Consider the following 44865-nt stretch of genomic DNA (forward strand, 5'->3'; position numbering starts at 1 on the left):
TACCAACTGGAGGACCCGCCCGAGGCGTTAGGGCCGCCGGAGGATTGGCAGGCAGAGTGGAAATGGGACGGCATACGCGGCCAGCTGATCCTGCGCGACGGGCAGCACCACCTCTGGTCGCGGGGCGAGGAGCTGCTGACCGACCGGTTCCCTGAGTTCGCGCGGGCGGCAGACTTCCTGCGTGACGGCTGTGTCTTCGACGGCGAGATTCTTGCGTGGCGCGATGGCCCGCTGCCGTTTGCCACGCTGCAACCCCGCATCACGCGCAAGACCGTGTCGAAGAAGCTCCTGAAGGACGCGCCGGTCACGCTTCTGGCCTATGATCTGCTGGAGCACGAGGGCTGCGACATCCGCGACCTGCCGCTGTCGGAACGGCGCGCACGGCTGAACGGCCTGCTGGCGGACCTGCCCCCTGACGCGCCCGTCCGCCTGTCGCCGGCCCTGCCCTTCGACAACTGGGACACACTGGCGCAGACCCGCAGCACGTCACGCGAACACCGCTCCGAAGGGCTAATGCTGAAGCGGCTGAACGCCCCTTACCTTTCCGGGCGCAAGAAGGGCGACTGGTGGAAGTGGAAGCTCGACCCGCTGACGGTCGACGCGGTGATGATCTATGCCCAACAAGGCCACGGGCGGCGCGCCAACCTGTTCACCGACTTCACCTTTGCCGTCTGGAAGGGCAACGAACTGGTGCCTTTCACCAAGGCCTACTCCGGCCTGACCGACAAGGAGTTCGACGAGATCACACACTGGGTCCGCCGCAACACGCTGCAACGCTTTGGCCCGGTCCGGCAGGTGCGTCCCGAACACGTCTTCGAAATCGCCTTCGAGGGCATCCAGGCCAGTCCGCGCCACAAGTCCGGAATCGCCCTGCGGTTTCCGCGCATGGCCCGCTGGCGGCGCGACAAGCCGGTGGCGGAGGCGAACACGCTGGGCGACCTGCAGGAGATGCTGTCCGCCTACGGCTGAACCGGCGGAGCGGCGCCCATCAAGCGGCAAAAATCGTGCCGTTCCGGCCACATGCGGGGGCCGGAGGCATGCGGCGACCTTCCCTATGCCATCCACTCGTGGCTTTTATTCCTCGTCTCACTCAGGGGCTCATGATGCAGCGATTCCTCGGGCCCTTGGTCGCCCTTTCCCTGGCCGCTCCGCTGGCCACACAGGCGGCAGAGCCTGAACAAACGTCCTCGCTCGGTGGATTCAGCTACCACGGGACGCTGTCCATCGGCACGACGGACATGAAGCCCGGGCCGGGGATCGGCTTTGCGGATGTGACCTTTGGCGTGCCGCTGACGTCCCGCGCGCCACTGACCTTCGAATTCGGCACCTACCTGTTCTCGCTCGACGGCAAGCGCCCGCACGAGACTTACGCCGCCTTCGCCTGGGACGGGCGGTACAAGCTGGGGGCGCTGCGCCCGGCCTATGACGCCGTGCTCCCGTCGGTCTTCGAGGACACGGCGCCCTTCCTCGCCTACAGCCGGGCCGAGTACACCCGCGCCTACAACACGGTCGAGGCGATGCGGCGCACGGCGGTCCCGTGGGGCCTGTCCGCCGAGGGCAGCGCCGGCGGTTTCGACTGGATCGTTTCCCTCCACGACGCGTCGAAAGGCGACTTCCGCTCCGCCTCCGCGGCGTTGACGTGGAACGGGGACAGCTACCGGCTGATGGCCGCCGTCGAAAGCGTCTGGACCGGCGAAAACGACCATATCGCCACAAGCTCCAAGTTCGGCGGCACCTACCTGTTCGACCGGGGCGAAGTCGGGCTGGCGTACCTGCATCCTGAGGCCAACGAACGGCCCGACGCGGTGGCGTGGCACATGCGCGTGCCGCTTGCCGACCGGATCGGGATGGAGGCCATGGGCGAGTTCACCGAAGATGCGACCGACGATGCCTACGGGCTCGCCGTCGACTACAGCTTCAGGGAGTTCGGCAAGGTCACGATTGCGGCCACAGACGGGGCGCTCCACCCCGGGCTGCACGCCACCTACAGCCTGAAGTTCTGAGACCCTAAGGTCGCAGACGCGGCGCGCCCCGGAGGGACGCGCCGGATCCGTTCAGCCGCAGGTGGCCTCGAACGCCGCCTGGCCCTGACCGATGCCCGTCACTGTGACGGTGCAGTTCTGGTCGCCGGAGGTTACATCGACACTGTCGCCCACGGCCACGCTCTGGGTGCTGACGCCGTTGACAGCGATCCGCGCCATGCCGTTCTCATCGTCCACGGACGACAGGAAGACACGTACCGCCCCATCGGCAAGGCTGACGACGTTGCCGGGTTTCATGCCATTCTCGGGCGCCTCGCTTGCCGCCGCCTGCTGCTCCGCCTCTTCCTGCGCCGCGCCCTTGCAGTCCGAGCCCAGCGTCACGCCCTCATCCGTCAGCGCCATGACCGAAACTGCGCAGGTCTGCTCTCCGACGCTGGCCTCTGTCGTACCGCCGGCACCCAGCATCGATGGCTCCCCGTTGATCGACAGCCGGGCCGACCCGCTCTGCGCATCCAGCCTGGAAACGAACACCCGCAGCGCGCCGTCCGCGAAAATCGCGGTCTGGCCCACGCCCATGGCCTCGCTCAGTTCCGCGGTCTCGCTGGCGCTCATCGCCTCGGAGGAGGCATCCTCGCCCGATCCCGAACCGCCACCGCCGCCTGCGGAGGCGACCGCAGAGGCCGCGATGCGCGCGCTTTCCTCGATCCCGCTCGAGATGTCGGCCAGCGCGGTCTTCATCGCCTCCGTCTGGCTTTTCGCCGTGTCAGAGATCTTCGTGCTCAGCGCCGTCTGCATCTCGTCCAGCTTCGCCGACATGCCCTCGGTCGAGGCGCGCACGCCCTCTGTCAGCGCGTCGGGGTCGACCTTGCTGTCGTTCACCGCCTGCTCCAGCGTGCCAAGCCGTTCCTCCAGCCGTGCCAGGGCTTCCTGGGTGCTGGTGGCCGCCTCGGCGGAGGCTTCCTGTGCCGGGGTCAGCGACTGACCGATCGCCTCTGCCATCCTGCTTTCGCTCACCGCCCCGCCCACGGCGACGCCTGCCAGAAGACCGATGATGACGCCACCTGCGCCAAAGACCACGTGTTTGTTAGACATGCTGAAATTCCTCCCATGAATGTCGCGTGCCCCGGTTTGATTCCCCGGGTGTCCCTTTTCAGTTTAGGGCGATCCTGCCGCGCGTCTCCAATCCTTTCGGCTATGCCCCTCGCCCAAATATCCGGCACCTCGCCTTGCCTTCCCCGTGATGCGGCACCTATGTCTTGCTCAAATGGCAAACAGAGGTACCCCTATGCGCATGACCGCCCCCCGTCCCGTCTTCGATGCCAATGCCAGTGCAGGCGGCAAGGACCTGGGCCCGCTGCCAGAGTGGGACCTGACCGATCTCTACCCCGCCCCCGACGCGCCGGAATTGAAACGCGATCTCGACTGGCTGGAGGACGCCTGCCGCAGCTTCGCCACCGACTACGAGGGCAAGCTGGCCTCGCTGGACGCGAAGGGGTTCCTCGACGCGATCCACCGGCACGAAAGGATCGAGGCCATCGCCGGGCGGATCATGTCCTTCGCCGGCCTGCGTTACTACCAGATGACCGTCGACCCGGAGCGCGCCAAGTTCCTGTCCGACATGCAGGAAAAGATCACCGTCTACACGACGCCGCTGGTGTTCTTCACGCTGGAACTGAACCGGCTGGAAGATGACTTCTTCGACAGCCGCTACGCCGAAAACGCGGACCTCGCGCGCTACAAGCCCGCCATCCGCCGCATCCGCGCGATGAAGCCCTACCAGCTGTCGGACGAGATGGAGAAATTCCTGCACGACATGGGTGTGGTCGGCGACGCATGGGAACGTCTGTTCAACGAGACCATCGCCGGGCTCACCTTCACCATCGACGGTGAAGAGCAGAATATCGAGGCGACCCTGAACCACCTGACCGATCAGGACCGCTCCAAGCGCGAGGCCGCGGCCCGCGAACTGGCCCGCGTCTTCGGCGCCAACATCAGGACCTTCGCCCGTGTCCACAACACGCAGACCAAGGAGAAGGAGGTCATGGACCGCTGGCGCGGGATGCCCACCGCCCAGACCGGCCGTCACCTGTCCAACGATGTCGAGCCGGAGGTTGTCGAGGCCCTGCGCAATGCTGTGGTCGCCGCCTACCCCCGCCTCAGCCACCGCTACTACGAACTGAAACGCAAGTGGCTGGGCCTGGACCGCATGGAGGTCTGGGACCGCAACGCGCCGCTGCCGATGGAAACCGACCGCATCGTCAAATGGCCCGAGGCGCGCAGCATGGTTATGGACGCCTACACCGCCTTCGACCCCCGCATGGGCGAGATCGCGACCCCCTTCTTCGAAAAGGGCTGGATCGACGCGGCGGTGAAACCCGGTAAGGCCCCCGGCGCCTTCGCCCACCCCACCGTGACGGACGCGCACCCCTACGTGCTGCTGAACTACCTCGGCAAGCCGCGCGACGTGATGACGCTAGCGCACGAACTGGGTCACGGTGTGCACCAGGTTCTGGCAGCTGACCAAGGCGAGATGCTGGCCTCCACCCCGCTGACGCTGGCCGAAACGGCGTCGGTGTTCGGCGAGATGCTGACCTTCCGCAAGATGCTGGAAAACGCCAAGGATCAGAAGGAACGCAAGGTCCTCTTGGCCGGCAAGGTCGAGGACATGATCAACACGGTCGTGCGCCAGATCGCCTTCTACGACTTCGAGTGCAAGCTGCACGAGGCCCGTCGCGGCGGCGAACTGACCCCGGACGACATCAACGCGCTCTGGATGTCGGTTCAGGCGGAATCGCTGGGCGAGGCCTTCGACTTCATGGAAGGCTACGAGACCTTCTGGGCCTATATCCCGCACTTCGTGCACTCGCCCTTCTACGTCTATGCCTATGCCTTCGGCGACGGCCTCGTGAACGCACTCTACGCCGCTTACGAGGAGCAGCCGGAAGGCTTCCAGGACAAGTACTTCGACATGCTGAAAGCCGGCGGATCGAAGCACCACAAGGAACTTCTGGCACCCTTCGGCCTCGACGCCACGGACCCGGCGTTCTGGGACAAGGGCCTGTCGATGATCGAAGGCTTCATCGACGAACTGGAAGCCATGGAAGAATGAGCGGCGAGGACGCGCCCGGGGGCGGTTACACACTCGGGCGCGTCCTCGACCACGTTGCGCTGCGGGTCGCGGACTATCCCGCCTCGCGGCGCTTCTACATGGCGCTCTTCGCGGCACTGGGGCTGTCGGCTCACGTCCACGAAGGTCCCGACGGCCTCGACATCGACGAACTCTACATCGGCCCTGCCCGTCAGGGTGGTCCGGTCAGAAGGGGCCTGCACCTGTGCCTGCAGGCCAAAAACCGTGCGGAGGTTCAGGCAGCGCACGCACAAGGGGTTTCCGCCGGTGGTCTCGACAACGGGGCGCCCGGTCTCCGGGACTATCACCCGGGCTACTACGCCGCCTTTCTGCTGGACCCCGACGGCAACAATATCGAGATAAAGGTGGACGAGCGGATCACATCCCGATCCGCACCGTTCATAGAGGTCGGGACCGGCTGAATGCCGTCACTTCAGCTGCGAATCCTTGGACCCGCGGCGATTGATGCCCGCGCGCTTGACGTCGCGCCCTTGGCGCTCCGCCGCACAGTCCACGCACAGCTTCACACCCGGAAGGGCCACGCGCCGCTTCTCGGGGATTTCCTCACCGCACTCCGCGCATTCCTTCAGGCTCTCGCCGACCGGGGCGCGCCGCAGTTTCATGCGCTCCAGCTCTTCCTGGATCGTCGCTTCCATCTGCTCGTTTTCCGCGCCATCGCGGCTCCATCCGCCCGCCATCGTGCACCTCCGTCCGGGTTTCGGCCCTGAGACGACAATTGCAGCACGTCTCGGCGATATAACGCAAGCGTCACGAAGCCGGTTGCCTTCTCACGCCCCGACGACACAGGGCGCTCACAGGAAAACTTGAAACCGGATCGGTCCGGCGCACGTATCTCTCACGAAACCGCACCTGCAGGAGCGCCCCGATGATCCGCACCGCCACCCTCCTCCTGAGCCTGCTGGCAACGCCGCTCGCGGCGGCCAGCTTCACCTTCAACAGCATCGACGGCGGGACGCTCGACCTCGACGACTGGAAGGGCCAGCCGGTCCTCGTCGTCAACACCGCCTCGCGCTGCGGCTTCACCCCGCAATACGAAGGCCTGCAGACCCTCTACGACCGGCACAAGGAAGACGGCCTTGTCGTCCTCGCCGTGCCCTCCGACGACTTCCGCCAGGAACTGGCAACCGCCGAAGCGGTGGCGGATTTCTGTGCCGTGAACTTCGGACTGACCCTGCCGATGACCGACATCACCCATGTGCGCGGCGCGGATGCACACCCGTTCTACCAGTGGGTCCGCCAGCAGAGCGGGTTCGAGCCGTCGTGGAACTTCAACAAGGTGCTCATCGGTCCCGATGGGGCAGTGGTTGCCACCTTCGGGTCGACGGCCAAGCCGCTGTCGAAACCGATCACCTCCGCGATCCAGCCCTACCTGAAATAACAAAGGGTGCCCCACCGGGGCACCCACTGCATGATTTTGGGCGTCTGAAGACAGATCAGTCCCGAAGGAGGGCGTAGATCTCGTCCTTCAGAATGGCCCGCTCCTTGCGGAGCTGGTCTTCGGCCAGTTGTTCCATCGGTTCCACGTTGGTGGCCGCGCGATGCACGCGGCGGTTCACGTCGTGGTACTGCTCTGCCAGACGGGCGAAATGCGCATCGCTGGACTTCAGTTCATGCAGCTTCTCGGCGAATTCCGGGAATTCTTCGGAAAGCTCGTGGGGCGTATGGGACATTTGCGTCTCCTATGTCTCTTGCGTCCGAACAGACACTAGAGCCGCCACGCCCCACCGACCTTGATGCGCATCAAGTCTGCATGTTTTTCGGGCTCAACGCATGGCGCGTCGCCACCCGGCCTTGCGCGCCTCGTCCTCAGAACAGAACCACCGCTCCCCGCGCGCCTCACTGATGACGGTCGCGTCATAGTCGCGCTGGCCGGGGACGTGATAGATCATCGTCCCGCCCGAACTGCTGATGTTGCCCTTGATCCGGCAGCCCTCCGGCACCTCCTGCCCCAAGGCCGCGGTCTTTGCACGGGCGTCGCGTTGCACCTCCCGGAAACGGGCCGGGCGCTCGAAGGCCATGCCATGCAAGCCGCGCCCCGCATCGCGCGCCGAGGATTCGTCGGGCAGGTAATCCTGCGAGTACTTGGCATAGGCCAGCGCCAGCCCCTCCGCCACGAGGTGCTGCCCGACATCTTCGCCACCGACGAAACACTTCGCCACGACGCGACCATAGCGGTCGATATCCACCTCGGCGCAGCGCGCGTCCGCGCCGTCGTAAACCGACCTGACCTTGTCGGACACCCAGGCCCCGCAGGGCCACGGGCTGACTCCCCGGGCGCCGCACATCTGCGTGCTTTCCGGTGTGTCGATTCCATGAAGCCGGACCCGCGTCTCGCCGATCGCAAAGGTGTCGCCGTCGATCACGCGCACCTTTCCGGTGACCTCCGCATGGGCAGGCATCGCAAGGCACAAGAGGACGGCGAGGAACGGTCTGAACATGCCTGCAAACATCGGAACGGCGCCGGCCAAGTCAATAACCTGTGTTAAAGAGTGATTAACGAAGGTCCTGATTTGTTGCCGAATCTGGCCTTCATGTCCGGTGTGGGCACCTCTGCCCGCGGCATCGGTACGGCCCCGCCAAAGGCGCGCAGTCCGACCCTCAGACGCACCGCCCGGTGGCTCGCATCGCGGTACTCCGCGGGCGCGTCCAGCGTCGCAAAGCCCAGACCGCTGCGCAGGATCGCCGCGCCGAGGTCATCTCGACCGTCGAGGCAAAACGCCGTGAATTCCGCCACGTCCTGCGCGAAATGCCCGAAACACGACAGCAAACGCCCATCATAGCGCGCTTTCAGTTCTCCCACGGCCCACCGCCCGCAGGCGAAACCCTCGCCGCAATAGAGATCCTCACCCACGCCCTCAAGGCCACGCAGGCGAACGACAGTATCGCCCACCATGATCCGCGCGCCATCCAGAACCCGCGCGGGCCCGCTCACCACCGTGTCTCCGGCAAGGACGGTCCCCGGCAAGGCAAGCGCCATTACGGGGACAATGATCTTCAGCATTCTTAACATTGCATTAACGTGCGACGCGGCGGCCGCCCGTTCAACGCGTTTCCGAAGTCTTCGTTAACGCTGCTGCGTCTGCCATTCGGGGTGAATCCACGGCGTCGCAGCCTCTGGCGGAAGCCGCCTGCCCAGCATGTGATCGGCGATCTTCTCGCCCGTCATGATCGACGGCGCATTGAGGTTGCCGTTGGTGATGCGCGGGAAGATCGAACTGTCCGCCACGCGCAGCCCCTCCACCCCGATCACCCTTCCTTCCGGATCGACCACGGCATCGCGGTCGTCGGCACGCCCCATCCTGCAGGTGCCGCAGGGGTGATACGCGCTCTCCACGTGGTCGCGGATTACATCGTCCAGCTCGTCGTCGGTCTGAGCGTCGGCGCCCGGCTGAAGCTCGACACCGCGGAAGGGCGCAAATGCCTCCTGCGCAAAAATCTCCCGGGTCAGCCGGATCGCGGTGCGGAAATCCTCCCAGTCCTCCGGGCAACTCATGTAGTTGAACAGGATCTTGGGCGCCTCGCCGGGATCGGCAGAGCGCAGTGTCACCGCCCCGCGCGACGGCGACCGCATCGGCCCGGTGTGGGCCTGGAACCCGTGACCCTCCGGCGCGACTGCGCCATCGTAACGCACGGCGATCGGCAGGAAATGGTACTGGATGTCGGGATATTGCACCCCGGCGCGCGAACGGATGAACCCCGCGCTTTCGAACTGGTTGGACGCGCCGGGCCCGCTCCGGTCGAACAGCCATTGCGCCCCGACCCAGGCCTTGCCCCAGAGGTTCCAGTACTTGGCCAGCGACACCGGCTGGGTGGAGGTCATCTGGACATAAAGCTCGAGGTGATCCTGAAGGTTGCGCCCGACGCCGGGCCGGTCGGCGCGCACCTCGATACCATGTTCGGACAGGTGCGCCGCGGGGCCGATGCCGGACAGCATCAGCAGCTTGGGCGAATTGATCGCACTCGCGGAAAGCACCACTTCGCGCCGTGCGCGGATCACCTCGGTCGCGCCGCCGCGCGAGATCTCGACACCCGTGGCGCGGCCGTCTTCGAAGACCACGCGTTGGGCCAGGCCGCGCACGATCTCGGCCCCCATCGCCTTGGCGGGCCGCAGGTAGGCCTTGGCCGCGGACCAGCGTTCTCCCTGCCACACGGTCATGTCGAAGGCGCCAAAGCCTTCCTGCTGTGCGCCGTTGTAGTCGCCGGTCACGGGATACCCCGCCTGCCGCCCGGCCTCGACAAAGGCCTGCACCAGCGGGTTGTCCCGCCGCCCGCGCGTGACATGCAGCGGTCCGCCGGAACCGCGCAGGGACGGATCGCCGCCATGGCCGCCGTGATGCCAGTCTTCCATGCGCCGGAAGTAGGGCAGCACGTCGGAATAACTCCAGCCGTCGGCCCCCTGCTCGGCCCAGTGTTCATAGTCCAGCGCGTGACCGCGCACGTAGATCATGCCGTTGATCGAGGACGATCCGCCCAGCACCTTGCCGCGCGGACAAGCCATCCGGCGCCCGCCGAGGTGCGGCTCCGGCTCGGTCCGGAAACCCCAGTCGTAGCGCTTCATGTTCATCGGGTAGCTCAGCGCGCCGGGCATGTTGATGAACGGCCCCCAGTCAGAGCCGCCATGCTCGATCACGATGACCGAATGCCCGGCTTCCACCAGCCGGTAGGTCAGCGCGCAGCCTGCCGACCCAGCACCCACCACGACATAATCCGCCAACATGTCCGTCTTCCTTCAAGGCTTGCAGGCTGTCGCCCGGCAAGGCCGGATACCTCCGGCGGGGATGTGTTCAGTCCAGAAAACTGGCGCCGCCGGACGAGGCCGCCGGTGCCGCGAGGTCGTACCGGAAACTCACCGGCGAATTGGTCTTGCGCCCGTCCGGATTGGGACCGGAACCGGCTCCGTCAGGAAACCGGACGAAAAGGACAGGTTACGGGTCATCAGCCGCGTCCTTCGGACGGTCCGTGCATCAGGGCGTGCGCCGCGCGGATCACCTCGTCCGCCGCGCCGCCGATGCCTCGACCGGACAACGCCGCGCGCAGGTAGACACCGTCGATCAGCGCGCCGATCTGCTCGGCCACCAGCTCCGGCTCCTTGCAGCGGCCGCGCAAGGCGTGCCGCAGGTTCGAACGGAGCCGCGCGTGATAGACCGACAGCAGGCGCCGCGCGCCCGGTTCGCTCTGCGCCATGCCGTAGAAGCTGAGCCACGCCGAAATCGTGGGCCGCTCGAAGCAGCTTTCGGCAAAGTTCGCCTCGATCAGCGCTTCGAGTCGCCTGCCCTTGCGCGCGGTGGCCAGGGCAGCGCGCACTTCGGCGCCGTATTCGGAAAGGATATGACGCATGGCGGCGAGGAAGATGTCCGTCTTGCCGCCGAAATAGTGGTGCGCCAGGGCGGTGGACATGCCGGCGCGTTTGGCGATCTGCCCGACCGTCACGTCGAGCGACCCCTTGGCCCCGATCTCAGCGACCGTGGCTGCCACCAGCGCCCTGCGCCGTATCGGTTCCTGTCCCAGCTTTGGCATGGGTCAGGGTTTGCCTTTTGTTGACTGATGAGTCAATCAAGAAGCGTTGTCTGGGACGCATGGCTAATAAACAAGCCAGGCCAATCTCCGCGTCCCGGGCATCATCAGCTAGGCCCATCCAAACCGCCAAGGCGGATCGCATGGGTCCATGTGTCCGGACTTCGGGGAACGGTGCGCCGCCACAGGCCCGCTGACCTGCTCAGCCCCGGTTCCGCCGGTCCCTGTCTCAGAGGGCAAGCGTTCCCAGCACGCGGTTCTGCGGCAGGCGCGACACCTCGACGCCGACATCCGTGCGGCGGAGGTTGTAGCCGTAGCCCTTCATCCGGAACCGCCACTCCGCATCGGACAGGGCCTTGCCCCGTTCGCGCAGCAGGAAGGCCTCGATCTCGGCCATGTTCTCGGTCAACTTGTTCTCTGCAAACATATCACTCTCTCCTGTAGCAAGCTTTCGCTACGTCAAGTGTTGCTCACGTATTGCGGCGCGAATGCGTCCACCGCGGGGATTTTTCGCGTTCTCGCAACAAAGGTCCGCTGACTACAGCTTCGTTTCCGAAACGACCGGTGTGATGCGGCGCTTCAGCACCGCCTCCCGCCAGGTGATGAAGATCACGGCCGCCATGATGACCGACCCGCCCGCGACCACCCACAGGTCGACCGGCTCCGCGAAGAACATCGCGCCGATCAGCACCGACCAGACAAGCTGGAGGAAGGTGACCGGCTGCGTCAACGTCACGGGGGCCGCCACGAAGGCCAAGGTCATGGCGTAGTGACCGCCAGTGGCGAAACAGGCCACGCCGAACAGCAGGGCCAGCTCGGTCCAGGTGGGCCAGACCCAGACGGAGAGCGCCATGGGCGCCAGCCCGACCGTCACCGTCAGCGACATCATGATGACCACGACCGAGGGGCGCACCTCGCTCGACAGGATCTTGGCCAGCAGGTAGGAGCCGCCGAACACCAGCGCCGTGACCAGCATGGCGTAGTGCCCGGGATCGAGTTCGCGGAACCCGGGCCGCAGGATCAGCATGGCCCCCACGAGGGCAGCGGCGATTGCGCCGACACGCCGGACCGCAAGCCGCTCGCCCAGGAAAAACACCGCCAGCACGGTCACGTAGACCGGGTTGAGGTAGTTCATCGCCGTGACCTCGGCGAGCGGGATGCGCGTCATGGCATAGAACCAGAGCGCCACGCCAACCGTGTGCATGCCGCCCCGAAGCAGGAACAGGCCCCACAGTTTGCGCGTGAATGTCGCCTGATGCAGATCCCGCCACATCGGCGCAAGAAAGACGAGGCCAAGCAGGAAACGCAGGAAGGCAGCCTCCACCGCCGGAATCCGGTCGCCCAGGGCCTTCACCAAAGCGGTCACACCAACGAAGCACAGCCCCGTGACAACCATCCAGAAGATGCCCACACCGGGCCGTGCCGCCTGTTCCATGCCGACAACATGTTTCTCGGGGAAGGGATTGTCCATGCCTGACGCAAGGGCTTTCCGACGGAGGCGGCGAGGCGTTGCAAAGGACCCTCGCCCTGGTCCTCAGCGCGCCAGCGCGAAGAAACGCCGCCGTGCCACGGCCCGCCTGTCCGCTCAGCCCATCAGCAACGACACCGCGATGATCAGCATGGTCGTGCCCACCACCAGGTCGAGGATCCGCCAGGCGGAGGGCCGGGCGAACCACGGCGCAAGGCTGCGCGCGCCGTAACCCAGTCCGAAGAAGAAGACGAAGCTGGCCACCATCGCCCCAGCCGCAAACGCCACCCGGTCCGCATATTGCGCCGAGACCGACCCCACCAGCACCACCGTGTCGAGGTAGACATGCGGGTTGAGCCAGGTGAAGGCGAGACAGGCCAGGACCGCGGCCTTCAGGCTCTGCGCCCCCTCGCCCGCCCGAAGCGCCGCACCGCCCCGCCATGCGGACAGCAAAGTCCGGATGCCGTACCATGTCAGGAAAATGGCCCCGAAGATCCGCATGCCCCATTCCAGCCCGGGCACGGCCCTTGCCAGCGCCCCGAACCCCAGCACACCCGCGGCGATCAGCACCGCGTCGGACAGCGCGCAGACCAGCACCACCGGCAGCACATGCGCCCCGCGCAGCCCCTGCCGCAGGACAAAGGCGTTCTGCGCGCCAATCGCGAGGATCAGGGAAAATCCAAGGGCAAAGCCCGCCAGTGCAGCGTCCATCCGGACCTCCTTCGGTTCGTCTCCGGACTAACGCGGGTTGCCGGTGAAGGCGAATTAATCCAGTTTCATCTGATGAAGCATTGCTAATCAGAGGCCCCATGTACGACCCGGCGCAACTCTCGGCCCTCGAAGCGGTCCTGCGGCTTGGCGCGTTCGAGGCCGCCGCTTCCGAACTCAACGTCACGCCATCGGCGATTTCCCAGCGTATCCGGGCGCTTGAGGATCGCGTCGGCGCGCCGCTCGTCCTGCGGCAATCCCCCGCCAGCGCGACAGAGACCGGCGCACGGCTGGCCCGTCACGCCCGCGAATGCGCCCTGCTGGATGCCGCGCTGGCCCGGGACCTCGGGCGCGCGGCGCAGGCGCGGCTGCGCATCGCTCTGAACGCCGACAGCCTCGACACTTGGGCTATTCCCGCGCTGGCGCGCACCGATTTCCTCTACGACATCGCCATCGAGGACGAATCCGTCTCCGACCGGCGCCTCAGGGACGGAGACGTGACCGCAGCCATCACCTCCCGCGCGCAGCCGGTGCAGGGCTGCGATGCGGTTCCGCTGGGTGTCATGCGCTACATCGCCACCTGCTCGCCCGCCTTCCGCGACCGGCATTTCGCCGATGGGCTGACAGAGGACGCACTGACCACGGCGCCGATGCTCGATTATTCCGGCAAGGACGTGCTGCAACGGCGCTGGCTTGCCGACCTCAACGGCCGCCCGCTGTCGCCGCCGACGCATCACCTGCCCTCCACCCACGGCTTCGTGGAGGCGGCGCGCTGCAGCCTTGGCTGGGGTCTCAACCCTCTGCCGCTGGTGGCGGCCCTGCTGGAGAGCGGCGACCTTGTCGCCATGGCGCCCGACCGTCCGCGCGACGTGCCGCTGTACTGGCAGGTGCGCAGCATCACCGCACCGGCGATCCGCCCCCTGACACGGGCGCTGCGCCGTGCGGCACGCGAGGCGCTGCTATCCATGCCCTGAAACGACAGGCGCGCGCAGGATGACCTGCGCGCGCGGTAGTCATTGCACGAGCCCCGAAGGAAGGAATCAGGCGTCGAGCTGTTCCATGACCTCGTCGGAGGCCTCGAAGTTGGTGGTGACGCGCTGGACGTCGTCGTCCTCTTCCAGCGCATCGACCAGCTTCATCAGAGAGTTCATGCCGTCGAGGTCGAGCTCGGTGGTGGTCGTCGGCTTCCACACCAGCTTCGTCGACTCGGATTCGCCAAGGGCGGTTTCCAGTGCGCTGGCCACGTCGTTCAGGTCGGTGTCGGCGCAGTAGATCACGTGCCCGTCCTCGGACGATTCCACGTCTTCCGCCCCGGCCTCGATCGCCGCCATCATGACGTCGTCCGCATCGCCGGCAGAGGCCGGGTAGACGATCTCGCCCTTGCGCTCGAACATGAACCCGACAGAGCCCGTCTCGCCCAGGTTGCCGCCGTTCTTCGAGAACAGCGACCGCACGTTCGACGCGGTGCGGTTACGGTTGTCGGTCATCGTCTCGACGATTACCGCCACGCCGTTCGGGCCGTAGCCCTCGTAGCGGATTTCCTCGTAATCCTCGGCATCGCCGCCCACGGCCTTCTTGATCGCGCGCTCGATGTTGTCCTTGGGCATGGACTGCCCGCGGGCTTCCTTCACCGCCAGACGCAGGCGCGGGTTCTTGTCCGGGTCCGGATCACCCATCTTCGCGGCGATGGTGATCTCCTTGGAGAGCTTGGAAAAGACCTTGGCCCGCAGCTTGTCCTGACGGCCCTTGCGGTGCTGGATGTTTGCCCATTTGGAATGGCCGGCCATGATTGTGCCTCTCGTTCCCGACTGTTCGAAATTCGCGCCTCTATAAGCCATGCCCGGCGCCTTGCCAAGGACGGCCATTGCGCCCGGTGACGCCCGCGCTTAAGCCCGATGGCATGGCCCGATTCCTCCTTCTCCAGCTGCGCCCGGAAACCGAAGCCAGCGACGACGAATACCACGCCTTCCTAGACAAGGGCGGCCTTGAGGAGGGCCGGGTGCACCGCATCCGCCTCGACCGCGAGGACCTGCCCCATGACCTCGACCCGGCGGATTATGCCGGCGTGATCGTCGGCGGCGGGCCGGGCTGCGTGTCCGACGCGCCCGAGGACAAGGACCCGGTGGAGGCGCGCATCGAAGCCGCCTGCCTCGCGCTCATGCCGAAGATCACCGGCGCCGACATTCCCTTCATGGGCTGCTGCTACGGGATCGGCATCCTCGCCCATCACCTGGGCGCCGAAGTCTCCAAGGCCCGGTTCGGAGAGGCGGTTGGCGCTGTGACCTGCCACCTGACCGACGACGGCCGCCGCGATCCGCTGACCGGCGCCCTTCCCGCGCAGTTCGATGCCTTCGTCGGCCACAAGGAGGCGGTGCAGCACCTGCCGAAGGGCGCCGTGCACCTCCTGTCCTCCGGCCCCTGCCCCTACCAGATGATCCGCTTCGGGCAGAACGTCTATGCCACCCAGTTCCACCCGGAGGCGGACGCCGAAGGGTTCGAGACGCGCATCCGCATCTACCGGCACAAGGGCTATTTCGCCCCGGAACAGGCGGACGACCTGATCGCCATGTGCCGCGAGGCGGACGTGACCCAGCCGGAACGCCTGCTGCAGGCCTTCGTCAGCCGCTACGCCTGACGCGCCTCAGAGCGTCCAGAACATCGGAATGAACAGCGCCGCCAGCGCCCCGAGCCCGAGGTTCAGCGGCAGGCCCACGCGGATGAAGTCGGTGAACTTGTAGCCGCCCGGACCGTAGACCAGCGTGTTGGTCTGGTAGCCGATGGGCGTCGCGAAGCTGAGGCTGGCCGCGATCATCACCGCCACCACCAGCGGGCGCTGATCAACCCCGATGGCGGTGCCCAGCGTCACGGCGATGGGCGTCATCACCACCGCCACGGCGTTGTTGGACACGCTTTCCGTCAGCAGGCTGGTCATCAGGTAGACCGCCCAGACCACGGCCCACGCCGGAAGCTGCTCGACGTAGGGCGCGACGGCTCCGACGATCATCCGGACGGCGCCGGAATGCTCCAGCGCCGCGCCGACCGCCAGCATGGCAAAGATCAGCGCCAGAAGCTGGCCTTCCACGTAGGAAAACGCCTCGTCCGCGTCGATGCAGCGGCTCAGCAGGACCAGCGCCACCGCCAGCACTGCCAGCGCAAGGATCGGCGCAAGGCCGAAGGCCGCCAGCACCACGATGCCCGTCAGGGCCACCAGCGCGATGGGGGCGTGGCCGCGCCGGAACGCGCGCGCCGACGGATGCGCCACGTCAACGAGCCCCATCTCGTCCGCCAGCCGCTTGATGTCTTCCGCGCTACCTTCCAGTAGCAGCGTGTCGCCGACGCGCACCACCAGTTCGTCGAGCTGCCGCCCGATGTTCTGGTTCCGCCGGTGCACCGCCAACGGGTAGACCCCGAACCGGCGGCGCAGGCGCAGACCGCCCAGCGAACGCCCGACCATCTTGCACCCGGGCGAAATCAGGACCTCGACCGTGGTCGTCTCCTTGGCAGAGACCTGGTCCAGCCGCTTCAGCGACTTGTTGCTCTGAAGCGACAGAAGCTCGGCCATTGGGGTGCGCAGGACGACCCGGTCGCCGACCTCCAGCAACACGCCGTCGAGGTTGCGGCGCAGCGATTCGTCGCCGCGGATCACGTCGACAAGCCGGACGCCTTCGCGCTTGAACAGCTGCACACCCAGCACTTCGCGGCCGATGAGGTTACTGTCGGGCGGAATGACCGCCTCGGTGAAGAACTTCATGCGCGAGCGGTCCGACAGCATCCCCGCCATGCTCATCCGGTCGGGCAGCAGCAACGGCGCGACGAAGAACAGGTAGAGCATGCCCGCCGCGACAAGGATCAGCGCCAGCGGGGTGACCTCGAAGATGGTGAAGGGCTCCAGCCCCTGCGACCGCGCCACACCGTCCACCAGAAGGTTGGTCGAGGTCCCGATCAGCGTCAGCGTGCCGCCCATCATGGCGGCATAACTCAGCGGGATCAGCAGCTTGGAGGGGGCGATGTCCATGACCTTGGCGATCTGGACGAAGACCGGCAGCATGACCACCACCACCGGCGTGTTGTTCATCACCGCCGAGGCCAGCACCACCACCCCGAGGATGGCCGCCATCGCCTGTTTCGGCCGCTTGGCCACCTGCGCCTGCGCATAACCCGTGAAGGCATCGAGTGCCCCGGTGCGCACCAGCGCCCCCATGACGACGAACATCGCGGCGATGGTCCAGGGCGCGGGGTTCGACAGGACGCTCAGCGCCGCGTCATAGGGCAGCGCACCCAGCAACAGCAGCGCCGCGACGCCGCCGATGGCCGTAACCTCGGTCGGGTACGTCTCGCGCACGAAGAGCACGAACATCGCCACGACGACCGCGAGGGTCGCCCAGGCCTGCGCCTCCTGACTCAACTCGATCCACTGCATCGCCGGCCCCTTGCTCTTGTGTCAGCCGATCCTCAACCCGTCGCATTTTGACGGAGCGTCACGTCGGGTACAAGCGTCTTGGGGCGTGGCTGCACAAGAGCCATGCCCAGAAGCATCACCGCAAGTGCGGCCCAGAACCAGCCGGAATAGCCCTCTCCGAGGAAGAGCATGGCCCAGGTCACCCCGAAGAGCGTGACAAGATAACTCACCTGCGCGGCAAAGACACTGCCTGCCAAACCGACAAGTGCCACGTAACCGGTGTAGGCGCCCGCGTGCAGGAGCGTGCTGGCCAGCAGCGCGCGGTCCGGCGCCCCCAGCGGCCAGGGCGGCGAAATGAACTGGCCGGTCCACAGCGCCAGCGGCAGGGAGATCGCCGCGCCGATCAGCGACGCGCCCGCCAGAACCTGCACCGGGTCCAGCCCCGCCGTGCCCCAGCGCGCCACGAGGTTCGCCTCGAAGGCGTAGCAGACCGACGACACCAGAGCGACCGCCACCCAGAACACCGATACGTCGCCCCTCAGCCCGCCCTCCGGCAGGACGAGGAGCGCCACCCCGGTCAGTCCCAGCACGAGCCCCAAAAGCCGGACCGGGCGAAAGCTGTCCTGCCCCAGCGCCAGCGCGATCGGCAGGGAGATCATCGGCACCGAACTCAGGAGCATGGAAACCACGCCCGACGGCAGATGCGCGATGGCCTGATAGCTGGCGATGCCCGGCACGACAGAGCCCACCACCGCGATGACCGCGCAGGTCAGCCACTGGCGCCGCGTCAGCCACAGGCGCCGCCCCCGCAAAAGCGTGATGACCGCCAGCAACAGCCCGGTCAGCAAGGTCTGCCAGAAGATCAGGCCGAAATGGCGATAGCCCTCGGAGACGGCGATCTTGGACAGCGGTTGTGTCCCGCCCCACGCCGCGCCGATGGCCACAAGCGCGAGAAACGGCCCGAGGCGCGCCAGAACCGGAAGAGGCAAGGAGCGCGCCGTCACCAGCCTACGGGCCCGACTGCGCCAGCCGCCCGCCCTGCCGCACCATGGTGACGGAGACGGCCTTGCCGGTGCGGTCGTCGGTCTCCACGAAGAGGCCGGACAGCGTGGCCTCGCCGCTCGCGGGCTCGAACCGGCCCTTGGCCATGCCGTTGACGAAGCGGCGAAGCGGCTCTGCCGGCTCCATCCCGATGACGGAGTTGTAGTCGCCGCACATCCCCGCATCCGCCATGAAGGCCGTGCCCCCCGGCAGGATCTGGGCGTCGCCAGTGGGTACGTGGGTGTGCGTGCCGACGACGATGCTGGCGCGGCCGTCGCAGAAATGGCCCATGCCCATCTTCTCGGAGGTGGCCTCGCAATGCATGTCGACGAGGATCGCCTGCGCCTGCCCGCCAAGCGGATGGCGCTTCAGCACATCGTCCACCGCCCCGAAGGGCGAATCGTAGCTGCGAGACATGAAGACCTGTCCGAGCGCCTGCACCACCAGGATCTTGCGCCCGCGCGCATCCTTGTAGAGCGCGGCCCCCCGCCCCGGGGCCACCCGGGCAAAGTTCAGCGGCCGCACGATGCGCGTCTCGCCTTCGATATGGGTCAGCATTTCCTTCTGGTCAAAGGCATGATCCCCCAGCGTGATGACATCCGCACCCGCCTCGAAGATCGCGTTGGCATGGGCGGCGTTCAGCCCCGCCCCGTTGGTCGCGTTCTCGGCGTTGACCACGACGAAGTCGATCCGCCAGTCCTTTCGCAGGCCCGGAAGCCGGTCCACGATCCCCTGCCGCCCGGCGCGGCCCATCACATCGCCCAAAAAGAGTATTCGCATAGGCAAAAGCCGTAAGACGCCGTGCCCGGAAAGTTAAGCCCCGAAATGCGCAAAGGCAGGCGGCGCAAAGCCCCGCCCTGCATCGGTCGCAGATTTCGGGCAGGTGAGGCGCATGATCGGCGCGCGGGCGCGTCAGGCGGCGAGAGCGGTGCTCCACAAGGTACGGCGCGACGGACGCTATGCCAGGGCGCTTGCACACGGCAGGCCCGCGTCACCGGAAAGCAGACCCTGTAACATCCCGCCGCAGGACCAACCGCCCCTGCCACCCCGTCCTGCCCGCTCAGCGGCAGGCCAGCGCGGCCTCCAGCGCCGCCGCATCGTAACGCCCGACCTCCCGCGCCGACAGGCTACCGCCATCGAGGCGCACCGCCATCAGCCGCGACCAGTCGCCGGAGGCCAGCACCATCTCCGGCCCTGCGCCGCAATCCCGCACACCGCCAGCGATATGGTCCCAGCCGATGCGGTGGTTGGTCAGGTTCTCGAGCGCGGCGACCTCCGTCAGCGAGTCGCCCTCCAGCCGCCAGACCCGCAGGACCTTCGCCAGGTGCGGGCGGTCGACATAGGCCACCTCCAGCGCGCCGTCGCCGTCCAGATCCGCCGCCCCGACCGGCGCAAGCCAGCGGTGCGTCTGTCCGATGAACGGCGTTGCGGCCAGAAGTCCCGCGCCGGTGTAAAGCGACAGACGGGCGCCGCGCGCCAGATCGCTCTCGACGACCATGACCGCAGTGGGCGCCTTCGGATCGAGACCGATGAGCCGCGCCTCCACGTCCTCGAAGACGCGGGTCCCGGGCAGGCGGATCACCGTCTCCTGCACGTCCATGCGCGCACAGGCCGGGCAGCGATCCACCCACAGCCGCAGCGTGCCCCACTCCACCGCATCTCCCAGGACGCCGTGGTCGTAGCGCGTGACCGGCTGTTCAAGCCGCGCGTCCAGAATGGTCCCGAGCGCATCCGACGCCACGGGCGACGCCGCCACGAGCGCCAGCATCACCGCAGCGCCGCGGGCGGCCGCGAACCACACAGCACGACGCGGACGCGGCGCCCCCGTCCGCAGCGAGATCCCCCGAGGGGTCTCCCTGCCGGACAGGCGCGCCCCTGTCATCAGATCTGCTTTTCGGGCATCTGCACCACCAGCCCGTCGAGCGCATCGCTCACCTTCAGCTGGCAGGTCAGGCGAGAACGGGCCGGATCGGGCTCGAAGGCGAAATCCAGCATGTCCTCTTCCATGTCCTCGCGCGGTGGCAGCTTGTCGAACCAGTCCGGGTGCACGTAGACGTGGCAGGTCGAGCACGCGCAGGCCCCGCCGCAGTCGGCCTCGATGCCGGGGATGTTGTTGTCCCGTGCGCCTTCCATCACGGTCAGACCGTTCGGCACGTCGACCACGTGCTCTGTCCCGTTGTGCTCGATGTAGGTGATCTTCGCCATTTCACCGCTCCGTTTGTCATCCATCGCAGCATACCTAGACATCCACGCGGCGCGCCGCCAGACCCGTTTTGCGCCCCGGCGCGCCCGGTCAGCCCATCGTGAAGCCCCGCGGCGTCCTGCGCCGCAGCGGCAGTCTTGGCGCCGCGCTGCGTATGTTCTACATATGTTCTCATGACCTGGCCCCGCCCCCCTTCCGCGACCCCGGCCCGCCTTCTGCGGGACGTGCCCAACGGCGCGCGGGCGACCGTGGCCGGGCTGGTGATCCTCCGCCAGCGCCCGGGCACCGCGAAGGGGGTGATCTTCGTCACCCTCGAGGACGAGACCGGCGTCGTCAACGTCATCGTCTGGCGCGCCCTCTATGAACGTTTCCGCCGCGCGGTGATCGCCGGGCGGATGCTGCGCGTCACCGGCAAGGTCCAGCGCGAGAACGGCGTGACCCATGTCATCTCCGAGCATATCGAGGACATCTCTCCCCTGCTCGACCGCCTGCTGGATCCTGACCTCCCGCCCCTCTCCGGCGCAGCCCCCCAGGGCTCCTGAGGCCCGCGCGCCGGCGCAACCCGCGTCCCATCGGCCACAGACCGCGCGCCACGGCTGCCGGGCGCTTTGATTTCGGGCGCGCCTGACCTATAAACAGTCCACGACAACGACCCCGTTCAAGAGGGCCCGAGCAGTCATGACCCGTTTCACCGTCGCCCTGGGCCTGATGGTCCTCGCCGCGGCCTGCACGACGAGCGTGTCCGAGAATGCCTCTCGCGACGCGCTGGAAGACGTGCAGCCCGTGGCCCTGTCGCCGGTGTCCCTGCCCGCCCCCGTGATCGCGCTTTCGGACGGCCGCTGCCAGGCACGCGAGACGCTGCCCGCCGTCTACGAACAGGTCATGGGCGAAGTGCAGGTCGTGCAGGCCGAGATCGCGCCGGACGGCACCGTGCTGCGCCCGCCCGTCTACCGCCGCGCCCCGGTGCCCAAGGTCGTCCGCCCGCGCAGCGACGTGATCTTCGACGCGGTCTGCGGCCACCAGATGACCCCGGACTTCATCGCCTCGCTGCAGCGGGCGCTGGCGGCGCGCGGCTATTTCGCGGGCAACGTCACAAGCTGGATCGACGCACCGACCTCCGCCGCGATCCGCAAGTACCAGGCGGAACGGGGCCTCGAAAGCGCGCAGCTCTCGCTGGAAACTGCCCGCAGCCTCGGGCTGATCACCGTCGACGCGGCCTCCGGACCCGACGACATCTGAACCTCCGTTGCGCAGCAGCCCCTTGGCAACGGCCCCCGTCCCGCGCAGTCTGAAGGCGACTGGATGCCGGAGGCCACGATGCAGGGCACAATCGGACTGATCGGAACCGGCATGCTGGGACAGGCCATCGCGCAGGGCTGGCTCGACGCCGGGCTGGCGCCCGACAAGCTCCTCCTCGCCAACAGCAGCGGGCGCTCGCCCCTGCCCGGGATCGAGGTGACCGACCCCGGCGACCTTGCCGGGCGCTGCGAAACCATCCTGCTCTGCATTCCCCCCGCCGCCCTGTCCGGCCTCGACCTCCATGCGCCGGACGCGCTGATCCTGTCGGTGATCGCGGGCGCCACCCGCGCGCGGCTCGAGGCGATCACCCGCAGCCCCCGTATCGTCCGGGCGATGTCCAGTCCCGCCGCCGCCCGGCGCCTTGCCTACACGCCGTGGATCGGCAGCGCCGCGATCACCGAGGCTGACCGTACGCAGGCAAACGCCGTCTTCTCCGCCATAGGCGTTACGGATGAGATCGCGGACGAGGCGCACATCGACCTCTTCACCGCGATGACCGGCCCCGTACCCGGTTTCGTGGCGCTCTTCGCCAGCGCCATGGCCCGTCACGCGGAAAGCGAAGGGGTGCCCCCGGACGTCGCGGACCGCGCGGTGCGGCAGCTCTTCCTGTCGGCGGGCGAGATGCTGGCCCATGACGCGCCCACGGCAAAGGCCCATGTCGACGGGATGATCGCCTACGCGGGCACCACCGCCGCGGGGCTTCGGGCGATGCAGGACGCGGGGATCGCGGAGATCATCGCAGAGGGCCTGCGCGCCGCCACGGCCCGGGCGCGAACGATCGGCTGACCGGCCACGTCCCGGCCCGGGCACACAACGAAAAAGGGCGCCCCGCGGGGCGCCCTTTCCTCTACCCGGATGGGTGAAGGGATTACTCTTCTTCCAGACCCAGCGCGACAAAGCGCGGGTCGCCGGCGCGGCGCACGAGCAGCAGGATCGACTTGCGGCCCTCGTCGCGGGCTTCGGTGATCCGGTCCTCGAGGTCGGTGACGGTGACCACGGCGCTCTGGCCGGCTTCGGTGATGACGTCACCGGCGCGCAGGCCCTTCTCGAACGCCTGGCTGGCCTCGTCCACTTCCATGACCGCCAGACCGTCGGTGCCGTCCGGCACACCAAGCTCGGCGCGCAGCTCCTCGGTAAGCGGCGACAGCGTCAGCCCCAGCGTCTCCAGCTCCTGCGGATCGGCAGCATCCGGACCGGCAGCAGCGGCCGGAATGGCGCTTTCGGCTTCCTCGCGGCGGGCCAGCGTGACCTTCAGCGTCTTGGTCTCGCCGTCGCGGTTGACGACCACGCGGACCGTCTTGCCGACCGGGGTGTTGGCCACGATGCGGACAAGCTGACGGGTGTCCTCGACCTCGGTGCCGTCGAAGGTGACGATCACGTCGCCTGCCTCCATCCCGGCTTCCATCGCGGGACCTTCCGGAACGTCGCTGACCAGCGCGCCCTTGGCCTGCTCCAGGCCCAGGCCCTCGGCCAGGTCCTCGGTCACGTCCTGGATGCGGACGCCCAGCCAGCCGCGGCGGGTCTCGCCGAATTCCTTCAGCTGGTCGACCACGCGGGTCACGACGTTCGACGCCATGGAGAAGCCGATGCCGATGGAACCGCCGTTGGGCGACAGGATCGCGGTGTTCACGCCGATCACCTCACCGTCCATGTTGAACAGCGGACCGCCGGAGTTGCCGCGGTTGATGGCGGCGTCGGTCTGGATGTAGTCGTCGTAGGTGCCCGACAGCGCCCGGTTGCGCGCAGAGACGATCCCGGCCGAGACCGAGAAGCCCTGACCGAGCGGGTTGCCCATGGCCATGACCCAGTCGCCGACGCGGGCGTTGTTGCTGTCACCGAAGTTGACGTACTTCAGCGGCGACTCCGCCTCGACCTTCAGCACCGCGATGTCGGTGTTGGGGTCGGTGCCCACGAGCGTCGCGGGCAGTTCGAAGCCCTCGAAGAACTCGATCATGATCTCGTCGGCGCCTTCGATCACGTGGTTGTTCGTGACGATGTAGCCGTCTTCGGAAATCACGAAGCCGGAGCCCAGTGCCGACGAGCGACGCGGGCGGTTGCCCTCGCCGTTGCGGTCCTGAAACTCTCGGAAGAAGTCCTCGAAGGGCGAGCCCTCGGGAACGATACCCTGCGGGCCGGTGCGGCCGGCGACGGTGGTCGACGTGGTGATGTTGACGACGGACGGGCTGACGCTCTCCGCGAGTTCGGCAAAACTCTCCGGTGCGCCGCGGGCGTGTGCCATCAGGGATTGCGAAAGGATGAGGACCATCGAGAGCGCCGTCAGCCAGAACAGCCGAAGCGGCGTCGCGTCCTCCCGGGTCAACGCGTGCACTTGCGGTTTCAAAGAATTCTCCTTGTTTCTGGCAGGTCGGCCGCCTCCACCCTCAGGCCACGGCTGCCCTGCCTCTTCCTCACTGTGACAAACATAGGCTCAATGGCGCAACACCAAAGACGTGTATAGGCTGTCTCACGCCCAAGTGACACGCGGTGACGGATCGGGGAGCACCCCGGGCGGCGCAAAGCCCCGCCCTGCAGCATGCCCCGGCAGCGCCGCCGTTGCGCGATGTCCTGAGGACCGTGCTACCCCCGGGGCGCCGTTTGCCGTGACGGGCGCGCCAAGCTTTCCGGGGCAGACGGAACGCGGCCCCCACGACGGCCCCTCCAGGCACGTCCCTGCGAGGGACCGTCCGCCACCGCCGAGCCCCGTGCGCTTCGGGCATCTGTACCTGCCTCGCACCAAGGGACAGGAACAGCATGAGCGCAACTTGTCGGACCAGAAAGCGGCCTCACACCAAGCCAACACGCCGTGAGCGAGAGCAAGTGTCCCACCTTAGAGCACGCAGCCCTCCGAGGAACATGTCACGCCGCCTCAGTCACGCGACCTCCCGTAGGGTGGGGCTTCGCGCCACCCTTCCCCGACCAGCCACAGGGTGCCGGACACGGACAAAGCACACGGCCTCAGCCCTTCACCACCCACAGGATCGCCACGCCGGTGATCATCGTCAGCAGCCCCAGCGACCGGCGCGCTTCGGGCGGCATCTCCTTCAGCGCCTCCAGCAGACGCTCCACAAGCGAAGGGGCCAGTGCGTACACCAGCCCCTCGATGACGAGGACCATCGCGATCCCCGTCCAGATGTCGGTCAGGCCCATCCCGGCCTCAGTTTCCCGTGTTCGCCGGATCGTCCCCGGCGTCCGAGGGATCGACCGGCTCGCCGACCGGCGAGGTGTCGGACGCAGGCGCGTCCGGCACCACCGGATCGACGGCATCCGGCCCCGGCGCGGTCGATGCGTCTTCGGGCGTCTCTCCCTCCGTCACGTCGTCCGGCAGGTCCTGCGACTGCGGCACCACCGGATCGCGCGGCGCCGGCCGTTGCTCGACCGCGGCGGGTGTCTGCATCGGCACCGGGTTGCCCGCTTCGCCCTCGTCCTTGAAGTACTCGAAGAACTGGCTGTTCGGGGTCATGACCATGGTGGAGTTTCCGCCGCGCAGGGCGTTCTCATATGCCTGGAGCGAGCGGTAGAAGGCAAAGAACTCCGGGTCCGCGCCATAGCTTTCGGCGAAGATGGCGTTCCGTTCCGCGTCGGCCTCACCGCGGGTCACGTTGGCCTCGCGGTCGGCTTCGGAGAGCGTTTCCACCACCGTCCGGTCTGCCAGCGCGCGCACCCGCTGGGCGGCCTCGTTACCGCGTGCGATCTCGTCGGCGGCTTCCCGTTCACGCTCTGCGCGCATCCGGGCAAAGGTCGCCTCGAGGTTCTGCGTCGGCAGGTTGGTCTGCTTCAGCCGCACGTCGACCACGTCCAGACCGAGCGAGCGCGCCTCGGCACGTGCCTGGTCGCGGATGCCGATCATCAGCGAACCGCGCTCTTCGGACAGGATCGTGTCGGAGGTCACCTGGTCGGCACCCAGAACTTCGCGGATCTGCGCGTTCAGGATGCCCTGCAGGCGGTCCTCGGCGACGCGCACGCCACCCACGCCCACGGCCTGGCGGAACTGCACCACGTCGGCGATCCGGTAACGCGCGAAGGCGTCGACCACCAGCCGGCGGTCGTCCGAGGGCGTGACCTCGATGGTCTCGGTGTCGAGCGACAGGATACGGTCGTCGTAGCGCACCACCTCGTCGAGCAGCGGCACCTTGAAGCCGAGCCCCGGCTCCTCCTTGACCGCCTTGATCTGGCCGAACCGCAGGACCAGCGCCTTCTCGCGCTCGTCCACCACGAAGACCGAAGAAAGGATCAGCACCAGCGCCACCACGAAGGCGGGCAGAAGATACGTTGTCTTACCCATGATGTGTCCTCCCTCAGTTGCCGTTGGACGGTGTCGAGTCGCCGGAGCGGCGCAACTCGTTCAACGGCAGGTACGGCACGACGCCGCCTCCGTCCTGGCCACCGACGGCAATGCTCTCGTCGAGGATCATCTTGTCCACGTCGCCCAGCACCTTCTCCATCGTCTCGATGTACAGGCGGCGGCGCGTGACCTCGGGGGCCTGCGCGTATTCCTGCTGCACGGAGGTAAAGCGCGCGGCCTCACCCAGTGCCTCGTTCACGACGCGGGCGCGGTAGCCTTCGGCTTCCTCGCGCGTCTGCGCAGCCTGACCGCGGGCCTCTGCAACCACGCGGTTGGCATAGGCGTCGGCCTGACGTTCCAGCCGGTCGCGTTCCTGCTCGGCGGCCTGCACGTCGCGGAAGGCGTCGATCACCTCGCGCGGCGGATCGGCCTCGCGCAGGTTGACCCGGACGATGCGGATGCCGCTCTCGTATTCGTCGAGCGTCATCTGGATGTTCTCGAAGGCGGTGTCGGCGATCAGGCCACGGTCCCTGTTGAGGATCGGGGCCAGGTTCGACGCCGCGATGATCTCGCGCATGGTCGATTCCGAAACCGCCTGAACCGTCAGCTCGGGGTCGCGGATGTTGAACAGCAGCTTCGCCGGATCCGCCACGTTCCAGACAACCTGGAAGTCGATGTCGACGATGTTGGCGTCCGTGGTCAGCATCAGGCCGTCGGAACCGCCGCGGCCGGACCCGATGGTTTCCGTCCGTTCGGAGGTCACGTTGACCTTCTCGTAGGTCACCAGCGGCCAGGGCGCGAAGTTCAGGCCCGGGTTCCCGGTCGAGGAGTAGTCCCCGAGGAACAGTTCCACCGACTGCTCTTCCGGCTTCACCGTGTAGAAGCTGGAGTACGCCCAGAGCCCAAGGATGATGATCGCGCCGATTGCGACCGTCCCCCGCGTGAGGCGGGGTCCGCCGCCGCCTCCGCCAGAGCCGCCACCGGTCCGGCCATTGCCGCCCCGGCCGCCCATGAGCACACGCAATTGCTCCTGGCCCTTTTTCATCAGCTCGTCGATCTCGGGGATCTGGCTGTCCTCCGGTCGACGCCCGCCACCGCCTCCGCCCGAAGGCGGACGGCTGCCGTTGCCGCCCTGGTTGCCACCGCCGCCCCAGGGGCCGCCGCTGTTTCCTGCCATGAAGCCTTGTCCTTCCCTCAGTCTCGTCCGTTCTAACCTGTGCACGCCGCCTGAAAGTATCAAGGCGGCATCGTCCTCGCTACCGCGTCCGCGCAGGGTTGCGCATGGTCACGATCTCCTCCGACATCGTCGGGTGCACCGCCACCGTCCGGTCGAAATCCTCTTTGGTGGCCCCCATCTTTACGGCAATCCCCGCAAGCTGGATCATCTCTCCCGCACCCGGCGCCACGATGTGGCAGCCCAAAACGGTCCGGTTCGCCTTCGACACGATCAGTTTCATCAGAACACGATCCGGCGCATCGACAAAGGCCGTCTGCATGGGGCGGAACGAAGTGCAGTAGACCTCGATCTCTTCCTGCTCGGCGGCCTGCTCTTCCGTCAGGCCGACCGTGCCCATCTCCGGCTGGGTGAACACCGCGCTCGGGATCAGCTCGTGATCGACCGGCGTCGGGTTGCCCTTGAACACCGTCTCGACAAAGGCCATGCCCTCGCGGATCGCGACCGGGGTCAGGTTCACACGGTTGGTCACATCCCCGATGGCGTAGACCGAGGGCACCTTCGTCTGGCTGTATTCGTCCACCTCGATGGCACCGTTCCGGCCCGGCTCGATGCCGAGCGCCTCGAGCCCGAGGTCGTCGCTGTTCGGCACGCGCCCCGTGGCAAAGAACACCGCGTCGAAATCGCGGATCGTGCCGTTGGTCGCCTTCACCCGCACCGGGCCCGAACCGATCTCTTCCTGTTCCGGCTGGCCGTACTGCACGTCGTCCACCGGCGCCTCGCCCATGGCGTCCGCCTCCGGCGTGCCGACACAGTGCATTTCCACGATGGTGGTGCCGGTGTGCAGGTCGATGCCGCGGCCCTTCATCGCATCGGCGATCAGCCCGCGCGCCTCGTCGTCAAAGCCGCGCAGGATCTGCGCCCCGCGGTAGAACTGCGTCACCTTGACGCCAAGCCCGTGCAGGATGCAGGCGAACTCGCAGGCGATGTAGCCGCCGCCGACGATCAGCACAGACTTCGGCAGCTTGTCCAGGTGGAAGATGTCGTCGGACACCATCCCCAGATGCGCGTTCGGCATGTCGGGCCGCTGCGGACGGCCACCGGTGGCGATCAGGATGTGCTTGGCGGTCTTCTCCTCGCCGGTCGACAGCTTGACAGTGTGCGCGTCCTTCAGCGTGGCGCGGGCGTCGAAGGTTTCCACCCCCGAACCTTTCAGCAGCTTGCGATACACCTCTTCAAGCCGGTCGAGCTCGGTGTTCAGCTTGGTGCGGAACGCGGTCCAGTCGAACTGCCCGTCGGCGATGTCCCAGCCGTAGGCCCGCGCGGTGGCCGGCATGTCGCGGTATTCGGACGCAAAGACCATCAGCTTCTTCGGCACGCATCCCCGGATCACGCAGGTCCCGCCATAGCGGTCCTCCTCGGCCAGCGCGACCTTCGCGCCGGTCTCGCCCGCCGCAACCCGCGCCGCGCGCACCCCGCCGGAGCCGCCGCCGATGACAAAGAGATCGTAGTCGAATGCGCTCATGACCCATGCCTTTCATCGTCTCGCGTGGCGGAGGTATTTCACGAAGCCCCGCGGAAGGCCAGAGCCGGAGGGCCGCCGCACAAGCGGGTTTTACCGCCCGTGTGCACAGCCCCTGCGCGCCTTATGCCGTAGCGTTAAGCCCGGACTGCACGGCGCGCATGTCATGGCGCGCCGGAACCCGTGCCCCGGCGTGCTCCAACCTGGCATCCTGCGGCGGGCTGCCGCCTTGCTTCAGATGTCGCGGAAGAGGTTCTCGTCCTCGACGAAGTCGAGCTGGCTTTCGGTCACGGTGCCCTCGTTGATGTCGCGCACCTCGACCCGGCCGTCGCCGTGGCCGATCACCACCTTGTCGCAGATGTCGATGAACAGCCCGTTCTCCACCACGCCGGGGATCTGGTTCAGCACCATCGACAGCTGCCGCGGGTTGCCGATCCGGCTCAGGTGCAGGTCGAGGATGTGGTTCGCCTCGTCGGTGATGTAAGGCCGGTCGCCGTTCATCCGGAGCGTCGTGTTGCGCCCCATCACGTCCATCGAGATCAGCATCTCCTCGATCAGCGCCTGCGTGGTCTGCCAGCCGAAGGGGATGACCTCCACCGGCAGGGGGAAGGCGCCGAGGTGGCCGACTTCCTTCGCCGCATCTGCGATCACCACCATCTGGTCAGAGGCGGTGGCCACGATCTTCTCCTGCAGCAGAGCACCGCCGCCGCCCTTGATCAGCGACAGCTCCTCGTCGAATTCGTCCGCGCCGTCTATCGTCAGGTCGAGCCACTTCGCCTCGTCAAGCGAGATCACCTCGATGCCGACGTCGCGCGCCAGCTCCGCGGTGCGGGTCGATGTCGGCACGCCCTTGATGCGCAGCCCTTCCTCGCGCACCATCTCGCCGAGGCAGCGCACCAGCCAGGCGGCGGTGGAGCCGGTCCCCAGACCGACACGCATGCCCGATTCCACGAATTCCGCCGCGCGCTTGGCGGCGACAAACTTGGCCTTGTCGATGGGCGACAGCTCTCCGGACATCTTGGTTCCCCTGTTCAGCAGACGGCGCACTTATAACAGCCGCGCGCACCGGCGCGAGGGGCAATTGCGCAAACGCCCCGCCCCCGGGCGAACCGTGCCGGAAACGCCGCATCCCGTTCGGGAAACGCCACGCGGGCGACGTCCGGTGCCGGATGGCTTGCTCCTTCCGACCGCCGGCCCGCATCCGGCCTCTGCGGACCGAACGGCCCCCGCATGGTCCCGACGCAACCTCCGCGGCAACCGCCCTGCCCCCGCCGATCGTGCCTGAAACGCCCCAAATCGTCCGGGAAACGCGCAGCCCATCGCGTACCGCTCAGCGCCATCGCCCCGGTACGAACAACCCTCGCCTGATGCCCTCGCGCCCGGGCACCAACCGCCTTTCCCCACCTAATCTGCTTGAAACGCCCGAAATCGCGCGCACACTGCCGTTCGGATCAACGAGGCCCTTTCATGACCCCCATTCCGCTTTGGTTGCTTGTCGCACTGCAGGTGACCGTCTCTGCCGCATCCCTCGTTGTCGAGATCGTCGCGGGCCGCATGCTGGCCCCCTACGTCGGCATGTCGCTTTACACCTGGACCTCCGTCATCGCCGTGGTGCTGGCCGGGTTCTCCGCCGGTCACTGGTGGGGCGGCCGCCTGGCCGAGCGCCCGTCCGACCGCGCCCTGACCGCCACCGGCTATGCGCTGGCCGCCGCCGGGCTGACCACCGCCACGGCGAGCCTCGCGCTTCGGGCCAGCGCACCTTGGCTGACGCAGATCCCCGACCCGGTGGGCGCGATCACCGCGCTGACCCTGACGGCCTTCTTCCTCCCCTCGCTGTTCGCGGGCATCCCCGCGCCGGTACTGACGCAGGTCGCGCTCACATCTGGCCGGACACAGGGCCGCGCGCTTGGCGCGATGTTCGCCGCAGGCGCCCTCGGCGCCATTGCCGGAACCCTGCTGGCCGGGTTCCTCTTCATCTCGTGGCTCGGCACCGCCTGGACGCTGGCCGCGGTCACCGCCGCCTACATCCTCTGCGCCGCCATCTGCCTGCACCTCGGACGCCGCCTGACTCCGCTGGCCGTGACAACGCTCGCCGCACTCGCCGTCGCGACCGCGGTCATGGCGGCACGTCCCGGCCCCTGTACCGTCGAATCACGCTACTTCTGCCTGCAGAGCGTCGACCTTTCCGCCGATCCCGCCCATCCGACCCGCGCCATGGTGATCGACCACCTCGTGCACGGCATCGCCGCAAAGGACGCGCCGGAGGTGATGTTCACCGATCATGCCGCCATGCTCGACGCGCTGGCCCGCCTGCGTGCGCCCCGGGACGACTTTTCCAGCTTCCACATCGGCGGCGGCACCTACGCCCTGCCCCGCGCCTTTGCCGCGCGCGGCCTGTCGCGGATCACCGTGGCCGAAATCGACCCGGAAGTGACCGCGCTGGCCGCCCGCGACTTCTGGTTCGACACGTCCACGGCCACCGTCCGGCACGACGACGCGCGCCGCGCGCTGGCGGCGGACCCGTCGCGCTACGACATCATCGTCGGCGACGCCTTCACCGACACCGCCGTCCCGCAGCACCTCGTGACATCGGAATTTTTCGCGCTGGTCCGCGACCGGCTGACGCCCGGCGGCACCTACCTGATGAACGTCATCGACTATGCCGACAGCATGGCGGCGGTGGGCAGTCTTGCCGCGACCCTCCGCGACCACTTCCCCAATGTGGAGATCTGGACGGAGGCGCGCCGCCCCGAGCCGGGCGAACGGGTGGTCATGGTGATCGCCGCGGGCTTTGCCAAAACGCCGGTCGACAGCTTCACCGCGCTGGCGCCCCAGCGCACCACCTTCGCGGCACTGGGGCCTGCCTTCGTCGACAGCCTTGCCGCACGGGGCACGCGCCTGACCGACAACTATGCCCCCATCGACCGGCTGGTGGGCGCGCGGGACTGACCCTGCGCCCACACGCCAAACGGCCGTGGCACGGATGCCCCGCCAGCCACACCTGAAAACCACAAGATCAGAGCGGGATCGGCACCCCAGCGGCCTGCACCTCGCCCGTGGGCAGCCCCGTGGGCGAACCGCCCTCCGGCTCGTCCGACACCGCAAGCGTCGCGCCCGGCACCCGCGCCGCCATCTCGTCCGAGAGGACCACGATGTGATCGCCGCCGGGCGACATCACCCCGAGCGAGATCGGATCGCTGCCTTCCGGAATGAGCCAGAGCTGCAGCACCCGGCCATCGGGCAGGTCGCCCGCGCGGTAGTCGATGGCGACGGTATGGGTCGGCGGGTCGATGCGCACGTCGAAGGCAAGGTCCCCGGCCACGGGCTCCAGCGAGGCGAGGATTTCCGGGCGTCCCTGCTCCAGCACGCCGGAGATGAAGACGACCCAGGCCATCGCGGCACCGGCCATGGCGCCGACGAGATAGGGCAGCAACTGGCGCCAGACCGGCGGCGGCGGATCGCCGTGCACCTCTGCCTCGATCCGCTTCAGGACCGCCTGCGAAGGCGTTGCTTCGGGAATCCGGTCGGTCAGCGTGGCGAAATACTCCGTCCACGCGTCCACGTCCTGCGCGAGGTTGCGGTCGGCGGCCATGCGCGCCTCGAATCCGGCACGCTCCGCCTCCGGCAGGACGCCCAGGGCGTACTCCGCTGCCTCGGCTTCCCAGCCGCCCGGAAGATCCGTATCCTCGTCCGCGCCGGTCATGCGCTCAGGCACTCCCTCAGTTGCATCAGGCTGCGCCGCAGCCACGTCCGGACCGTGTTCAGCTTCACGCCGGACTGGTCGGACAGTTCCTGGTACGTCAGGCCCTGCAGGTAGACCCGCCGGACCATCTCTGCCCGGTCTGCGGGCAATTCGTCGAGGCAGGCGTTCAGCGCCCGCGCCTCGTCTCGCATCTCCGCCTGCTGGGCAGGCCCGGGCGCCGTGTCATAAAGACGCTCCGCGATCTCGACCGGCTCCTGCGCCACGCCCTCGCGGCGCGCCTTGCGCAGGCGGTCGATGGCGGCATTCCGCGTGATCGTGATCAGCCATGTCATCGGCGAATATCCGTTGCTTCGGTATGCGCCGGCCCGGTTCCACACGCGGACGTACACGTCCTGCAGGACGTCCTCGGCCGCCGCTTCGTCCCTCAACACACGCAGCGCGATGCCAAAGAGTTTCGCCGAGGTTCGGGAATAGAGTGCGCGGAACGCCTTGCGGTCGGCCATCGCCACGCGGGCGATCAGCGCCTCGATCTCCTCCTGCGGTGTCATGGCGTCCCGTTATCCATTCCCCTTGCCCCTCCCCGAGATATGTTGCACCAACGCGGGCAGACAACGGACAAAGGACATCGGCACCATGGCGGACGGCGAGATCGATATCAACGCGAAACCGACGGAAGAGATCTCGGTTCGTGAGGTCTTCGGGATCGACACCGACATGATCGTGCACGGGTTTCCCGACCGCACGTCGCGGGTGCCCGATCTCGATTCCACCTACAAGTTCGACCCCGACACCACGCTGGCCATTCTCGCGGGTTTCCGCAACAATCGCCGCGTGATGATCCAGGGCTATCACGGCACCGGCAAGTCGACCCACATCGAACAGGTCGCGGCCCGGCTGAACTGGCCCGCCGTGCGCGTGAACCTCGACAGCCACATTTCCCGGATCGACCTGATCGGCAAGGACGCGATCAAGCTGGTGGACGGCAAGCAGGTCACCCAGTTCCAGGAAGGCATCCTGCCCTGGGCGCTGCGCAACCCCACCGCCATCGTGTTCGACGAATACGACGCGGGCCGCGCGGACGTGATGTTCGTGATCCAGCGGGTTCTGGAAACCGACGGCAAGCTGACGCTGCTCGACCAGAACGAGGTCATCACCCCGCACAAGTATTTCCGCATCTTCGCGACGGCGAACACCGTGGGCCTGGGCGACACCACCGGCCTCTACCACGGCACGCAGCAGATCAACCAGGGCCAGATGGACCGCTGGTCGCTGGTCGCCACGCTGAACTACCTGTCGATCGACGCGGAGACGCAGATCGTCCTGTCGAAGGCGCCGCATTACAACAACGAGAAGGGCCGCAAGATCATCCGCCAGATGGTCACCGTCGCCGACTTCTCGCGCCGCGCCTTCATGAACGGCGAGCTGTCGACCGTCATGTCGCCGCGGACCGTCATCGCATGGGCGCAGAACGCCGAGATCTTCCGCAACATCGGCTACGCCTTCCGCGTGTCCTTCCTCAACAAGTGCGACGAGCTCGAGCGCCAGACCGTGGCAGAGTTCTACCAGCGCTGCTTCGACGAGGAACTTCCCGAAAGCGCGGCCTCGATCAGCGTCGCCTGATCGACGGACATCATCAAAAAGACCGACGAAGCCCGCATCCGCGGGCTTCGTGCGTTTCGGGGACCTGACCCGCGTCGCATCGACATGCGGCAAAACGCAGCCCCGGCCCTTTCCGGCTCAGGGCCTGTCCCGCCTAGCCGGAAGGCTTCGCATGGCCAGCAGAAGCGCCTCCGCCTCCATCCGAACCAGCCGGCCCTCCAGCCCTTCCAGCCCCGCATGAACGTCCGCCGCCGCATCGCCGATGCGCTGCAGCTGCCCCACCAGCGACGGCAGGCCGGGCCGCCGCTCCTCCTCCGCCAAGTCCCGCATGCAAGATCCTGTCCTTCTCCAACCGCTCATGGCCTCACCCGGTCAATACGTCTAAAATTGTAAACACAGCCCTTGGAAGGATCGGCCATGCCCGCAACGTCCCCGACCCCCAGCCCCGCCACGGAGGCGCCAGTGACCGCGACGCCGCCGATCCTCCGCGTCGCCCGCCCCACGGACCGCATGGCAGAGGTCACGGCCTTCTACCGCGACGGGCTGGGCCTGACCGTGCTGGGCGAATTCAGGGACCACGACGGGTTCGACGGCGTCATGCTCGGGCATCCGAACGCGCCCTGGCACCTGGAATTCACCTCCGAACGCGGCGTCGCGGCGGGCAACGCCCCCTCGCCCGAACACCTCCTGACGCTCTACCTCCCCGACCGCGCCGCGTGGCAGGCGGCGCGCGACCGGATGACCGACGCGGGCCACTCCCCCGTCGCATCGCACAATCCCTACTGGGACCGGCAGGGCGTGACCTTCCGCGACCCGGACGGTTATCATGTCGTCCTGCAGAACGCGGACTGGACAGCATAGGACAAGCACAATGCATATCGGACTGATCGGCGGGATCGGGGTCGCCGCCACAATCGTCTACTACCAGCGCCTCACCGACGCCGTCGCCCGCAGGGGCAAGACGCTGGACCTGACCATCGTGCATGCCGACGTGCAGGAGCTGGTCCGCACCAACCTCGCCGACCTGCGCGAGGAACAGGCCCGCAACTGGCTGCCCCTGCTGGTCCGGCTGAAGGCGGCGGGCTGCGACGTGGCCGCCGTCACCTCGCTCGGCGGGCACTTCTGCTTCGACGAGCTTCAGGCCATCTCTCCCCTGCCGCTGATCTCGGCCGTCACGCCGCTGGACGCCCATTTCGCCGAACAGGGCCACGCGACCGTCGGGCTTCTGGGCACGCGGGTGGTGATGCGCACGAAGCTTTACGGGCAGCTCCACCAGACCCGCGCCATCGCGCTGGAGGACGAGGTCGAGTCGCTGGGTCAGACCTATCAGGACATGGCGGTGGCGGGCACATGCAGCCCGGAGCGGCGCGCCCTCTTCCGCGACGCCGGGCAAAGGCTGATCGACGCGGGCGCCTCTGCCGTGGTTCTGGCAGGCACCGATCTCAACCTCGCCTTCGACGGCTCCGAACCCTATCCCGTCATCGACGCGCTGGATGTCCATGTCGACCTTCTGGCGCGGCTCGCCACCGGCGAGGCGACACCGTGACAATCCGGTGACGGCGCGCGGAAGTCTTCAAACAGATTAATTGTCAGGCAGAAAATCCGCGCTAACGTTCACTTCATGAGCGGTTTGAAAACTTTTCTTCTGACGCTCGCGCTCCTCTTGCCAGCGCAATGGATGACCTCTTCCCCGGCCTCCGCGCTGGCAGAGCGCCCCACCGACATGACCCCGGTCTTCGCCGCCTGCCTCGGGCGCTACTCCGCGCAGGTGGAGGATTCGTGGAACGCCTATTCCACCGACGACACCTCGCAGATCACCCGCGCTCGGTTCGAGGGTCTGCTTGACGCCGTGCGCACCGGGTCGGAGCTGACCGGCTCCCGCATCCTCCAGATCCGGTTGGAAGCGAAGTGGGCGCAGGCCCGCCTGCTCTCCATCGCACGGTTCGACCGCGACCCCCGGATGCAGCGCCGCGCGCGGGCGCAGGCCGCGCTGGCCCTCCGCCCCTGCGAGGCGCTGCTGCTCTGAACCACCGGGCGCGCCGGCAAGACAATCGTAACGCCCCTGCGCTAGCCTGCCCGCCCATGATCGCCCCGTGCCAGCATACCGCGCGGACGGCCCTGATGATCGTGGGCCTCCTCCTCGCCTCCCCAGCCGCCAGCGCGGCCACGGACCCGCCCGGCCCGTCCGACGGGGCGCTCACCCTCGCCACCTGCCATGGCCGCTATACGGCGGTGATGGAACATGCCCGGCTGATGGGCGACGGTGCAGACGCCGCCGCCTTCCGCCGCGACCTGCTTGAGGCGATGATGAACGCCTACCTGGCAGAACACGCCGAAGACCGCGCGTATTCCATCACGATGATGAGCCACCGGATCAACGCGCGGGCGCAACTCCGGTCGCTCTTCGCCACCGCCGCCTTCAACGGCGACACGCGTCGCCAGCGCCTTGCGGCCGGCGGCATCCTCCGCCAGATCGCCGCCTGCGACAGCCTCGTGATCGGGCGCCGCTTCACCGGCCTCTGACAGCCGACCGGGCCCGCCCGCACCGTCCGGCAAACCGCACCGCTCTTCTCGGCGCCCGCCGTCCTCACACAACACCACCGCCCGCCACCAGCGCCCGCCGCGACAAGCCGTATCCGCCTTTGCCCTTGCCAAGCCCCGGTCATCGGTTCAAATCTGCGGTCATGAGCAAGCCCAGCGACAACCCCGCCGATCCCTTCAAGAAGGCCCTCGCCGAGGCCACCAAGGTCATGGCCGACGACCCGGACCTGACGGTCAGCTACTCGGTCGATCCCGCCGGGGTGTCCGGCGACGCCATGCGCCTGCCGCAGGTCTCGCGCCGCATGACGCGCGACGAGGTCCTGCTGGCCCGGGGCACCGCCGACGCGCTGGCGCTGCACCGCCGTTACCACGACGCGGCCACACACAACCGCTACCTGCCGCAGGGCGAGATGGCCCGCGACCTTTACGAGGCGATGGAAACCGCGCGCTGCGAGGCGATGGGCGCCCGCGACATGCCCGGCACCGCCAAGAACATCGACGCCAAGATCGGGCACGAGGCGGTCCGCCGCGGCTACGGCCAGATCCGCGACAAGGGTGAGGCGCCGCTGCCCGTCGCCGCGGGCTACCTGATCCGGCACCTCGCCACCGGGCGCGACCTGCCCGCCGAGGCCACCAACGTCATGGACCTCTGGCGCGGCTTCATGGAGGAGCAGGCGGGCGGCACGCTCGACGACCTCCAGACCAAGCTGTCCGACCAGTCCGCCTTTGCAAAGTTCGCGCGCCAGATCATCACCGATCTGGGCTACGGCGACCAGCTGGGAGACGACCCCGACAACCTCGACGACGAGGCGGAGGACGACGGCGAACAGGAAGGCGCGGAGGAAGAGGACCAGCCCGATTCCACCGGCAACGACGAGGACGATTCCGAGGAATCCGATGCCTCGCCCGAACAGTCGCAGGACGAGACGCAGGACCCGAGCCAGGCGCAGGTCACGATGGACGACCTCGCCGATCAGGAACTGGGCGAAGAGGCCGAGATGCCCGAGGGCGAAGCGCCCATGGAGCCGCCCGCCCCCGCCCCGGTCTCCGAGGCCGATCCCGACTACAAGGTCTACTCCTCCGAGCACGACGAGGAGATCGAGGCGCAGGACCTCGCCGAGCCGGTAGAGCTGGAGCGCCTGCGCGCCTACCTCGACCAGCAGCTCGAACCGCTGAAGGGCGCGGTCAGCCGCCTTGCCAACAAGCTCCAGCGCCGCCTTCAGGCCCAGCAGAACCGCAGCTGGGAATTCGACAAGGAAGAGGGCGTGCTGGATGCCGGCCGCCTCGCCCGCGTCGTGGCGAACCCGACGACGCCGCTCAGCTTCAAGGTCGAGAAGGACATGGAGTTCCGCGATACCATGGTGACGCTGCTTCTGGACAACTCCGGCTCCATGCGCGGGCGCCCGATCTCCATCGCGGCGATCTGCGCCGACGTGCTGGCACGGACGCTGGAACGCTGCTCCGTCAAGGTCGAGATCCTCGGCTTCACCACCCGCGCGTGGAAGGGCGGGCTGGCGCGCGAGGCATGGCTGAACGCCGGCCGCGAACAGCAGCCGGGCCGCCTGAACGACCTGCGCCACATCATCTACAAGAAGGCCGATGCACCGTGGCGCCGCACGCGCGACAACCTCGGCCTGATGATGAAAGAGGGCCTCCTGAAGGAGAACATCGACGGCGAGGCGCTGGAATGGGCGCACCGCCGCATGGTGAACCGCCCCGAGGCGCGCAAGATCCTGATGGTCATCTCGGACGGCGCGCCGGTCGACGACAGCACCCTGTCGGTCAACCCGGCCAACTACCTCGAAAAACACCTGCGCGACGTGATCGCCATGGTCGAGCGCAAGAAGCAGGTGGAGCTTCTGGCCATCGGCATCGGCCACGACGTGACCCGCTACTACGACCGGGCCGTGACGATCACCGATGTGGAGCAGCTTGCCGGTGCGATGACCGAACAGCTTGCCTCGCTCTTCGACTCAGACCCCCGGGCCCGGGCCCGCGTCATGGGAATGCGCCGCGTCGCCTGACCTTTCGTGGGCAGAGGCCTGCACCAGCACGCGGTTGTGGACATCCGAATCCGCAATCGCGTACTGCGCGAACCACACGCCCCAGCGCCCCGCGACAAGGCGGATCTCGGTGTAGACCATGTAGGGTTCCCGCTCCAGCCGGTGACCGTGCTGCACCAGCCGCGATTCGTAGGCCGACACGATCATCGTGTCGCTCCGGTAGGACGCCGACACGCAGCGCCGCTGCATGTCCGTCACCCCGATGATGTCGTAGAAATCCACGTTCCGGTTGAACCAGTCGCGCATCGACGCTTCGGAATCGATCCGCAGGCGGCCTTCGAAGGTCTCGACCAGCAACGGCATGCAGACGCACTCCGCGAACCGGTCGAAGTTGCGGTCCGTGATCGCTGATCCTGTGCGTTCGAGAAGATCCTCGACGATCTGATGGGCGGGCGGACGCATGTCTCGTGGGGGTCGCAAATTACTCGATCAATAGGTCGGTCTCATCCTGCGAAAATTCCGTGCCGGGGCCTAGCCGCAATTTTGTTGCAGCCCGGTTTGCCGCTGACGTGTTGCGGCTGCACCCTCTGCCACAGTTCCCGATGTCCGCCGCCCAGGCACCCGCGCCGCCCCGGCCCTGTAGAGCACGGCGCACCCCCTTGGCCTCTGCCGCGCGCAAAGCTACGGTCGCGCCAAAGGAGTCCCCGCATGTTCCAGACCTTCACGGAAACCGCCTCTCCCGATCAGGGGCCCGCCCGTCTTGCCGCCCTTCAGGACCTCCTGCGGGCCGAAGGCGTCGACGGTGTGCTGGTGCCCCGCGCCGACGCCCACCAAGGCGAATACGTGGCGCCGCATGACGACCGGCTGGCCTGGCTGACCGGCTTCACCGGATCGGCGGGCTGGGCCATCGCCCTCACCGACCGCGCCGCGATCTTCACCGACAGCCGCTACACCGTGCAGGTCAAGGCGCAGACCGACTCCGTCTTCGAAAAGGTCGACTGGCCGGGCACCTCGCTTGCCGACTGGCTGGCCGAGGCGCTGCCAGAGGGCCGCCTCGCCTATGACCCCTGGCTGCTGACCGTGGCCGAGCACCGCCGCCTTGCGGAAAAGCTGCCGAAGCTGACGCTGGTGCCGATGGCGAACCTCATCGACCGGCTGTGGGAAGACCAGCCCGAGCCGCCCATGGGCGCCGTCTTTGCCCAGCCGCTGGAACTGGCCGGCGAGGCGCATGACGCCAAGATCGCCCGCCTGGCCAAGACGCTCGCCCCGGCCGAGGCCGCGGTCATCACCCTGCCCGACAGCCTTGCGTGGCTTCTGAACATCCGCGGCTCCGACATCCCGAAGAACCCGGTGCCGCACGGCTTTGCCCTGCTGAACGCCGACGCCACCGTCGACCTGTTCATCGCGCCGGAAAAGCTGACCGACCTCGGCGATCACCTCGGCGCCTCGGTCCGCACCCATGCGCCCGATGAATTTGTCCCGGCGCTGAAGGCGCGCGAGGGTGCGGTGCGCATCGACCCGGCCTCCTGCCCCGTCGCGGTGCACGAGGCGCTGTCACATCCGGTCGACGGCGAAGACCCCTGCATCCTGCCCAAGGCCTGCAAGAACGAGGCAGAGCTCGACGGCACCCGCGCCGCCCACCTGCGCGACGCCTGCGCCATGGTGCGCTTCCTCGCGTGGCTCGACGCGCAGGCCCCCGGCTCGCTGACCGAGATCGCCGTGGTCAAGAAGCTGGAGGCCGAGCGTGCCGCCACCAACGCGCTCCGCGACATCTCCTTCGACACCATCGCCGGGACCGGCCCCAACGCCGCCATCGTCCACTACCGCGTGACCGAAAAGACCGACCGCACGGTGGAAGACGGGCACCTGCTGCTGGTCGATTCCGGCGGGCAGTACGTCGACGGCACCACCGACATCACCCGCACCATCCCCGTAGGCAAGCCCACCGCCGAACACCGGGAGGCCTTCACCCGCGTCCTGAAGGGCATGATCGCCCTGTCGCGCCTGCGCTTCCCGAAGGGCATGGCCGGCCGCGACATCGACGTGCTGGCCCGCGTGGCCCTGTGGGAGGCCGGCCTCGACTACGGCCACGGCACCGGCCACGGCGTAGGTTCCTACCTCTGCGTGCACGAGGGCCCGGCCCGCATCGCACGCACCGGCACCGTGGCCTTCCGGCCCGGCATGATCCTGTCGAACGAGCCGGGCTTCTACCGCGAGGGCGCCTTCGGCATCCGGATCGAGAACCTCATCGTCGTCGAGGAGGCGCCCGAGCGCCCCGGCCAGACCATCCCGCAGATGTACCGGTTCGAGACGCTGACGCTTGTGCCCATCGACCGCCGCCTGATCGACACGGATCTCTTGTCCGAGGCCGAGCGGCAATGGCTCGACGGCTATCACGCCCGGGTTCTGGACACCCTGCGCCCGCATGTAGATGATGCCGCAGGTGACTGGTTAGAGCTTGCGTGCCAGCCGCTCTGACATGTCTATGTTACACGTCCCGTGTCAGGGAACGGGGACAGACCGATCGCCTGCGCAACGGCGATCGGAAAACCGGACAATCGGAAATTCGAAGGACAGGGGGAAAACAGGAATGACCAAGACGACCCATATCAGCATCACACCGGCAGTCGGCACCTGGGTGGTGCGCGCCGGCGGGGCGGTCCTCGGCGAAAGCGCCCGCGCGCTGGAACTCCGCGAAGGTGACCTGCCGCCGGTGATCTATTTCCCGCGCGAGGACATCGGCATGGCCTTCCTCGACGCGACCGACCACAAGACGACCTGCCCCCACAAGGGCGAGGCCTCCTATTTCTCCATCATGTCCAAGAGCCGCACCTACGAGAACGCGGTCTGGTCCTACGAGAACCCGAAGGAGGAGGTCGCCCAGATCAAGGACCACCTCGCCTTCTACGTCCAGGACGGCGTGAACGTGGAACAGGTCTGAGACCGCCCGCACCGCGGACTGGAACGAAAAACGGCGCCCTCCCGGGGGCGCCGTTCCTCTTTGTGGTTCCCGTCCGGGGCCTACTGGTCGAGGTAGCCGGTCAGCCCCTCGGGCACCGGCAGCTCCGCCTCGAAGCTGCGCTGCAGCTCCAGCGCAAGGCCCGCGTCCGGCGCAAAGATCCCCTCGCCCAGCTTCGGCTTCGGCGAAATCACCGCCCAGCCATCGAGGATGTCCGACCGCCGCACGTAGCCGAGGCTCAGCACCAGCCGCGACGGCGTGCCCACCTCCTCGCCCGGCGTGACCGGGCCGCCATAGGCGGTGAACCGGGCGACGGGCACCGGCAGGACGATGCTGCGCTCTGCCGTGGCCCCCGCGTCGAGCCGCGAGGCATAGGGCGTCTCCGGCTCCTCCAGGCGCATCCCCGGCGGCATCGGCTGGACCGCGCGCTGCAGGACCAGCGTGTCGCCGTCGAAGAACCTGTAGCTTTCCTCCGGCAGCAGGGTGAACCCCTTGTCCGCCACCGTCCAGAACAGGTCGAAGAGGTAGATCGGGCTCTCCTCCGGGTTGGTCACCCGGTAGTCGACCCGCAGCACGTCCTGCGCCACCTCCACTCGGTTCAGTTCGATCATCTCGGCCTCGTGCGTGTCTATCAGTAGAAGGGACGCTTATCTTCGCCCATGTCTTCGCGGATCTTGTTCTCGGTAAAGGGGTCGTCCTCGTAATCGCCCAGCCCGACCGCCTGGTGTTCGTAGCCCGGCGCGGTGCGGTTGTCGCCGTTCAGATCCTCGTAGGGCAGCGGGTTGCGCCCGTCGTTCGTACCCTTCGCGTCGTGCAGACTGTGGATCAGCTCGTGTCCCAGGGCAACGGCGGGATCGCGTTTGTGCCAGTCCTCCGAGCCGTCCTTGATCTGCTTCTTCTCGGGGTTGAACTTCACGACACTCGACGTGCCCGGCCCCGGCTGGTCGTTCACCCGGTCATAGGTGCCGTCCGCCATGCTGGCCGGGTTCTCGCTGTTGCCGCCCGCAGTCTCGACGATCTCCACCGACTTGCCGGTCTTCTCCAGCTCCAGCAGCAGCCCCAGCCCGGTCGGCGTCTTCGACAGTTTCTCGAGCGAGGCATAGGCCTTTTCCTTGAACTCGTCGCTGCCGCTGACGGTGATCGAGGACTCGCCCTTCTTGATCCGCTCCATGAGCTCACGGCGCTTGACCTCCTGGATGATGGCGCAGATGGCGAGCAGTGCAAGCATCGTCCCGCCCCCTCAGCCCGCGACCGTGGCGGCCCAGCGCCGCGTCACGTCGAAGGTCTTCGCCGCGCGCTCCGCCCGGCTCACCTCCAGCACCCCCGACAGGACGTGCCGCCACTGCGGATCGGCAAAGCAGCCCACCCCCATGAAAAGCTGCGCAAGGCAGGCGGGGGCGACCCCCTCCGGCCCGGTGCGGTAATGCTCCGCCACGCCGCGCGCGGCCAGCAGCAGCCCGTTCACATACAGCTTGTTCAGCTTGGCATAAAGCTCCGGCCAGACCGCGTCGACCAGCCGCCAGAAGGCATCGGCATCCCGCGTCGCATCCGGCAGCGCGCCCGGCTCCAGCGCCGCCAGCCGCGCGCAGGCGGCAGGACGTGCGGCCATCACCGCCGTCTCGAACCGCTCCAGCCCGGTGCGCAGGTTCATCAGCCGCCGCGGCAGGGCCAGCTCCTCCGCCGCAAGGTTGGCGCCCGCCCATGGCACCCGCCGGTCGCGGTCGAACTCCAGCCCGAGGACCGGCACCGCGTCGAGGAAGAAGTCCAGCGCGCGCGGCTCCTCGAAGGCGAAGGCCCGGGCACGCTCGACGATATGGGTGACAAGCTCGTCCGCCCCGCCCGGCCCCATGCGCAGGGTCAGTTCGGGCTGTTCCTCCCGCAGGCGCCGCAACAGGCGCCGGTGCTCGGCCTTGCGCGCCATGTCGGCAAAGCCCTGCATCTGGTCGTTCGAAACTCTGAACATCGGAAAATATCCTGTTCTGCAATGACACGAAGGGTAAGCACGGCTTTCCCCCCCGGCAAGCGCCAAAGCCGGTCAAACCCCGTCAAGCCCCTTGTTTCCCTACCTTCGGGGCCCTCCTCAGACCCCCGGAACATTCGCTGACGACGGCGCGTTATTGCATAACAGAGGGATGCGCCCCCATGTTGACGGCGTCTGCCAACAGAACCGATGCCACCGGAGGACCGTTCATGACCCGCCTGATCGCCCTGTTCATTGCCCTCTTCGCCGCCAGCCAGGCCGCCGCGCTGCAGGCCTGGGTCAACGCGCCTGAAGACGGGTTCCTCAACCTGCGCACCGGCCCCTCCACCTCCTACGAGGTGGTCCGGGAGATGCCGCACGGCTCCCGCGTGACGGTGCTGGAGGACGGCAACTGGTTCCGGGTGCGCGACGCCTACGGCAACACCGGCTTCGCCGCCGCCCGCTATCTCTCGGCAACCGAACCGCGCCCGCGCCGCACCGGCGACGACGACATCGCCTCGCGCCGCGATCACTCGCTCTACTCGGGCGAGATCGACCGCGGCGGCTCCGGCTACCGCAATCGCGACGGCTCCGCCTACAGGAACCGTGACGGCTCCGCCTACAGGGATCGCGACGACACGCGCTACCGCAACGACGACACGCGCTACCGCAACAATGACCGCCGCCACGCCGACGTGCCGCTCGACCAGCTGCCGCAGCTCTACATCAACGCGCCGCAGGCCGGTGCCCTGAACCTGCGCGACGGCCCGGGCACGAATTTCCCGGTGATCGACACCATGACCCAGGGCAGCAGCGTGCGCGTGCTGGACGACAGCCAGACCTGGTACCTGATCCGGCACGAGGACGGCCGGACCGGCTACGCCCACTCCTCCTACCTGTCGCAGACCCGCCAGCCGCTCGCACCGCGCTCGGAACCGCAGCCGCGCCGCGAACCGCAGCGCCACAACGGCTCCATCGTGGTCGAGGCAGAGGACCTCCCCCGCATCCTCGCCAACTGCGCCTTCGTCCGCATCGACCGGCTCGACAGCTGTATCGTCAACACCATGCGCCGCTGATCCCGGACCGGAGACCGGAACCAAAAGAAAAACGCCCCCGCGATCTCCCGCGGGGGCGTTTCCGCATCCAAGGGCACGATGGCCCCGGCCCTTCATCTTGGCACAAGTACCTTCGGGGGGTCCGGGGGGCAGACAGCCCCCCGCGCCGGGGGCGCAGCCCCCGGCGGATCGCCTGCGCACCGCGCGGGCGAAACCCCTCAGGAATGCTCTTCCTCCGCCGTCGCCGCCAGCGCCCGGTTGTAGGCCTTCAGCGCGTCGACGTGGAACAGCGCGCCCTGGAACAC

Annotated in this window: 49 protein-coding genes (1 of these 49 cut by a window edge); 20 read left to right on the forward strand and 29 right to left on the reverse strand. The window is 67.7% G+C overall.

Going from position 1 to position 44865, the window contains the following annotated elements:
- Nucleotides 1-969: the 3' portion of an ATP-dependent DNA ligase gene (locus tag ACU0DV_RS26775; RefSeq protein ID WP_446240973.1), read on the forward strand. 621 nt of this gene lie to the left of the window's left edge; only the last 969 of its 1590 coding nucleotides appear in the window; its start codon lies beyond the left edge, outside the window; its stop codon occupies nucleotides 967-969.
- Nucleotides 970-1103: 134 nt separating this feature from the next.
- Entirely contained in the window at nucleotides 1104-2003 is a 900-nt protein-coding gene (locus tag ACU0DV_RS26780; protein WP_370312442.1) for a hypothetical protein, read from the forward strand.
- Nucleotides 2004-2054: 51 nt separating this feature from the next.
- On the opposite strand, the gene ACU0DV_RS26785 is transcribed toward ACU0DV_RS26780, so the two are convergent.
- Nucleotides 2055-3074 carry a hypothetical protein gene (locus ACU0DV_RS26785; protein WP_446240974.1) on the reverse strand — a complete coding sequence of 340 codons (1020 nt, stop codon included), beginning with the start codon at nucleotides 3072-3074 and terminating at the stop codon, nucleotides 2055-2057.
- A 193-nt stretch (nucleotides 3075-3267) separates the two neighbouring features.
- On the opposite strand from ACU0DV_RS26785, the gene ACU0DV_RS26790 reads away from it, so the two are divergent.
- Entirely contained in the window at nucleotides 3268-5091 is a 1824-nt protein-coding gene (locus tag ACU0DV_RS26790; protein WP_446240975.1) for a M3 family oligoendopeptidase, read from the forward strand.
- The gene (locus ACU0DV_RS26795) at nucleotides 5088-5531 is read left to right on the forward strand and encodes a VOC family protein (protein WP_446240976.1); all 444 of its coding nucleotides are present in this window, start codon (nucleotides 5088-5090) and stop codon (nucleotides 5529-5531) included. The genes ACU0DV_RS26790 and ACU0DV_RS26795 overlap by 4 nt, the downstream gene beginning before the upstream one ends.
- 6 nt (nucleotides 5532-5537) lie before the next feature.
- On the opposite strand, the gene ACU0DV_RS26800 is transcribed toward ACU0DV_RS26795, so the two are convergent.
- Nucleotides 5538-5807, reverse strand: coding sequence for a DksA/TraR family C4-type zinc finger protein (locus ACU0DV_RS26800; protein ID WP_446240977.1), 270 nt, complete (start codon nucleotides 5805-5807; stop codon nucleotides 5538-5540).
- A gap of 188 nt (nucleotides 5808-5995) precedes the next feature.
- Between ACU0DV_RS26800 and ACU0DV_RS26805 the strand changes: the two genes are divergently transcribed.
- On the forward strand, nucleotides 5996-6508 hold the full coding sequence (locus ACU0DV_RS26805; RefSeq protein ID WP_100929923.1) for a glutathione peroxidase: 513 nt from the start codon (nucleotides 5996-5998) through the stop codon (nucleotides 6506-6508).
- 55 nt (nucleotides 6509-6563) lie between these two features.
- Here ACU0DV_RS26805 and ACU0DV_RS26810 read toward each other — a convergent pair whose 3' ends face one another.
- The 8 genes from ACU0DV_RS26810 to ACU0DV_RS26845 all read right to left on the reverse strand — a co-directional run bounded on the left by ACU0DV_RS26810 (nucleotide 6564) and on the right by ACU0DV_RS26845 (nucleotide 12823).
- Nucleotides 6564-6800 (reverse strand): YdcH family protein, encoded by a 237-nt coding sequence (locus tag ACU0DV_RS26810; RefSeq protein WP_100929922.1) that lies wholly within the window; start codon nucleotides 6798-6800, stop codon nucleotides 6564-6566.
- Nucleotides 6801-6893: 93 nt separating this feature from the next.
- Nucleotides 6894-7568, reverse strand: coding sequence for a thermonuclease family protein (locus ACU0DV_RS26815; RefSeq protein ID WP_446240978.1), 675 nt, complete (start codon nucleotides 7566-7568; stop codon nucleotides 6894-6896).
- Between the two features lie 44 nt (nucleotides 7569-7612).
- A complete protein-coding gene (locus tag ACU0DV_RS26820) occupies nucleotides 7613-8131 on the reverse strand; it encodes a thermonuclease family protein (RefSeq protein ID WP_446240979.1) in 519 nt (172 codons plus the stop codon).
- 63 nt (nucleotides 8132-8194) lie between these two features.
- The gene (gene betA / locus ACU0DV_RS26825; protein ID WP_446240980.1) at nucleotides 8195-9847 is read right to left on the reverse strand and encodes a choline dehydrogenase; all 1653 of its coding nucleotides are present in this window, start codon (nucleotides 9845-9847) and stop codon (nucleotides 8195-8197) included.
- 218 nt (nucleotides 9848-10065) lie between these two features.
- Entirely contained in the window at nucleotides 10066-10647 is a 582-nt protein-coding gene (gene betI / locus ACU0DV_RS26830) for a choline-binding transcriptional repressor BetI (protein WP_100929919.1), read from the reverse strand.
- 226 nt (nucleotides 10648-10873) lie between these two features.
- Complete coding sequence (locus ACU0DV_RS26835) at nucleotides 10874-11071, reverse strand: hypothetical protein (protein WP_100929918.1); 198 nt, start codon at nucleotides 11069-11071, stop codon at nucleotides 10874-10876.
- Between the two features lie 111 nt (nucleotides 11072-11182).
- On the reverse strand, nucleotides 11183-12115 hold the full coding sequence (locus tag ACU0DV_RS26840) for a DMT family transporter (RefSeq protein ID WP_446240981.1): 933 nt from the start codon (nucleotides 12113-12115) through the stop codon (nucleotides 11183-11185).
- A gap of 114 nt (nucleotides 12116-12229) precedes the next feature.
- The gene (locus ACU0DV_RS26845) at nucleotides 12230-12823 is read right to left on the reverse strand and encodes a LysE/ArgO family amino acid transporter (protein WP_446240982.1); all 594 of its coding nucleotides are present in this window, start codon (nucleotides 12821-12823) and stop codon (nucleotides 12230-12232) included.
- A 98-nt stretch (nucleotides 12824-12921) separates the two neighbouring features.
- Here ACU0DV_RS26845 and ACU0DV_RS26850 point away from each other — a divergent pair, with 98 nt between their 5' ends.
- On the forward strand, nucleotides 12922-13794 hold the full coding sequence (locus ACU0DV_RS26850) for a LysR family transcriptional regulator ArgP (protein WP_446240983.1): 873 nt from the start codon (nucleotides 12922-12924) through the stop codon (nucleotides 13792-13794).
- A 66-nt stretch (nucleotides 13795-13860) separates the two neighbouring features.
- On the opposite strand, the gene ACU0DV_RS26855 is transcribed toward ACU0DV_RS26850, so the two are convergent.
- On the reverse strand, nucleotides 13861-14607 hold the full coding sequence (locus ACU0DV_RS26855) for a YebC/PmpR family DNA-binding transcriptional regulator (protein ID WP_100929915.1): 747 nt from the start codon (nucleotides 14605-14607) through the stop codon (nucleotides 13861-13863).
- A gap of 113 nt (nucleotides 14608-14720) precedes the next feature.
- Here ACU0DV_RS26855 and ACU0DV_RS26860 point away from each other — a divergent pair, with 113 nt between their 5' ends.
- A complete protein-coding gene (locus ACU0DV_RS26860) occupies nucleotides 14721-15455 on the forward strand; it encodes a glutamine amidotransferase (RefSeq protein ID WP_446240984.1) in 735 nt (244 codons plus the stop codon).
- 6 nt (nucleotides 15456-15461) lie between these two features.
- Here the strand turns inward: ACU0DV_RS26860 and ACU0DV_RS26865 are convergent, their stop codons facing one another.
- The 5 genes from ACU0DV_RS26865 to ACU0DV_RS26885 form a co-directional block, all read right to left on the reverse strand.
- Nucleotides 15462-17240 (reverse strand): SLC13 family permease, encoded by a 1779-nt coding sequence (locus tag ACU0DV_RS26865; protein WP_446240985.1) that lies wholly within the window; start codon nucleotides 17238-17240, stop codon nucleotides 15462-15464.
- Nucleotides 17241-17272: 32 nt separating this feature from the next.
- A complete protein-coding gene (locus tag ACU0DV_RS26870) occupies nucleotides 17273-18208 on the reverse strand; it encodes a DMT family transporter (RefSeq protein ID WP_446240986.1) in 936 nt (311 codons plus the stop codon).
- Between the two features lie 19 nt (nucleotides 18209-18227).
- Entirely contained in the window at nucleotides 18228-19040 is an 813-nt protein-coding gene (locus ACU0DV_RS26875; protein WP_100929913.1) for a TIGR00282 family metallophosphoesterase, read from the reverse strand.
- Nucleotides 19041-19320: 280 nt separating this feature from the next.
- Nucleotides 19321-20028, reverse strand: a complete 708-nt coding sequence (locus tag ACU0DV_RS26880) for a VCBS repeat-containing protein (protein WP_446240987.1) — start codon at nucleotides 20026-20028, stop codon at nucleotides 19321-19323.
- A gap of 113 nt (nucleotides 20029-20141) precedes the next feature.
- Nucleotides 20142-20465: a 2Fe-2S iron-sulfur cluster-binding protein gene (locus ACU0DV_RS26885; RefSeq protein WP_100929912.1), complete on the reverse strand. Its 324-nt coding sequence runs from the start codon at nucleotides 20463-20465 to the stop codon at nucleotides 20142-20144.
- 171 nt (nucleotides 20466-20636) lie between these two features.
- Here ACU0DV_RS26885 and ACU0DV_RS26890 point away from each other — a divergent pair, with 171 nt between their 5' ends.
- From ACU0DV_RS26890 to ACU0DV_RS26900, 3 genes are all read left to right on the forward strand, one after another.
- The gene (locus ACU0DV_RS26890) at nucleotides 20637-21005 is read left to right on the forward strand and encodes an OB-fold nucleic acid binding domain-containing protein (protein WP_446240988.1); all 369 of its coding nucleotides are present in this window, start codon (nucleotides 20637-20639) and stop codon (nucleotides 21003-21005) included.
- Nucleotides 21006-21141: 136 nt separating this feature from the next.
- Complete coding sequence (locus ACU0DV_RS26895) at nucleotides 21142-21702, forward strand: peptidoglycan-binding domain-containing protein (protein WP_254698185.1); 561 nt, start codon at nucleotides 21142-21144, stop codon at nucleotides 21700-21702.
- 78 nt (nucleotides 21703-21780) lie between these two features.
- Nucleotides 21781-22548 carry a pyrroline-5-carboxylate reductase family protein gene (locus ACU0DV_RS26900; RefSeq protein ID WP_446240989.1) on the forward strand — a complete coding sequence of 256 codons (768 nt, stop codon included), beginning with the start codon at nucleotides 21781-21783 and terminating at the stop codon, nucleotides 22546-22548.
- Nucleotides 22549-22630: 82 nt separating this feature from the next.
- On the opposite strand, the gene ACU0DV_RS26905 is transcribed toward ACU0DV_RS26900, so the two are convergent.
- The 6 genes from ACU0DV_RS26905 to rpiA all read right to left on the reverse strand — a co-directional run bounded on the left by ACU0DV_RS26905 (nucleotide 22631) and on the right by rpiA (nucleotide 29757).
- A complete protein-coding gene (locus ACU0DV_RS26905; RefSeq protein ID WP_100929910.1) occupies nucleotides 22631-24103 on the reverse strand; it encodes a Do family serine endopeptidase in 1473 nt (490 codons plus the stop codon).
- Nucleotides 24104-24717: 614 nt separating this feature from the next.
- Complete coding sequence (locus ACU0DV_RS26910; protein WP_446240990.1) at nucleotides 24718-24909, reverse strand: DUF2065 domain-containing protein; 192 nt, start codon at nucleotides 24907-24909, stop codon at nucleotides 24718-24720.
- 7 nt (nucleotides 24910-24916) lie between these two features.
- Nucleotides 24917-26044 (reverse strand): protease modulator HflC, encoded by a 1128-nt coding sequence (locus ACU0DV_RS26915; protein ID WP_283980666.1) that lies wholly within the window; start codon nucleotides 26042-26044, stop codon nucleotides 24917-24919.
- A 13-nt stretch (nucleotides 26045-26057) separates the two neighbouring features.
- The gene (gene hflK, locus ACU0DV_RS26920; protein ID WP_100929907.1) at nucleotides 26058-27221 is read right to left on the reverse strand and encodes an FtsH protease activity modulator HflK; all 1164 of its coding nucleotides are present in this window, start codon (nucleotides 27219-27221) and stop codon (nucleotides 26058-26060) included.
- A 79-nt stretch (nucleotides 27222-27300) separates the two neighbouring features.
- On the reverse strand, nucleotides 27301-28743 hold the full coding sequence (locus ACU0DV_RS26925; protein ID WP_100929906.1) for an FAD-dependent oxidoreductase: 1443 nt from the start codon (nucleotides 28741-28743) through the stop codon (nucleotides 27301-27303).
- A 231-nt stretch (nucleotides 28744-28974) separates the two neighbouring features.
- Nucleotides 28975-29757, reverse strand: a complete 783-nt coding sequence (rpiA, locus tag ACU0DV_RS26930) for a ribose-5-phosphate isomerase RpiA (protein WP_100929905.1) — start codon at nucleotides 29755-29757, stop codon at nucleotides 28975-28977.
- 450 nt (nucleotides 29758-30207) lie between these two features.
- On the opposite strand from rpiA, the gene ACU0DV_RS26935 reads away from it, so the two are divergent.
- Nucleotides 30208-31689, forward strand: a complete 1482-nt coding sequence (locus tag ACU0DV_RS26935; protein ID WP_446240991.1) for a fused MFS/spermidine synthase — start codon at nucleotides 30208-30210, stop codon at nucleotides 31687-31689.
- Nucleotides 31690-31756: 67 nt separating this feature from the next.
- Here ACU0DV_RS26935 and ACU0DV_RS26940 read toward each other — a convergent pair whose 3' ends face one another.
- Nucleotides 31757-32443, reverse strand: coding sequence for an anti-sigma factor (locus ACU0DV_RS26940; RefSeq protein ID WP_283980669.1), 687 nt, complete (start codon nucleotides 32441-32443; stop codon nucleotides 31757-31759).
- Nucleotides 32440-32991, reverse strand: coding sequence for a sigma-70 family RNA polymerase sigma factor (locus ACU0DV_RS26945; RefSeq protein WP_100929902.1), 552 nt, complete (start codon nucleotides 32989-32991; stop codon nucleotides 32440-32442). Before ACU0DV_RS26945 ends, ACU0DV_RS26940 begins: the two co-directional genes overlap by 4 nt.
- An 85-nt stretch (nucleotides 32992-33076) precedes the next feature.
- Between ACU0DV_RS26945 and cobS the strand changes: the two genes are divergently transcribed.
- Entirely contained in the window at nucleotides 33077-34063 is a 987-nt protein-coding gene (cobS, locus tag ACU0DV_RS26950) for a cobaltochelatase subunit CobS (RefSeq protein ID WP_100929901.1), read from the forward strand.
- Between the two features lie 117 nt (nucleotides 34064-34180).
- Here the strand turns inward: cobS and ACU0DV_RS26955 are convergent, their stop codons facing one another.
- Entirely contained in the window at nucleotides 34181-34372 is a 192-nt protein-coding gene (locus tag ACU0DV_RS26955; RefSeq protein WP_100929900.1) for a hypothetical protein, read from the reverse strand.
- Nucleotides 34373-34459: 87 nt separating this feature from the next.
- On the opposite strand from ACU0DV_RS26955, the gene ACU0DV_RS26960 reads away from it, so the two are divergent.
- The 5 genes from ACU0DV_RS26960 to cobT all read left to right on the forward strand — a co-directional run bounded on the left by ACU0DV_RS26960 (nucleotide 34460) and on the right by cobT (nucleotide 38607).
- Nucleotides 34460-34903 (forward strand): VOC family protein, encoded by a 444-nt coding sequence (locus ACU0DV_RS26960; RefSeq protein WP_446240992.1) that lies wholly within the window; start codon nucleotides 34460-34462, stop codon nucleotides 34901-34903.
- 10 nt (nucleotides 34904-34913) lie between these two features.
- Nucleotides 34914-35588, forward strand: a complete 675-nt coding sequence (locus tag ACU0DV_RS26965) for an aspartate/glutamate racemase family protein (RefSeq protein ID WP_446240993.1) — start codon at nucleotides 34914-34916, stop codon at nucleotides 35586-35588.
- 75 nt (nucleotides 35589-35663) lie between these two features.
- A complete protein-coding gene (locus tag ACU0DV_RS26970; protein ID WP_446273669.1) occupies nucleotides 35664-36068 on the forward strand; it encodes a hypothetical protein in 405 nt (134 codons plus the stop codon).
- Between the two features lie 95 nt (nucleotides 36069-36163).
- Nucleotides 36164-36565, forward strand: a complete 402-nt coding sequence (locus tag ACU0DV_RS26975) for a hypothetical protein (protein WP_370310727.1) — start codon at nucleotides 36164-36166, stop codon at nucleotides 36563-36565.
- 161 nt (nucleotides 36566-36726) lie between these two features.
- Nucleotides 36727-38607: a cobaltochelatase subunit CobT gene (cobT, locus tag ACU0DV_RS26980; protein ID WP_100929896.1), complete on the forward strand. Its 1881-nt coding sequence runs from the start codon at nucleotides 36727-36729 to the stop codon at nucleotides 38605-38607.
- On the opposite strand, the gene ACU0DV_RS26985 is transcribed toward cobT, so the two are convergent.
- The gene (locus ACU0DV_RS26985) at nucleotides 38557-39048 is read right to left on the reverse strand and encodes a hypothetical protein (protein WP_283980673.1); all 492 of its coding nucleotides are present in this window, start codon (nucleotides 39046-39048) and stop codon (nucleotides 38557-38559) included. The genes cobT and ACU0DV_RS26985 overlap by 51 nt on opposite strands.
- A gap of 246 nt (nucleotides 39049-39294) precedes the next feature.
- On the opposite strand from ACU0DV_RS26985, the gene ACU0DV_RS26990 reads away from it, so the two are divergent.
- Together ACU0DV_RS26990 and ACU0DV_RS26995 are read left to right on the forward strand one after the other, a co-directional pair.
- Nucleotides 39295-41064 (forward strand): aminopeptidase P family protein, encoded by a 1770-nt coding sequence (locus ACU0DV_RS26990; protein WP_446240995.1) that lies wholly within the window; start codon nucleotides 39295-39297, stop codon nucleotides 41062-41064.
- A 112-nt stretch (nucleotides 41065-41176) separates the two neighbouring features.
- Nucleotides 41177-41527 (forward strand): DUF427 domain-containing protein, encoded by a 351-nt coding sequence (locus tag ACU0DV_RS26995; protein ID WP_100929893.1) that lies wholly within the window; start codon nucleotides 41177-41179, stop codon nucleotides 41525-41527.
- Between the two features lie 80 nt (nucleotides 41528-41607).
- Here the strand turns inward: ACU0DV_RS26995 and ACU0DV_RS27000 are convergent, their stop codons facing one another.
- The 3 genes from ACU0DV_RS27000 to ACU0DV_RS27010 are packed head-to-tail and all read right to left on the reverse strand — an operon-like array spanning nucleotide 41608 to nucleotide 43508.
- A complete protein-coding gene (locus tag ACU0DV_RS27000; protein WP_100929892.1) occupies nucleotides 41608-42156 on the reverse strand; it encodes a hypothetical protein in 549 nt (182 codons plus the stop codon).
- 20 nt (nucleotides 42157-42176) lie between these two features.
- Nucleotides 42177-42773, reverse strand: a complete 597-nt coding sequence (locus ACU0DV_RS27005) for a M91 family zinc metallopeptidase (RefSeq protein ID WP_100929891.1) — start codon at nucleotides 42771-42773, stop codon at nucleotides 42177-42179.
- Between the two features lie 12 nt (nucleotides 42774-42785).
- Entirely contained in the window at nucleotides 42786-43508 is a 723-nt protein-coding gene (locus ACU0DV_RS27010; RefSeq protein ID WP_446240996.1) for a hypothetical protein, read from the reverse strand.
- A 227-nt stretch (nucleotides 43509-43735) separates the two neighbouring features.
- Between ACU0DV_RS27010 and ACU0DV_RS27015 the strand changes: the two genes are divergently transcribed.
- The gene (locus tag ACU0DV_RS27015) at nucleotides 43736-44581 is read left to right on the forward strand and encodes an SH3 domain-containing protein (protein ID WP_446240997.1); all 846 of its coding nucleotides are present in this window, start codon (nucleotides 43736-43738) and stop codon (nucleotides 44579-44581) included.
- The last annotated feature ends 284 nt before the right edge of the window (nucleotides 44582-44865 follow it).

It is taken from the genome of Sagittula sp. (assembly GCF_052825245.1).

What these genes read in the sequence shown, in the direction of transcription:
- ACU0DV_RS26780 (WP_370312442.1), top strand. Translation starts at nt 1,104, where the DNA reads ATGCAGCGATTCCTCGGGCCCTTGGTCGCCCTTTCCCTGGCCGCTCCG.
- ACU0DV_RS26785 (WP_446240974.1), bottom strand. Translation starts at nt 3,074, where the DNA reads ATGTCTAACAAACACGTGGTCTTTGGCGCAGGTGGCGTCATCATCGGT.
- ACU0DV_RS26790 (WP_446240975.1), top strand. Translation starts at nt 3,268, where the DNA reads ATGCGCATGACCGCCCCCCGTCCCGTCTTCGATGCCAATGCCAGTGCA.
- ACU0DV_RS26795 (WP_446240976.1), top strand. Translation starts at nt 5,088, where the DNA reads ATGAGCGGCGAGGACGCGCCCGGGGGCGGTTACACACTCGGGCGCGTC.
- ACU0DV_RS26800 (WP_446240977.1), bottom strand. Translation starts at nt 5,807, where the DNA reads ATGGCGGGCGGATGGAGCCGCGATGGCGCGGAAAACGAGCAGATGGAA.
- ACU0DV_RS26805 (WP_100929923.1), top strand. Translation starts at nt 5,996, where the DNA reads ATGATCCGCACCGCCACCCTCCTCCTGAGCCTGCTGGCAACGCCGCTC.
- ACU0DV_RS26810 (WP_100929922.1), bottom strand. Translation starts at nt 6,800, where the DNA reads ATGTCCCATACGCCCCACGAGCTTTCCGAAGAATTCCCGGAATTCGCC.
- ACU0DV_RS26815 (WP_446240978.1), bottom strand. Translation starts at nt 7,568, where the DNA reads ATGTTCAGACCGTTCCTCGCCGTCCTCTTGTGCCTTGCGATGCCTGCC.
- ACU0DV_RS26820 (WP_446240979.1), bottom strand. Translation starts at nt 8,131, where the DNA reads ATGCTGAAGATCATTGTCCCCGTAATGGCGCTTGCCTTGCCGGGGACC.
- betA (WP_446240980.1), bottom strand. Translation starts at nt 9,847, where the DNA reads ATGTTGGCGGATTATGTCGTGGTGGGTGCTGGGTCGGCAGGCTGCGCG.
- betI (WP_100929919.1), bottom strand. Translation starts at nt 10,647, where the DNA reads ATGCCAAAGCTGGGACAGGAACCGATACGGCGCAGGGCGCTGGTGGCA.
- ACU0DV_RS26835 (WP_100929918.1), bottom strand. Translation starts at nt 11,071, where the DNA reads ATGTTTGCAGAGAACAAGTTGACCGAGAACATGGCCGAGATCGAGGCC.
- ACU0DV_RS26840 (WP_446240981.1), bottom strand. Translation starts at nt 12,115, where the DNA reads ATGGACAATCCCTTCCCCGAGAAACATGTTGTCGGCATGGAACAGGCG.
- ACU0DV_RS26845 (WP_446240982.1), bottom strand. Translation starts at nt 12,823, where the DNA reads ATGGACGCTGCACTGGCGGGCTTTGCCCTTGGATTTTCCCTGATCCTC.
- ACU0DV_RS26850 (WP_446240983.1), top strand. Translation starts at nt 12,922, where the DNA reads ATGTACGACCCGGCGCAACTCTCGGCCCTCGAAGCGGTCCTGCGGCTT.
- ACU0DV_RS26855 (WP_100929915.1), bottom strand. Translation starts at nt 14,607, where the DNA reads ATGGCCGGCCATTCCAAATGGGCAAACATCCAGCACCGCAAGGGCCGT.
- ACU0DV_RS26860 (WP_446240984.1), top strand. Translation starts at nt 14,721, where the DNA reads ATGGCCCGATTCCTCCTTCTCCAGCTGCGCCCGGAAACCGAAGCCAGC.
- ACU0DV_RS26865 (WP_446240985.1), bottom strand. Translation starts at nt 17,240, where the DNA reads ATGCAGTGGATCGAGTTGAGTCAGGAGGCGCAGGCCTGGGCGACCCTC.
- ACU0DV_RS26875 (WP_100929913.1), bottom strand. Translation starts at nt 19,040, where the DNA reads ATGCGAATACTCTTTTTGGGCGATGTGATGGGCCGCGCCGGGCGGCAG.
- ACU0DV_RS26880 (WP_446240987.1), bottom strand. Translation starts at nt 20,028, where the DNA reads ATGCTGGCGCTCGTGGCGGCGTCGCCCGTGGCGTCGGATGCGCTCGGG.
- ACU0DV_RS26885 (WP_100929912.1), bottom strand. Translation starts at nt 20,465, where the DNA reads ATGGCGAAGATCACCTACATCGAGCACAACGGGACAGAGCACGTGGTC.
- ACU0DV_RS26890 (WP_446240988.1), top strand. Translation starts at nt 20,637, where the DNA reads ATGACCTGGCCCCGCCCCCCTTCCGCGACCCCGGCCCGCCTTCTGCGG.
- ACU0DV_RS26895 (WP_254698185.1), top strand. Translation starts at nt 21,142, where the DNA reads ATGACCCGTTTCACCGTCGCCCTGGGCCTGATGGTCCTCGCCGCGGCC.
- ACU0DV_RS26900 (WP_446240989.1), top strand. Translation starts at nt 21,781, where the DNA reads ATGCAGGGCACAATCGGACTGATCGGAACCGGCATGCTGGGACAGGCC.
- ACU0DV_RS26910 (WP_446240990.1), bottom strand. Translation starts at nt 24,909, where the DNA reads ATGGGCCTGACCGACATCTGGACGGGGATCGCGATGGTCCTCGTCATC.
- ACU0DV_RS26915 (WP_283980666.1), bottom strand. Translation starts at nt 26,044, where the DNA reads ATGGGTAAGACAACGTATCTTCTGCCCGCCTTCGTGGTGGCGCTGGTG.
- hflK (WP_100929907.1), bottom strand. Translation starts at nt 27,221, where the DNA reads ATGGCAGGAAACAGCGGCGGCCCCTGGGGCGGCGGTGGCAACCAGGGC.
- ACU0DV_RS26925 (WP_100929906.1), bottom strand. Translation starts at nt 28,743, where the DNA reads ATGAGCGCATTCGACTACGATCTCTTTGTCATCGGCGGCGGCTCCGGC.
- rpiA (WP_100929905.1), bottom strand. Translation starts at nt 29,757, where the DNA reads ATGTCCGGAGAGCTGTCGCCCATCGACAAGGCCAAGTTTGTCGCCGCC.
- ACU0DV_RS26935 (WP_446240991.1), top strand. Translation starts at nt 30,208, where the DNA reads ATGACCCCCATTCCGCTTTGGTTGCTTGTCGCACTGCAGGTGACCGTC.
- ACU0DV_RS26940 (WP_283980669.1), bottom strand. Translation starts at nt 32,443, where the DNA reads ATGACCGGCGCGGACGAGGATACGGATCTTCCGGGCGGCTGGGAAGCC.
- ACU0DV_RS26945 (WP_100929902.1), bottom strand. Translation starts at nt 32,991, where the DNA reads ATGACACCGCAGGAGGAGATCGAGGCGCTGATCGCCCGCGTGGCGATG.
- cobS (WP_100929901.1), top strand. Translation starts at nt 33,077, where the DNA reads ATGGCGGACGGCGAGATCGATATCAACGCGAAACCGACGGAAGAGATC.
- ACU0DV_RS26955 (WP_100929900.1), bottom strand. Translation starts at nt 34,372, where the DNA reads ATGCGGGACTTGGCGGAGGAGGAGCGGCGGCCCGGCCTGCCGTCGCTG.
- ACU0DV_RS26960 (WP_446240992.1), top strand. Translation starts at nt 34,460, where the DNA reads ATGCCCGCAACGTCCCCGACCCCCAGCCCCGCCACGGAGGCGCCAGTG.
- ACU0DV_RS26965 (WP_446240993.1), top strand. Translation starts at nt 34,914, where the DNA reads ATGCATATCGGACTGATCGGCGGGATCGGGGTCGCCGCCACAATCGTC.
- ACU0DV_RS26970 (WP_446273669.1), top strand. Translation starts at nt 35,664, where the DNA reads ATGAGCGGTTTGAAAACTTTTCTTCTGACGCTCGCGCTCCTCTTGCCA.
- ACU0DV_RS26975 (WP_370310727.1), top strand. Translation starts at nt 36,164, where the DNA reads ATGATCGTGGGCCTCCTCCTCGCCTCCCCAGCCGCCAGCGCGGCCACG.
- cobT (WP_100929896.1), top strand. Translation starts at nt 36,727, where the DNA reads ATGAGCAAGCCCAGCGACAACCCCGCCGATCCCTTCAAGAAGGCCCTC.
- ACU0DV_RS26985 (WP_283980673.1), bottom strand. Translation starts at nt 39,048, where the DNA reads ATGCGTCCGCCCGCCCATCAGATCGTCGAGGATCTTCTCGAACGCACA.
- ACU0DV_RS26990 (WP_446240995.1), top strand. Translation starts at nt 39,295, where the DNA reads ATGTTCCAGACCTTCACGGAAACCGCCTCTCCCGATCAGGGGCCCGCC.
- ACU0DV_RS26995 (WP_100929893.1), top strand. Translation starts at nt 41,177, where the DNA reads ATGACCAAGACGACCCATATCAGCATCACACCGGCAGTCGGCACCTGG.
- ACU0DV_RS27000 (WP_100929892.1), bottom strand. Translation starts at nt 42,156, where the DNA reads ATGATCGAACTGAACCGAGTGGAGGTGGCGCAGGACGTGCTGCGGGTC.
- ACU0DV_RS27005 (WP_100929891.1), bottom strand. Translation starts at nt 42,773, where the DNA reads ATGCTTGCACTGCTCGCCATCTGCGCCATCATCCAGGAGGTCAAGCGC.
- ACU0DV_RS27010 (WP_446240996.1), bottom strand. Translation starts at nt 43,508, where the DNA reads ATGTTCAGAGTTTCGAACGACCAGATGCAGGGCTTTGCCGACATGGCG.
- ACU0DV_RS27015 (WP_446240997.1), top strand. Translation starts at nt 43,736, where the DNA reads ATGACCCGCCTGATCGCCCTGTTCATTGCCCTCTTCGCCGCCAGCCAG.